This is a genomic window from Variovorax sp. F042, assembly GCF_057814215.1.
Genome location: NZ_JBVASX010000014.1, coordinates 1 through 54,939, shown reverse-complemented (window position 1 = coordinate 54,939; position 54,939 = coordinate 1). Strand labels below are relative to the sequence as shown.

At 66.5% G+C, this 54,939-nt stretch carries 54 protein-coding genes (1 of these 54 only partly in view); 28 read left to right on the top strand and 26 right to left on the bottom strand.

Features of this window, described 5'->3' with window-relative positions; translation table 11 throughout:
• The 8 genes from ACZYSP_RS29420 to ACZYSP_RS29385 form a co-directional block, all read left to right on the top strand.
• Positions 1 to 675 carry the 3' portion of an ABC transporter permease gene (locus tag ACZYSP_RS29420; protein ID WP_093057874.1) on the top strand. 243 nt of this gene lie to the left of the window's left edge, so the window shows 675 of its 918 coding nt (coding positions 244-918); its start codon lies off the left edge, out of view; it ends in the stop codon at positions 673 to 675.
• A 75-nt stretch (positions 676 to 750) separates the two neighbouring features.
• On the top strand, positions 751 to 1,641 hold the full coding sequence (locus ACZYSP_RS29415) for an ABC transporter permease (protein ID WP_093057875.1): 891 nt from the start codon (positions 751 to 753) through the stop codon (positions 1,639 to 1,641).
• A 64-nt stretch (positions 1,642 to 1,705) separates the two neighbouring features.
• The gene (locus tag ACZYSP_RS29410) at positions 1,706 to 2,836 is read left to right on the top strand and encodes a sterol desaturase family protein (RefSeq protein WP_093057876.1); all 1,131 of its coding nucleotides are present in this window, start codon (positions 1,706 to 1,708) and stop codon (positions 2,834 to 2,836) included.
• On the top strand, positions 2,836 to 3,624 hold the full coding sequence (locus ACZYSP_RS29405; RefSeq protein WP_093079876.1) for a YaeF family permuted papain-like enzyme: 789 nt from the start codon (positions 2,836 to 2,838) through the stop codon (positions 3,622 to 3,624). The genes ACZYSP_RS29410 and ACZYSP_RS29405 overlap by 1 nt, the downstream gene beginning before the upstream one ends.
• Positions 3,621 to 4,859, top strand: a complete 1,239-nt coding sequence (locus tag ACZYSP_RS29400; protein WP_093079873.1) for a BaiN/RdsA family NAD(P)/FAD-dependent oxidoreductase — start codon at positions 3,621 to 3,623, stop codon at positions 4,857 to 4,859. Before ACZYSP_RS29405 ends, ACZYSP_RS29400 begins: the two co-directional genes overlap by 4 nt.
• 111 nt (positions 4,860 to 4,970) lie before the next feature.
• The gene (gene rpsU, locus ACZYSP_RS29395) at positions 4,971 to 5,183 is read left to right on the top strand and encodes a 30S ribosomal protein S21 (protein WP_007833691.1); all 213 of its coding nucleotides are present in this window, start codon (positions 4,971 to 4,973) and stop codon (positions 5,181 to 5,183) included.
• A 110-nt stretch (positions 5,184 to 5,293) separates the two neighbouring features.
• Positions 5,294 to 5,743: a GatB/YqeY domain-containing protein gene (locus ACZYSP_RS29390; protein WP_093057879.1), complete on the top strand. Its 450-nt coding sequence runs from the start codon at positions 5,294 to 5,296 to the stop codon at positions 5,741 to 5,743.
• The gene (locus tag ACZYSP_RS29385; protein ID WP_426392318.1) at positions 5,743 to 6,222 is read left to right on the top strand and encodes an NUDIX domain-containing protein; all 480 of its coding nucleotides are present in this window, start codon (positions 5,743 to 5,745) and stop codon (positions 6,220 to 6,222) included. The genes ACZYSP_RS29390 and ACZYSP_RS29385 overlap by 1 nt, the downstream gene beginning before the upstream one ends.
• A 7-nt stretch (positions 6,223 to 6,229) precedes the next feature.
• On the opposite strand, the gene ACZYSP_RS29380 is transcribed toward ACZYSP_RS29385, so the two are convergent.
• Positions 6,230 to 6,985: a sulfite exporter TauE/SafE family protein gene (locus tag ACZYSP_RS29380; protein WP_489018006.1), complete on the bottom strand. Its 756-nt coding sequence runs from the start codon at positions 6,983 to 6,985 to the stop codon at positions 6,230 to 6,232.
• A 102-nt stretch (positions 6,986 to 7,087) separates the two neighbouring features.
• Here ACZYSP_RS29380 and ACZYSP_RS29375 point away from each other — a divergent pair, with 102 nt between their 5' ends.
• Complete coding sequence (locus ACZYSP_RS29375; protein WP_489018004.1) at positions 7,088 to 7,993, top strand: LysR family transcriptional regulator; 906 nt, start codon at positions 7,088 to 7,090, stop codon at positions 7,991 to 7,993.
• Here the strand turns inward: ACZYSP_RS29375 and ACZYSP_RS29370 are convergent.
• Genes ACZYSP_RS29370 through ACZYSP_RS29350 form a run of 5 tightly spaced genes read right to left on the bottom strand, consistent with a single transcriptional unit; the run spans position 7,980 to position 13,207 of the window.
• Positions 7,980 to 9,032, bottom strand: coding sequence for an NAD(P)-dependent alcohol dehydrogenase (locus ACZYSP_RS29370; protein ID WP_093177670.1), 1,053 nt, complete (start codon positions 9,030 to 9,032; stop codon positions 7,980 to 7,982). The genes ACZYSP_RS29375 and ACZYSP_RS29370 overlap by 14 nt on opposite strands.
• A 32-nt stretch (positions 9,033 to 9,064) precedes the next feature.
• Entirely contained in the window at positions 9,065 to 10,204 is a 1,140-nt protein-coding gene (locus ACZYSP_RS29365; RefSeq protein ID WP_489018001.1) for an ABC transporter ATP-binding protein, read from the bottom strand.
• Complete coding sequence (locus tag ACZYSP_RS29360) at positions 10,201 to 11,049, bottom strand: carbohydrate ABC transporter permease (RefSeq protein ID WP_354337502.1); 849 nt, start codon at positions 11,047 to 11,049, stop codon at positions 10,201 to 10,203. Before ACZYSP_RS29360 ends, ACZYSP_RS29365 begins: the two co-directional genes overlap by 4 nt.
• Positions 11,046 to 11,927 carry a carbohydrate ABC transporter permease gene (locus tag ACZYSP_RS29355; RefSeq protein WP_093057883.1) on the bottom strand — a complete coding sequence of 294 codons (882 nt, stop codon included), beginning with the start codon at positions 11,925 to 11,927 and terminating at the stop codon, positions 11,046 to 11,048. Before ACZYSP_RS29355 ends, ACZYSP_RS29360 begins: the two co-directional genes overlap by 4 nt.
• Positions 11,927 to 13,207 carry an ABC transporter substrate-binding protein gene (locus ACZYSP_RS29350; RefSeq protein WP_093079858.1) on the bottom strand — a complete coding sequence of 427 codons (1,281 nt, stop codon included), beginning with the start codon at positions 13,205 to 13,207 and terminating at the stop codon, positions 11,927 to 11,929. The genes ACZYSP_RS29355 and ACZYSP_RS29350 overlap by 1 nt, the downstream gene beginning before the upstream one ends.
• Before the next feature lie 285 nt (positions 13,208 to 13,492).
• Between ACZYSP_RS29350 and ACZYSP_RS29345 the strand changes: the two genes are divergently transcribed.
• Both ACZYSP_RS29345 and ACZYSP_RS29340 read left to right on the top strand, forming a co-directional pair.
• Entirely contained in the window at positions 13,493 to 14,356 is an 864-nt protein-coding gene (locus ACZYSP_RS29345) for an alpha/beta fold hydrolase (RefSeq protein ID WP_489017998.1), read from the top strand.
• 15 nt (positions 14,357 to 14,371) lie between these two features.
• The gene (locus ACZYSP_RS29340; protein WP_489017996.1) at positions 14,372 to 15,607 is read left to right on the top strand and encodes an MFS transporter; all 1,236 of its coding nucleotides are present in this window, start codon (positions 14,372 to 14,374) and stop codon (positions 15,605 to 15,607) included.
• Between the two features lie 21 nt (positions 15,608 to 15,628).
• Here ACZYSP_RS29340 and ACZYSP_RS29335 read toward each other — a convergent pair whose 3' ends face one another.
• Entirely contained in the window at positions 15,629 to 16,576 is a 948-nt protein-coding gene (locus tag ACZYSP_RS29335) for a helix-turn-helix domain-containing protein (RefSeq protein WP_093057885.1), read from the bottom strand.
• A gap of 39 nt (positions 16,577 to 16,615) precedes the next feature.
• Positions 16,616 to 17,986 (bottom strand): metalloprotease PmbA, encoded by a 1,371-nt coding sequence (pmbA, locus tag ACZYSP_RS29330; RefSeq protein ID WP_489017993.1) that lies wholly within the window; start codon positions 17,984 to 17,986, stop codon positions 16,616 to 16,618.
• A 95-nt stretch (positions 17,987 to 18,081) separates the two neighbouring features.
• On the opposite strand from pmbA, the gene yjgA reads away from it, so the two are divergent.
• Positions 18,082 to 18,738, top strand: coding sequence for a ribosome biogenesis factor YjgA (gene yjgA, locus ACZYSP_RS29325; RefSeq protein WP_097199476.1), 657 nt, complete (start codon positions 18,082 to 18,084; stop codon positions 18,736 to 18,738).
• Positions 18,735 to 19,325 carry a molybdopterin adenylyltransferase gene (mog, locus tag ACZYSP_RS29320; RefSeq protein ID WP_307617121.1) on the top strand — a complete coding sequence of 197 codons (591 nt, stop codon included), beginning with the start codon at positions 18,735 to 18,737 and terminating at the stop codon, positions 19,323 to 19,325. Before yjgA ends, mog begins: the two co-directional genes overlap by 4 nt.
• A gap of 4 nt (positions 19,326 to 19,329) precedes the next feature.
• Here the strand turns inward: mog and ACZYSP_RS29315 are convergent, their stop codons facing one another.
• The 7 genes from ACZYSP_RS29315 to czcI form a co-directional block, all read right to left on the bottom strand.
• The gene (locus ACZYSP_RS29315; RefSeq protein ID WP_489017991.1) at positions 19,330 to 19,746 is read right to left on the bottom strand and encodes a cupin domain-containing protein; all 417 of its coding nucleotides are present in this window, start codon (positions 19,744 to 19,746) and stop codon (positions 19,330 to 19,332) included.
• 10 nt (positions 19,747 to 19,756) lie between these two features.
• Positions 19,757 to 20,509, bottom strand: coding sequence for an SDR family oxidoreductase (locus tag ACZYSP_RS29310; protein ID WP_489017989.1), 753 nt, complete (start codon positions 20,507 to 20,509; stop codon positions 19,757 to 19,759).
• Positions 20,510 to 20,649: 140 nt separating this feature from the next.
• Positions 20,650 to 21,567, bottom strand: coding sequence for a cation diffusion facilitator family transporter (locus tag ACZYSP_RS29305; RefSeq protein ID WP_489018115.1), 918 nt, complete (start codon positions 21,565 to 21,567; stop codon positions 20,650 to 20,652).
• The gene (locus tag ACZYSP_RS29300) at positions 21,557 to 24,760 is read right to left on the bottom strand and encodes a CusA/CzcA family heavy metal efflux RND transporter (RefSeq protein ID WP_489017987.1); all 3,204 of its coding nucleotides are present in this window, start codon (positions 24,758 to 24,760) and stop codon (positions 21,557 to 21,559) included. The genes ACZYSP_RS29305 and ACZYSP_RS29300 overlap by 11 nt, the downstream gene beginning before the upstream one ends.
• Before the next feature lie 10 nt (positions 24,761 to 24,770).
• A complete protein-coding gene (locus ACZYSP_RS29295) occupies positions 24,771 to 26,120 on the bottom strand; it encodes an efflux RND transporter periplasmic adaptor subunit (RefSeq protein ID WP_489017985.1) in 1,350 nt (449 codons plus the stop codon).
• Between the two features lie 26 nt (positions 26,121 to 26,146).
• On the bottom strand, positions 26,147 to 27,484 hold the full coding sequence (locus ACZYSP_RS29290) for a TolC family protein (RefSeq protein WP_489017983.1): 1,338 nt from the start codon (positions 27,482 to 27,484) through the stop codon (positions 26,147 to 26,149).
• A gap of 98 nt (positions 27,485 to 27,582) precedes the next feature.
• Positions 27,583 to 27,957, bottom strand: coding sequence for a cation efflux protein, CzcI family (gene czcI / locus ACZYSP_RS29285; RefSeq protein ID WP_093057894.1), 375 nt, complete (start codon positions 27,955 to 27,957; stop codon positions 27,583 to 27,585).
• Positions 27,958 to 28,118: 161 nt separating this feature from the next.
• On the opposite strand from czcI, the gene ACZYSP_RS29280 reads away from it, so the two are divergent.
• Positions 28,119 to 28,796, top strand: a complete 678-nt coding sequence (locus tag ACZYSP_RS29280) for a heavy metal response regulator transcription factor (protein ID WP_093057895.1) — start codon at positions 28,119 to 28,121, stop codon at positions 28,794 to 28,796.
• Positions 28,793 to 30,127, top strand: coding sequence for a heavy metal sensor histidine kinase (locus tag ACZYSP_RS29275; RefSeq protein WP_489017980.1), 1,335 nt, complete (start codon positions 28,793 to 28,795; stop codon positions 30,125 to 30,127). The genes ACZYSP_RS29280 and ACZYSP_RS29275 overlap by 4 nt, the downstream gene beginning before the upstream one ends.
• On the opposite strand, the gene ACZYSP_RS29270 is transcribed toward ACZYSP_RS29275, so the two are convergent.
• On the bottom strand, positions 30,124 to 31,377 hold the full coding sequence (locus tag ACZYSP_RS29270; RefSeq protein WP_093057897.1) for a cation:proton antiporter: 1,254 nt from the start codon (positions 31,375 to 31,377) through the stop codon (positions 30,124 to 30,126). The two genes, ACZYSP_RS29275 and ACZYSP_RS29270, sit on opposite strands and share 4 nt — an antisense overlap.
• Before the next feature lie 36 nt (positions 31,378 to 31,413).
• Complete coding sequence (locus ACZYSP_RS29265; protein ID WP_093177691.1) at positions 31,414 to 31,731, bottom strand: winged helix-turn-helix transcriptional regulator; 318 nt, start codon at positions 31,729 to 31,731, stop codon at positions 31,414 to 31,416.
• A 126-nt stretch (positions 31,732 to 31,857) separates the two neighbouring features.
• Here ACZYSP_RS29265 and ACZYSP_RS29260 point away from each other — a divergent pair, with 126 nt between their 5' ends.
• Positions 31,858 to 32,430, top strand: a complete 573-nt coding sequence (locus ACZYSP_RS29260; RefSeq protein ID WP_489017977.1) for a carboxymuconolactone decarboxylase family protein — start codon at positions 31,858 to 31,860, stop codon at positions 32,428 to 32,430.
• Between the two features lie 16 nt (positions 32,431 to 32,446).
• On the opposite strand, the gene ACZYSP_RS29255 is transcribed toward ACZYSP_RS29260, so the two are convergent.
• Positions 32,447 to 34,744 carry a heavy metal translocating P-type ATPase gene (locus tag ACZYSP_RS29255; protein ID WP_489017975.1) on the bottom strand — a complete coding sequence of 766 codons (2,298 nt, stop codon included), beginning with the start codon at positions 34,742 to 34,744 and terminating at the stop codon, positions 32,447 to 32,449.
• A 70-nt stretch (positions 34,745 to 34,814) separates the two neighbouring features.
• On the opposite strand from ACZYSP_RS29255, the gene cadR reads away from it, so the two are divergent.
• Positions 34,815 to 35,285 (top strand): Cd(II)/Pb(II)-responsive transcriptional regulator, encoded by a 471-nt coding sequence (gene cadR / locus ACZYSP_RS29250; RefSeq protein ID WP_097199486.1) that lies wholly within the window; start codon positions 34,815 to 34,817, stop codon positions 35,283 to 35,285.
• 18 nt (positions 35,286 to 35,303) lie between these two features.
• On the opposite strand, the gene cysE is transcribed toward cadR, so the two are convergent.
• Together cysE and ACZYSP_RS29240 are read right to left on the bottom strand one after the other, a co-directional pair.
• Entirely contained in the window at positions 35,304 to 36,074 is a 771-nt protein-coding gene (gene cysE, locus ACZYSP_RS29245; RefSeq protein WP_093177697.1) for a serine O-acetyltransferase, read from the bottom strand.
• Between the two features lie 85 nt (positions 36,075 to 36,159).
• Positions 36,160 to 36,891: an RNA methyltransferase gene (locus tag ACZYSP_RS29240; protein WP_093057903.1), complete on the bottom strand. Its 732-nt coding sequence runs from the start codon at positions 36,889 to 36,891 to the stop codon at positions 36,160 to 36,162.
• Positions 36,892 to 37,003: 112 nt separating this feature from the next.
• On the opposite strand from ACZYSP_RS29240, the gene ACZYSP_RS29235 reads away from it, so the two are divergent.
• From ACZYSP_RS29235 to ACZYSP_RS29220, 4 genes are read left to right on the top strand one after another with little or no spacing between them, the layout of a single operon-like run.
• A complete protein-coding gene (locus tag ACZYSP_RS29235; protein ID WP_489017972.1) occupies positions 37,004 to 38,089 on the top strand; it encodes an inositol monophosphatase family protein in 1,086 nt (361 codons plus the stop codon).
• Positions 38,090 to 38,091: 2 nt separating this feature from the next.
• Positions 38,092 to 40,344: an FUSC family protein gene (locus ACZYSP_RS29230; RefSeq protein WP_093057905.1), complete on the top strand. Its 2,253-nt coding sequence runs from the start codon at positions 38,092 to 38,094 to the stop codon at positions 40,342 to 40,344.
• Positions 40,344 to 41,417 carry a mechanosensitive ion channel family protein gene (locus ACZYSP_RS29225; RefSeq protein WP_435460726.1) on the top strand — a complete coding sequence of 358 codons (1,074 nt, stop codon included), beginning with the start codon at positions 40,344 to 40,346 and terminating at the stop codon, positions 41,415 to 41,417. Before ACZYSP_RS29230 ends, ACZYSP_RS29225 begins: the two co-directional genes overlap by 1 nt.
• Positions 41,418 to 41,424: 7 nt before the next feature.
• Entirely contained in the window at positions 41,425 to 41,826 is a 402-nt protein-coding gene (locus tag ACZYSP_RS29220) for a YbaN family protein (protein ID WP_489017969.1), read from the top strand.
• 16 nt (positions 41,827 to 41,842) lie between these two features.
• On the opposite strand, the gene ACZYSP_RS29215 is transcribed toward ACZYSP_RS29220, so the two are convergent.
• On the bottom strand, positions 41,843 to 43,030 hold the full coding sequence (locus ACZYSP_RS29215) for a DUF418 domain-containing protein (protein ID WP_489017967.1): 1,188 nt from the start codon (positions 43,028 to 43,030) through the stop codon (positions 41,843 to 41,845).
• Positions 43,031 to 43,136: 106 nt separating this feature from the next.
• On the opposite strand from ACZYSP_RS29215, the gene ACZYSP_RS29210 reads away from it, so the two are divergent.
• From ACZYSP_RS29210 to ACZYSP_RS29200, 3 genes are read left to right on the top strand one after another with little or no spacing between them, the layout of a single operon-like run.
• Complete coding sequence (locus tag ACZYSP_RS29210) at positions 43,137 to 43,604, top strand: helix-turn-helix transcriptional regulator (protein WP_093079809.1); 468 nt, start codon at positions 43,137 to 43,139, stop codon at positions 43,602 to 43,604.
• Between the two features lie 10 nt (positions 43,605 to 43,614).
• A complete protein-coding gene (locus tag ACZYSP_RS29205; RefSeq protein ID WP_093079807.1) occupies positions 43,615 to 44,025 on the top strand; it encodes a VOC family protein in 411 nt (136 codons plus the stop codon).
• A 26-nt stretch (positions 44,026 to 44,051) separates the two neighbouring features.
• Complete coding sequence (locus ACZYSP_RS29200; RefSeq protein ID WP_489017964.1) at positions 44,052 to 46,448, top strand: ATP-binding cassette domain-containing protein; 2,397 nt, start codon at positions 44,052 to 44,054, stop codon at positions 46,446 to 46,448.
• On the opposite strand, the gene ACZYSP_RS29195 is transcribed toward ACZYSP_RS29200, so the two are convergent.
• Entirely contained in the window at positions 46,433 to 46,855 is a 423-nt protein-coding gene (locus ACZYSP_RS29195) for a TfoX/Sxy family protein (RefSeq protein WP_489017962.1), read from the bottom strand. The genes ACZYSP_RS29200 and ACZYSP_RS29195 overlap by 16 nt on opposite strands.
• On the bottom strand, positions 46,852 to 47,514 hold the full coding sequence (locus ACZYSP_RS29190; RefSeq protein ID WP_489017960.1) for a suppressor of fused domain protein: 663 nt from the start codon (positions 47,512 to 47,514) through the stop codon (positions 46,852 to 46,854). Before ACZYSP_RS29190 ends, ACZYSP_RS29195 begins: the two co-directional genes overlap by 4 nt.
• Before the next feature lie 149 nt (positions 47,515 to 47,663).
• On the opposite strand from ACZYSP_RS29190, the gene ACZYSP_RS29185 reads away from it, so the two are divergent.
• A complete protein-coding gene (locus tag ACZYSP_RS29185; protein WP_093057913.1) occupies positions 47,664 to 47,918 on the top strand; it encodes a DUF1488 family protein in 255 nt (84 codons plus the stop codon).
• A 4-nt stretch (positions 47,919 to 47,922) separates the two neighbouring features.
• Here ACZYSP_RS29185 and ACZYSP_RS29180 read toward each other — a convergent pair whose 3' ends face one another.
• Positions 47,923 to 48,852, bottom strand: a complete 930-nt coding sequence (locus ACZYSP_RS29180) for a LysR substrate-binding domain-containing protein (protein ID WP_489017957.1) — start codon at positions 48,850 to 48,852, stop codon at positions 47,923 to 47,925.
• A gap of 125 nt (positions 48,853 to 48,977) precedes the next feature.
• Between ACZYSP_RS29180 and ACZYSP_RS29175 the strand changes: the two genes are divergently transcribed.
• The 3 genes from ACZYSP_RS29175 to ACZYSP_RS29165 all read left to right on the top strand — a co-directional run bounded on the left by ACZYSP_RS29175 (position 48,978) and on the right by ACZYSP_RS29165 (position 52,470).
• Positions 48,978 to 49,985, top strand: coding sequence for a Bug family tripartite tricarboxylate transporter substrate binding protein (locus ACZYSP_RS29175; protein ID WP_489017955.1), 1,008 nt, complete (start codon positions 48,978 to 48,980; stop codon positions 49,983 to 49,985).
• Positions 49,986 to 50,135: 150 nt separating this feature from the next.
• Positions 50,136 to 51,122, top strand: a complete 987-nt coding sequence (locus tag ACZYSP_RS29170; protein ID WP_093177712.1) for a Bug family tripartite tricarboxylate transporter substrate binding protein — start codon at positions 50,136 to 50,138, stop codon at positions 51,120 to 51,122.
• A 28-nt stretch (positions 51,123 to 51,150) separates the two neighbouring features.
• Entirely contained in the window at positions 51,151 to 52,470 is a 1,320-nt protein-coding gene (locus tag ACZYSP_RS29165) for a sulfatase family protein (RefSeq protein WP_489017952.1), read from the top strand.
• 217 nt (positions 52,471 to 52,687) lie between these two features.
• On the opposite strand, the gene ACZYSP_RS29160 is transcribed toward ACZYSP_RS29165, so the two are convergent.
• Complete coding sequence (locus ACZYSP_RS29160) at positions 52,688 to 53,998, bottom strand: SMODS domain-containing nucleotidyltransferase (RefSeq protein ID WP_489017950.1); 1,311 nt, start codon at positions 53,996 to 53,998, stop codon at positions 52,688 to 52,690.
• Positions 53,995 to 54,627 (bottom strand): SLATT domain-containing protein, encoded by a 633-nt coding sequence (locus ACZYSP_RS29155; RefSeq protein WP_489017948.1) that lies wholly within the window; start codon positions 54,625 to 54,627, stop codon positions 53,995 to 53,997. The genes ACZYSP_RS29160 and ACZYSP_RS29155 overlap by 4 nt, the downstream gene beginning before the upstream one ends.
• Between the last annotated feature and the right edge of the window lie 312 nt (positions 54,628 to 54,939).

Below are 54,939 nucleotides of genomic sequence, written 5' to 3'. Positions count from 1 at the left end.
GTCACGCTCAACACCTACCTGAGCACGTTCAAGTTCTGCGTGCTGGTGTGGGGCATCACACTGCTGATCGGCTTTTCGGTTGCGTACTTCCTGGCGTTCCACGTGCGCTCGTCGACCATGCAGACGGTGCTGTTCGTGCTGTGCACGGTGCCCTTCTGGACTTCGAACGTGATCCGCATGATCTCGTGGGTGCCGCTCTTGGGGCGCAACGGGCTGGTCAACCAGGCGCTCATGGGCCTGGGCCTCGTGAACCAGCCTGTGGAGTGGCTGCTGTTCTCCGATTTCTCGGTGGTGCTGGCCTTCGTGCACCTCTACACGATGTTCATGATCGTGCCGATCTTCAACAGCATGATGCGCATCGACCGCTCGTTGCTCGAAGCAGCCAGCGATGCGGGCGCCTCGGGCTGGCAGACGCTGTGGAACGTGGTGGTGCCGCTGTCGCGCACCGGCATCCTGATCGGGTCGATCTTCGTCATCACCATCGTGATGGGCGACTTCGTCACCATCGGCGTGATGGGCGGCCAGCAGATCGCCTCCATCGGCAAGATCATCCAGGTGCAGACCTCGTACCTGCAGTTTCCGCTGGCTGCGGCCAACGCGATGATCCTGCTGGCTGTCGTGCTGATGATCATCTGGGGGCTGACACGGCTGGTCGACATTCGAAAGGAGCTCTAGGGTGAACCTGGATTCTTCCGTTCTGTTTGGGGTGCGTCGTTCGGGGCGCGCTCACGCCCTGAAGGAAAAATACAAATGAGCCAACGCATAGGCGAACAACGCAGCCCCGGCTTCTGGCCTCTCGCCACGGTCTTCGCCCTGTTCGTGCTGTTCCTCTACGGCCCGATGATCACGATCTTCGTGCTCAGCTTCCAGGGCCCCGAGGGCGGTCTCACCTTCCCGTTGCGCGGCGTCTCGCTGCACTGGTTCTACAAGCTGGCTGAAGGGCTGGGCACAGTGGACATCGGCGCGGCCTTCAGGCGCTCGCTGGCGCTGGGCGCGGTGGTGATGGCCTTCACTGTCGTGCTGTCGGTGCTGGCAGGCCTGGCGTTCCGCAAGAAGCTCGCGGGCAGCAACGCCCTGTTCTTCGTCACGGTGGCCAGCCTCATCATGCCGTCGATCATCATCTCGCTCGGCATCGGCCTGCAGTTCCGGCTGATCGACACGGGCATCAAGAGCGTGCTGACGGCGATGGACGCGACCACGCTGCTCGAAGGCTACGGCACCGCGCTGGGCCTGTTCAGTTCCGCCCTCGGCGCGCACCTGACCTGGACGCTGCCCTTCGGCCTGCTCATCATGTTCGCGGTGTTCAACCGCTTCAACCCCGCCTATGAGGAAGCCGCGCGCGACCTCGGTGCCACGCCGTGGCAGACCTTCCGCTTCGTGGTGCTGCCGCTGATCGGCCCGTCGATCGTGGGCATCGGCATGTTCGGCTTCACGCTGTCGTGGGACGAGATCGCCCGCACCTCGCAGGCCATCGGCGACGTCAACACGCTGCCGCTCGAGCTGCAGGGCCTGACCTCGACCGTCACCACGCCGTCGATCTATGCGCTGGGCACGGTGACCACCGTCGTGTCGCTGCTCGTGATGGCCGTGGCGCTGGGCTCGGCCGCGCTGCTGCGCCGCAGGGCTGTGCGGCCCAGGTGAGATTTTTCCTACAGCCGCCTCTAAAATCGCGCTCCAACACAAAGTACAAGCGAGAGAGGCGGGCATGCTGGACATCGACAAACTCAACGAATTCACCCATAACCACGGCGAACTGCGCCGTGGCCAAGGGCTGGTCACAGGCACCATCGCACTGAGCCTGGCCATCCTGTGCTTCCTCGGCGTACTGGCCTTCCACTTTCCGCAGTACCTCACCACGCCCGAGCTGCGCAAGAGCTACAACGTCGACGTGATGCGCTACATCCTGCTGGCGGCGCTGGTCATTTCGGGTGGGCTGTCGCTGGTCAACATCATCTTCAACCGCTCGCGCTGGCTCTCGTCGGCGGCGTTCCTGCTGGTGGTGGCGTCGGCGCTGCTCGGCGGGCACAAGGTGCCGGTGCACGACTTCGCGGACAACACGCCGTACATCGGGCTCGACTGGTTCATCCTCGACCTGCTGGGCTCGTCGCTGATCTTCATCTTCATCGAGAAACTCTTTGCGCTGCGCAAAGACCAGCCCGTGTTCCGCGAAGAGTGGCAGACCGACTTCCATCACTTCGTGGTGAACCACATGATCGTGGGCTTCGTGCTGCTGGCCACCAACCTGATGGTGCACAAGCTCTTCGGCTGGGCCGCCAATGACGGCATTCGCGGTTGGGTGGGCAACCTGCCGTTCTGGGCCGGGCTGCTGCTGATCGTTCTGGTGGCCGACCTCGTGCAGTACTGGACGCATCGCGCCTACCACGAGGTGCCGGTGCTGTGGCGCCTGCACGCGGTGCACCACAGCGTGAAGAGCATGGACTGGATGGCGGGCTCGCGCCAGCACATCCTCGAACTGCTGATCACGCGCACGCTGGTGCTGGCGCCCATCTATGTGCTGGGCTTCAGCAAGGACGTGATCGACGCCTACATCGTGGTGGTCGGCTTCCAGGCGGTGTTCAACCACTGCAACGTGAGCGTGCGGCTCGGTCCGCTGCGCTACCTGATCGTGACGCCCAACTTCCACCACTGGCACCACAGCCAGGACCAGGAAGCACTCGACAAGAACTACGCGGCGCACTACGCCTTTCTCGACTACATCTTCGGCACCGCGGTGAAGAGCACCAAGCTCTGGCCCGAAAAATACGGCGTGCTGGGCGACTACGTGCCCAACGGCTTCTTCAAGCAGCTGAAGTTTCCGTTCATCTGGAAGGGCTGATGCGCGCCGCGTTCAAGACCGCCGCGGTCGTCGTTGCCGCGGGCGCTGCCCTGCTGCTCACGGCCTGCGCCACCCGCATCGACCTGCCGACCAAGGATGCCGGCTTGCGTCTGCGGGTGCAGAGCTCGGTCATCGCGCCAGGCAACGGCGGCGAACTCATCGCGGCCGACGCGCTGGAGCCCGGCGACATCCTGCTGACCTCCATCGCCACGGTGAATTCCTTCGGCATCCGGCTGGGCACCTTCTCGCCGGTGAGCCACGCGGTGCTGTACCTCGGCGACGGCCAGATCGCCGAAGCCGTGGGCACCGGCGTGCGCGCGCGGCCGCTGGCCGATCTGGTCGATGAAGAGCAGATGGTGGTGGCCTTTCGCGTGCCGGGCGTCGACGAAGCCGGTGCCGGGCGCATGCGCGAATGGGCGCTGTCGCAGGTCGGCGCGCGCTACAACACCGTGGGCGTGCTGCTGAACGCGCCTTTCGTGCTGAACCGGCGCCTGTGCGAACTACCGCTGGTGCCAAGCGCGGTCAGCAACTACTGCGTGAGCGGCATGGCGATGGTGCAGCTGGGTGCAAGCCGCGACGACCAGTTCTTCTGCTCGCAGTTCGTGCTCGAGGCCTACAAACAGGCTGGCCTGCCGATCACCAGCGCCGACCCGCGCTGGGTGAGCCCGTCCGACCTGCTGCACATGCGCGAGGGCGACGTGCCCTCCATTGCCACCACGCAGCCGCTGCGCTACGTGGGCCACCTGAAATACAACCCGCCGCCGCTGCTCGCGGCAGACGGCCCTTGAGCGCGGCCGCTTCATCGCGCTTCGACGTCGTCGTGATCGGCGCCGGGGCTGCCGGGCTGTTCTGCGCCGGCGTGGCGGGTCAGCGCGGGCTCAGGGTGCTGGTGGTGGACCACAGCGAAAAGGTGGGCGAGAAGATCCGCATCTCGGGCGGCGGGCGAGCCAATTTCACGAACCGCGATCTCGACGTGCGCGCACCGCAGCGCCACTTCATCGGCGACAACCCGAATTTCTGCCGCTCGGCGCTGTCGCGCTATGCGCCGCAGCAGTTCATCGAGCTGGTGCAAAAACACGGCATTGCCTTCCACGAGAAGCACAAGGGGCAGCTGTTCTGCGACGGCTCGTCGCAGCAGATCGTCGACATGCTGCTGGCGGAATGCGCGGCGGGTGGGGTCGAGCGGTGGCAGCCGTGCAAGGTCGGGAAGATTGCGTTTTCTGGCGCTGATGCTGATGAGTCGGGCGCTGGCAGCTATCAAATCGAGAGCGATCACGGGCTGATCGAAACGCCGAAGATCGTGGTGGCCACGGGCGGCCTGTCGATCCCCCAGATCGGCGCCAGCGACTTCGGCTACCGCCTTGCCGAGCAGTTCGGCCTGCGCCTCGTCACCCCCCGTCCGGCGCTGGTGCCGCTGACCTTCGGCGGCGAAGGCTGGGCGCCGTATGCCGAACTGGCCGGCCTGGCGCTGCCGGTGCGCATCGAGACCGGAGCGAAGAAGGAAAAGATGGCCTTCCTCGAAGACCTGCTCTTCACCCACCGCGGCCTGTCTGGCCCGGCGGTGCTGCAGATTTCGAGCTACTGGAAGCCCGGCACCCCGCTCACGCTGGATTTCGCGCCCGGCATGAACGTGGCGGAGGCGCTGGGCGAAGCCAAGCTGCGCTCGAAGAAGCGCATCGCCAACGAACTGGCCACGCTGGTGCCCTCCCGGCTGGCTGACGCCTGGGTCGGGCAGGATCCGGCGCTGCAACGTCCTGTCAACGAAGCTGCCGACAAGTCGCTGGCGGCCCTGTCGGAGCGCATCGCCCGCTGGCAGATCACCCCCAGCGGCACCGAAGGTTACAAAAAAGCCGAAGTCACGGCCGGCGGAGTCGACACCCGCGACCTGTCGTCCCAGACCATGGAATCGAAGCAGCCGGGCCTGTATTTCATCGGCGAAGTGGTCGATGTGACCGGCTGGTTGGGCGGATACAACTTCCAATGGGCCTGGGCGAGCGCCCACGCGTGCGCAACCGCGCTATAATCGCGGGCTAACTCTTGGCCTCCCCTCAACGGCCGCAAAAAGTTTTCAGTTGAGGAACCCCGGCTTGGGGCCTCGATCTCTCCAGGCCAAATTCATTTCAACGATTCATCAATGACCACCATCCGCGTTAAAGAAAACGAGCCCTTCGACGTCGCACTGCGCCGTTTCAAGCGCACCATCGAAAAGCTCGGCCTGCTGACCGACCTGCGCGCCCGCGAGTTCTACGAAAAGCCGACCGCCGAGCGCAAGCGCAAGAAGGCCGCCGCGGTCAAGCGCCACTACAAGCGCGTGCGCAGCATGCAGCTGCCCAAGAAGCTGTACTAAGCAACACCCAGGGCGGCCGGCTCCAGACGAAAGTCAGCACCGCCGCCCCGTTGCCTCAGCCGCGCCAGGGAAACCTGCCGCGGCTTTTGTTTTTTCCGAAAGGTTGCCGAATGACTCTCAAAGAACAAATCACCGAAGACATGAAGACGGCGATGCGCGCCAAGGACTCCGAGCGCCTGGCCACCATCCGCCTGCTGCTCGCCGCCCTGAAGCAAAAGGAAGTCGATGAGCGCGTGGAGCTCGACGACACCATGGTCGTCGCCATCGTCGACAAGATGGTCAAGCAGCGCAAGGACTCGATCGCCGCTTTCACCACCGGTGGCCGCCCCGATCTGGCCGACAAGGAAGCTGCCGAGATCAAGGTGCTGGAGGCCTACCTGCCCCAACGCATGAGCGCCGATGAAACAGTGGCCGCCGTGAAGGCCATCGTGGCCGAGCTGGGCGCCAGCGGCCCTGGCGACATGGGCAAGGTGATGGGCGTGGTCAAGACCCGCCTCGCCGGCAAGGCCGACATGGGCCAGGTCAGCGCAGCGGTCAAGGCCGCTCTGACGGGCGCCTGATGATGAACAACACCGGCAGCAGCCCCTCCGCCACGATCCCCAAGGCCTGCGCCTGCATGGTTGACGCGCGGGGCCGGCTGCTGGTGTTCCGCCATCCCGAGGATGGCAACATGCAGCTGCCCAAGGGCACCATCGAGCCCGGCGAATCGCCTGAAGTGGCGGTGCGCCGCGAGCTGCTCGAAGAATCGGGCCTCGACTACACCGGCCCGCTGCAATCGCTGGGCACGCTGCACCGCGAATGCGAAGCCGGCGTCGAAGGCAACACGCACCGCCACCCGCAGCTGTGGCACCTGTTCCTGATGCGCGCCCAAGGCGCCCTGCCTGAAACCTTCACGCACATGGCCACGGGCAGCCCTGAAGAGGAAGGCCTGGTGTTCGCGTTCCGCTGGCTCGAAGCGGGCGATGCACTCGATGACTTCGCCCTGCCCTACCGCCAGACCATCGAGCGCGTGCGCGCGGCCCTGCTGCAGGCAGCCTGACTTCGGCTCACAGCCCGGCGCGCGCGGCCATGTACAGGCCCAGCAGCGCCAGCCCGATCAGGAAGCAGCGCTTGAACACCGCCACCGAAAGCCGCTGCCGCAGCCAGGTCCCGAACACCATGCCGCCGATGGCCGGCACCAGCATCGCGATCGACCCGCCCATCGCCGACATCGGATAGCCCCCGTTCCCGACCAGCCCGATGGCCAGCACCACCGTCGAGGTGGTGAACGAGATCCCCATCGCCTGGATCAGCGAATCGCGCTGGAACCCCAGCGCCTGCAGGTACGGCACCGCCGGCACCGCGAACACCCCGGTCACCGCCGTCACCAGCCCCGTGACGATGCCCACCAGCGGCCCCACCCAGCGCGCCTGCGCGTCGGTCACGTGAAGCTGCCGCCCGGTCAGCCCCCAGACCGCGTAGACGACCAGCGCCACCCCGAGCGCGAACGAAGCCCAGGCCCCCGCCGGCACGCCCAGCCACAGCGCCCCGCCCAGCGTGCCGATCACCACCCCCACCTGCATGCCGCCGATGCGCCGCAGCACCGGCATGAAGGTCGCGCGCGGCCCGGTCTGCCAGATGTTGGTGACGAGCGACGGCACGATCAGCAGCGCCGCGGCCTGTACCGGCGACATCCACAGCGCGAGCAACGCCATCGACACCGTCGGCAGCCCGAGGCCGACCACGCCCTTGATCACCCCGGCCAGCAGGTACACCGCTGCGGCGGCGGCCCAGAAACTCGTTGTGTCGATCGAATGCGTCATCGGGACACGACTCTGCCGACGAAGCCGGCCTCTGGAAATCGGGCATTCGCAGAGGTAGCCTCAGGCTGCGGCTGAGGCTCCTGGTGCACACTCCGCCGAACCATGCGATTCGATCTCACCGACCTGCGGCTCTTCCTCAACGTCGTCGAAGCCGGCAGCCTCACCGGCGGCGCCGGGCGTTCGCACATGACGCTGGCCTCCGCCAGCCAGCGCGTGCGCGGCATGGAAGACGCGCTCGGCTCCCCGCTGCTCACCCGCCACGCGCAGGGCGTACGCCCCACCGAGGCCGGCCGCACGCTGCTGCACCACGCGCGCGTCGTGCTGCAGCAGATGGAGCGGCTGCGCGGCGAACTCGGTGAATACGGCCAGGGCCTCAAGGGACACGTGCGCTTCATGTGCGGCACTTCGGCGCTGACCGAGCACCTGCCCGAGGTGCTGAGCCGCTTTCTCGCCGAGCATCCACGCATCTCGGTCGACCTCGAGGAACGCCCCAGCCCCGACACGGTGGACGCGTTGCGCGCCGGCCTGTGCGACATCGGCATCGTCTCGGACGCCATCGACAGCGAAGGCCTCGAATGCCACCCCTTCCGCCGCGACGACCTCGTGCTCGTGATGCCACGCGGCCACGCCCTTGCCGGACGCCGGCGCCTGCAGCTGGCCGATGTGGTCGACAGCGAATTCGTGGGCCTGCCCGCGGACAGCGCGCTGCAGCTGCTGATCACCCAGCATGTGCGTGCGCTAGGCAAACACCTGGCTTACCGGGTGCGGGTGCGCAACTTCGAGGCCGTGTGCCGCATAGTGGAGTACGGCATCGGCGTCGGCATCGTGCCGCAGACCGCGGCCGAGCGCTGCGCCCGCTCGATGAAGATCGCGCGCGCCTCGCTCGCCGACAAATGGGCCGAGCGCACGCTGATGGCCTGCGTGCGCTCGTCGGAAGACCTGCCGCTCAACGCCCGGCGCATGCTCGAGCACCTGATCGCGCCTCCGGAAGAAGCTACGAGGAAGTGACGGGCTCCCCAAACTCGATCTGGATCTTCACGTCGGTCGCGCGCCCCGCAGCGGCCTCCTCGAAGGCCTCGATGCCATCTTCGAACGCGAAGGTGCGCGAGATGAAGGGCTTCACGTCGACCTGGCCCGACGCGATCAGCGCCAGCGCGCGCGGGAAGATGTTGGCGTAGCGGAACACCGACTCGATGCGCACTTCCTTCGCCTGAATGGCCACGATGTCGAAGGCAACCTTGCCAGCGGGTATGCCCACCATCACGAGGCAGCCGCCGGGACACAGCAGCTCGAAGATGTCGTCGAAGGCGCGCGCGCTGCCGCTGGCTTCGAACACCACGTTGGCGCCCCAGCCGTCGGTCAGCGACTTCACGGTGTCGGCGAGCTTGGTGTTGCGCACATCGACCGTGGTGACGGCCGGGTTGTCCGCAAACAGCGCCAGCTTCTCGGGCACGAGGTCAGCGAGGATCACGCGCGCCGCGCCGCCCGCAAGTGCAGCCAGCGCCGTCATCGCGCCGATGGTGCCCGCGCCGATGACCACCGCCACGTCGCCCGGCTTCAGCGCCGCCTTCTTCGCGGCCTGCAGACCGATGGCCAGCGGCTCGACGATGGCGCCCTCGCCGAAGCTCACGTTGTCGGGCAGGCGGAAGGTGAAGGCCGCCGGGTGCACCACAAAAGGCGTGAGGCAGCCGTGGATCGGCGGCGTCGCCCAGAAACGCACGGCAGGGTCGAGGTTGTAGATGCCTTCGAGCGTGGCGCGCGAGTCCATTTGCGGAATGCCGGGCTCCATGCATACGCGGTCGCCGGGCTTCAGGTGCGTGACTTCCGCCCCCACCTCGGCCACCACGCCCGAGGCCTCGTGGCCCAGGATCATTGGATCTTCCACCACATAGGGGCCGATGCCGCCGTGCTGGTAGTAGTGGACGTCGCTGCCGCACACGCCCACGGTGTGCATGCGGATCTTCACGTCGCGCGGCCCCATGTCCAGGGGAAGGTCTACGTCGCGCAGCTTGAGCTCATGCGCTTTTTCCAGAACCAGTGCTTTCATTTCTTTTCGTCCTTGAAGGGGTGTCGGAGGTGTCAATGCAAAGGGGTGTCGGTGCGCAGCAGCGAGGCACCGGTGTCGATGTCGAACAGGTGCACCTGCAACGGGTCGGCCACGAAGCGCGCCGCATCGCGCAGCCGCGGGCACTGGGCCGAGGGCATCAGCGCGGCGATTTCGCTCTCGCCCTGCCCGAAGCTCACCAGCACCTCGTTGCCGAGGTATTCGATGAGCTGCACCTCGCCGGCAAAGCCGCCTGCGCGACCGCCCTGCGTGTCGACCTGCAGGTGCGCGGGCCGCACGCCCAGCGTCACACGCTCGCGGCCTTCGAGTGCGAAGCGGCGCGCGTCCACGCGCACCGTGCCTTCGCGGCCCGCCAGCTCGAAGTAGCCATCGGCGTCACGCACCATCATCTCGACCAGGTTCATCGGCGGCGTGCCGATGAAGCCGGCCACGAAGGCCGAGCGCGGTCGCTCGAAGATCTCGCGCGGCGAGCCGACCTGCTCGATGCGCCCGTCGCGCAGCAGCACGATGCGGTCGGCCAGCGTCATGGCCTCGTGCTGGTCGTGCGTGACGTACACGGTGGTGGTCTTCAGCGCCTGGTGCAGCCGGGCTATCTCGACGCGCATGTGGTTGCGCAGCTTGGCGTCGAGGTTGGACAACGGCTCGTCGAACAGGAACACCTTGGGCGTCTTGATCATGGCGCGCGCAATCGCCACGCGCTGCTGCTGGCCGCCCGACAGCTCGGTGGGCCTGCGCTGCAGGTACCGCTCCAGGCCCAGTGTGTCCGACACCTCCTTGATGCGCGCATCGATCTCGGCCTTGGGCACCTTCAGGCGCTTGAGGCCGAATGCGATGTTGTCGCGCACGCTCATGTGCGGATAGAGCGCGTAGTTCTGGAACACCATGGCAATGCCGCGCTCCTGCGGCGGCAAGTCGTTCACGCGCTGGCCGCCGATCAGCAGGTCGCCGTCGGAAATATCTTCCAGCCCTGCGAGCATGCGCAGGATGGTCGACTTGCCGCAGCCCGAGGGGCCCAGGAACACGACAAACTCGTTGTCCGACACGTCGAGGTCGAACTGGTGCACGACCTGTGTTTCGCCGTAGCGCTTGATGATGTTGTGACAGCTGATTGCGGACATGTTGTTCTTCGAGGGAAAGGAAATGATCTGGCTCATGCTGCGTCGCGCTTGCGCTTGAAGGCGGCGTTGAGGAAGCCGCTGAGCACGCCGACCATCAAGAGCGGTGGCAGCGACAGCAGGATGACCGAGGCATTCAAGATGCCCCACGGCACGTCACGCCCGAGCTGGCTCAGCTCCGAGGCAACGATGGGCAGCGTCTTCGCGTCCGAAGTGGTGAGCATCAGCGCAATGAGAAACTCGTTCCACACCAGCACGAAGCCGAAGGCGATGGCGCCGACCAGCGAGCGCGCGGCAATCGGCAGCGCCACCTTGAAGAAGATCGCGTAGGGGCCGTAGCCGTCGACGCGACCCGCCTCTTCCACCTCTTTCGGCACCGCCTTGAAGGCGGGTATGGCGAGCCAGATCACGGTCGAGAGCGTGAGCAGCGTGTAGGTGACGATCAGCGCGAAGCGCGTGTCGTACAACTCCAGCTGCAGCCAGATCACCATGAGCGGAATGGCCACGGCCACGGGCGGCAGGAAGCGCATCGACAGCACGAAGAACTGGATATCGTCAGCCCAGCGCAGCGGATAGCGGGCGAGCGCATAGGCAGCCGGCAGCCCGAGCACCGCGCCGGCAATCACTGCCGCGCCCACCACCACGATGGAATTGAGCAGCCCCTGCGCCACGGCCTCGCGGCTCAGCACGTAGACGTAGTTCTCCAGTGTCGGCGTAAAGAAGATCTTCGGCACTGCCGAGACGATGTCCACCCGGTTCTTGAACGAGTTGAGAAAGGTCCAGAGCACCGGCACCAGTGCGGAGAGCCCTGCGGCGACCAGCACCAGCCGGGCTAGCAGCGTGCTTGGGGAGAACGGGGTTTTCTTTTTTGGCAAAGCGCTCATTTCGGTCGCGTCCATTTCCAGATGTAGGTGAACGCCACGGTCGAGGCGACCATCATCAGCACCGCCATGCTCGACGCGTACGAGATGCGCCCAGACTCGATGAAGCCCTGCGAGAAGGCGTACATGTCCAGCGTTTCGGTCGAGATGCCGGGCCCTCCACGCGTCATCACGTAGATCAGGTCGAAGGCACGCAGCGACTCCACCATCTTCACGAAAGTCAGGCTGATGAGTGGCGCCTTCAGCATCGGCAGCGCGACGTACGCATACACCTCCCAGGTCTTCGCATGGTCCATGCGCGCGGCCTCGAAGGGCTGCGGCGGCAACGTCTCGAGCAGCTTCAGCACGATGACCGCGAAGAACAGCCCCCACTGCCACACGTCCACGAACGCCACCGTCATCAGCGCCGTGAGCGGGCTGGCCAGCAGGTCCAGCGGCTCGCCGGTGATCGCCTTGTACGGATACGTCAGCAGTCCGAACAGCGGATGAAAGGCGAACTTCCACACGAAGGCGGCCGACACGCGCGGCAGCAGCACGGGCACGATGAACAGCATCGACAACACGTTGCGCCAGCGCGCGGTGGTGCACTGGAACAGCAGCACACCCAGCAGCACCGCGAGCCCCATGGTCGCGCTGACCGTCAACACCTCCCACACCAGCGACACCCGCACGGAGTTGAGAAAGCGCCGATCGGAAAACAGCTGGATGTAGTTCGACAGCCAGACCCAGCTGGAATCGGCCTGCCCGAGCTCGCGGTCTTGCAAGGAGATGCCGATCGCGAACAGCGTCGGCACCAGCGCCAGCACCGCGAGCACCAGCAGGCCCGGCCCGATGAAGACGACCGGCAGCCTTGTCTTTTTTCGTTTCTCCCTGGCGGCCATCACTTCTTGCGCCGTGCGATCAGTTGCTTCGCGTAGGCGTCGAGCTCGTCGAGGCCGGCCTTGATGTCGGTGCGCGAGCCGGTGATCAGCTCTTCGAGAATGATCCCCCAGCGGTCGCCGAGATCGGGCCAGGCGGCGTCCTGCCAGAAGTTCACGGCCGTGAGCTTGCCGGTGTCGGCCAGCGCCTTGCCGAGGTCGGCGCCGTAGCGCTTGGCGAACTCGGGGCTGCCCAGCACGCTGGTGCGGTTGAGCTCGCCGAACTGGCCTTCGGCGAGGCGGCGCTGCTCCTGCTGCCTGGAAGTGGCCCAGGCGACGAACAGGCCCGCGCACTTCTTCGCCTCCTCGGTCTTGTTGGCCTTGGCCCCGATGGCCAGCCCGTGGCCGTAGCCGCCGCCGGTCAGCGGCGTGGGCGGCGGCAGGTAGGCAACCTTGCCGATCACGGTCGACATCTTGGGGTCGAGCGCGTTGCCCGCCAGCGGGGTCGACTCGATCAGCATCGCCACCTTGCCCGCAAGGAAGGCGCCGGTGGCCTCGTCCCAGCCGCCTGTCTTGGTGCCGGGCGCCGAGTACTTGAACAGGTCGAGGTAGGTCTGCGTGGCCTTCACCGCGGCGGGCGAATCGAACACGGGCTTGTCGCCGTCGAACCACTGGCCGCCGTAGCCGCGGAAGAACGGCATCCAGCGCCACACGTTGGCACCCGAACCGCGCTGGCCGCGCAGGGCCACGCCGTAGATGCCGTGGGCCGGGTCGTTGAGCTTCTTCGCGGCTTCGGCGAATTCCTCGAGCGTGGTCGGCGGCTTGATGCCGGCCTTCTCGAGCAGGTCCTTTCGGTAGACCAGCAAGTCGCCGCCACCGGTGAGCGGCGCAAACCAGGCCTGGCCGTCGAAGGTGGCGACCTTCTGGCGGCCAGGGTCGAAGTCGGCGTAGTCGTAGTCCGCCGGGTAGTACTTGGCCAGCGGCACGATCCACTTCGACTGGGCGAACAGCGGCACGTTGGCCTCGTCGACGTAGTACACGTTGTACTTGCCGACGGTCGAGGCGTCGGCGCGGGTCTTGGTGCGGCGGTCGTTCTCGTTGAGGTTGTCGATGCTGAACGACGCGCCGCTCAGCGCCTTGAACTCGTCCTTGTACTTTTCCAGCAGGGTCAGTCCGTCGCGCGGCTGGGACAGCACGCGCACATCGTCCTTGCAGGCCTGCTGCGCCTGCGCATGGCCCGCTGCGGCCAATGCCGCCAGCAACAGTGCGCCGGCCTTGATGCAGCGCGTGGCTCGGTTCGTCATCGTTCGTCTCCTGGTCTTGTTTGTGAAGGGCTTGCGAGAGGGACGAAGCGTATGCAGCCGTGGGCGGGCGCTGCGTACACGCGCGCCGGTGGACTGGTACTTCGATGACCAGCGGGCTTGGGGTTTTGCCGGGGGTGGCGTACGAATTTGCCAATCGGTTGCAATGTAAAACCAGATAGATAGAATTCTCGTGGTTTTGTTTTGAAACCGAGAACGCCGAAAGCAGAACGTGCAGCGACCGGCCGATCGCCAATCGCCCCAATCCACCCCTTTCCGGAATCCGCCATGACCCACTACCGCACCGCCACCATCGACGGCCTGAACATCTTCTACCGCGAGGCGGGAGACCCGGCGCTGCCGCCCCTGCTCCTGCTGCATGGCTTTCCGGCCTCCTCCTTCATGTACCGGGAGCTGCTCGAACGGCTGGCCCATCGCTTCCACGTCATCGCACCCGACTACCCCGGCTTCGGCCACAGCGATGCACCATCGGTCGTCGAGTTCAGCTACACCTTCGACCACCTCGCCGACGTCGTCGAGAAGTTCACGGAACAACTCGGCCTGAAGCGCTACGGCCTCTACATGCAGGACTTCGGCGGCCCGGTGGGATTCCGGCTGGCCAGCCGCCACCCCGAAAGAGTGAGCTTCCTGGTCGTGCAGAACGCCAACGCCTACGAAGAAGGCCTGCCGGACGATTTCTGGGGCCTGGCCCGCGAGCTGTGGAGGGACCCGTCGCCGACCAACTACGCCAGGATCCGCGAAGCCGCCATGTCGGACGCAGCCCTGGAATGGAACTACACCCACGGCGTGAAAGACGCGGCGCGCATCAACCCCGACAGCTGGCTGCTGCAACGCGCCCTGCTGGCCCGTCCCGGCAACAAAGACGCAATGGCGGCCCTGCTGCACGACTACGGCCGCAATCTCTCGCATTACCCGGCTTGGCAGGCCTACTTCCGCCAGCACCAGCCGCCGACGCTGGTCGTGTGGGGCGCCAACGACGTGATCTTTCCACCGTCGGGCGCGTATCCCTACCAGCGCGACCTACGGCAGATCGATTTCAAGCTGCTCGACACCGGCCATTTCGCGCTCGAAGAACTGGGCGAAACGATTGCCGCCCACATCGAGCGCTTCCACGACGCCCTGCGTGCCTGACGGCAGGGCATCGCCATGCAATTGAACATCGATGCGGCCGCGGCCCGTGATGCGCAGGCACGGACTGCCACGCCACAGATAACGGCCGCGATGGCGCTGCTGTTCGCGGTCGCCTGCGGGCTGGCCGTGGCCAACGTCTACTACGCCCAGCCGCTGCTGGACACGCTGGCGGCCACCTTCGGCATCCGCCCCGCCACGGTCGGCATCGTGATCACCATCACGCAGGTCGGCTACGGCCTGGGGCTGCTGCTGGTCGTTCCGCTGGGTGACCTGATCGACCGGCGGCAGTTGATCGTGGGGCAATCGTTGCTGTCGGTGATCGCCCTGCTCTGCGTTGCGCTGGCGCCCAGCGCGGCGGTCCTGTTGCCGGCGATGGCCGCCGTGGGCCTGCTGGCCGTCGTCACGCAGGTGCTGGTCGCCTACGCCGCACTCATGGCCCCGCCGGGCGAGCGCGGCCGCGTGGTCGGCATCGTCACCAGCGGCATCATCGTCGGCATCCTGCTGGCGCGGGCGGTGTCGGGCACGCTGTCCGATCTTGTCGGCTGGCGCTCGGTGTATTTGGTGTCTGCCGCGGCCACGCTGGTCGTCTCCGGCCTGTTGTGGAAGGCGCTCCCGCGACGCGCACTGCCCTCGGTGCGCATTTCGTACCTGCAGCTGATCCGGTCGGTGTTCACGCTCTTCGCCGAAGAGCCTGTGCTGCGCATCCGTGCGGTGCTCGCGATGCTGATCTTCATGGCGATCACGATGCTGCTGACGCCGATGGTGCTGCCGCTGACGGCGGCGCCGTTCTCGCTGTCTCACACGCAGGTGGGGCTGTTCGGCCTGGCGGGCGCGGCCGGCGCCATGGGCGCTGCGCGCGCGGGCCGCCAGGCGGACCGGGGCCGCGCACAGCGCACTACCGGCATCGGGCTGTCGGTGATGCTGCTGTCTTGGGCGCTCATCGCCATGCTGCCGTGGTCCATCTGGGCGATGGTGGTCGGCGTCGTCACGATCGACTTCGGCCTGCAGTCGGTGCACGTCGCCAACCAGAGCCTGATCTACCGCGTGCGCCCGGAAGCCCAGAGCCGCCTGACCGCCGGCTACATGATCTTCTATTCCATCGGCTCCGCCACCGGATCGATCGCCTCGACGATGCTGTATGCACACGGCGGCTGGAACATCGTCTGCCTGGCCGGGGCCCTCACCAGCGGCCTGGCACTGGCGTTCTGGGCCATGACCCGGCACCTGACGCCGCAGGATGCCAGCCCCTGATGAGCTTCAGCACCGGGAAGCTCAGGCCGTGGTGGCGAGCGGCGTGTTCTGCGCGGTGCGCAGGCCGAAGCGGTCCTGCGCCTGCTGGCGATAGGCCGAGGGGGTCATGCCCTTGAGCTGCAGGAAGCGCCGGTTGAAGTTCGCGAGGTTCGCAAAGCCCACCTCGTAGCAGATGTCGCTTACCAGCCGGTCGGAGGTCTGCAGCATCTCGCAGGCCTTGGCGATTCGCAGGCGAGTGACGAAGTCGGTGAAGGTGGCGCCCATGTGCTTGTGGAAATAGCGCGAGAAGCTGCTTTCGGCCATGTTGGCCACGGCGCACACGGCCGGCAGCGACAGCTCTTCGGTCAGGTGCTGGTCGAGGTAGTCGAGCACGCGGCGCATGCGGGTGTTGGCGCTCGGGTCTTCGCTCGCCGTGCCTGTGGTGTTCGAAATCTGGCGCCAGTCGGGCCAGCGGGCCAGCTCGTGCAGCAGGCCGATGAACTCCGCCAGCCGGGCCATGCCCTCCTGCGCCTGCACGCGCAGGAAGCGTTCGCGCACCAGCGCGTGGATGCCGAAGAACTCGATGCCGAGCCTGGCGCGGTCGAGCATCGGCAGCACCGCCTTCAGCTCCGGGAACAGGTCGGTGCCCTTGCGCAGCGGCTCGTCGCGAAAGTGGATGACCATGCTGCGCTCGGCTATGCCCTCGGGCGGCACGTCGTGCGAAATCCAGGTATGGGGCAGCCGAGCGCCCACCAGGGCCACGTAGCCGGGCTCGAAGCGGCCGATGTGGTCGCCGACGAAGGCGTCACCGCTGCTGCGGTTGATGCATTGCAGCTCGTATTCGTCGTGGTAGTGCCAGCAGTCGAAGGGCCAGGGCACGCCGTGCTGCAGGCAGCGTACCGAGCTGCCGCCCGCCGGCTCGAAGCCGAGCCTCGGGTCGCGCAGCAGTTCGTGCTCGAGTTCCGGCTTGCGCGCTGCGTTGTGTCTCATGGGTGTACGAGCCTTCGCGCGGTGGCCGGCGGTGCTTTCTCAGCTGCCGGCGATCTTCATCCGGTTCACCAGGACCGATCCCGTGGTCTTGGCGCCGAAGGTGTAGGCATCGGCCCCGATGGCCTCGATGCCCATGAGCATGTCTTTGAGGTTGCCGGCGATGGTGATCTCCTGCACCGGGAAGGCGATCTTGCCCTTCTCGACCCAGAAGCCGCTGGCGCCGCGCGAGTAGTCGCCGGTCACGTAGTTCACGCCCTGGCCCATCAGCTCGATCACGAACAGGCCGGTGCCCAGCTTGGCGAGCATGGCGTCGAGGTCGTCGGTGTGCTTGGTCAGGCGCGAGCTCAGCGTCAGGTTGTGCGAGCCGCCGGCATTGCCGGTGGTCTTCATGCCCAGCTTGCGGGCCGAGTAGGTCGAGAGAAAGTAGCCTTCAAGGCGGCCGGCATCGACCACCTTGCGCGCCCGGGTGGTCACGCCTTCGTCGTCGAAGGGCGAGCTGCCCTTGCCGCGCAGCACGTGCGGGTCTTCGGCCACGTCGACGTGCTTGGGCAGCACGGGCTTGCCCAGCGAATCGAGCAGGAAAGTGCTCTTGCGGTACAGCGACCCGCCGCTCACAGCCTGCACCAGCCCGCCCAGCAGGCCCACGGCCAGCGGCGACTCGAACAGCACCGGGCATTCGGTGGTCTTGATCTTGCGCGACTTCAGGCGGCTGAGCGCCCGTTCGGCGGCGTAGCGGCCCACGGCCTGCGGGCTGGCCAGTTCATCGGCCGAACGCATGGAGCTGTACCAGGCGTCGCGCTGCATGTCGTCGCCCTTGCCGGCGATGGGCGCCACCGAAATGGAATGCCGCGAGCTGGCGTAGCCGCCGCGAAAGCCGTGCGTGTGGGCGCTGAAGAAGTGGCTCTGCTGGGCCGAGACGCCCGCGCCCTCGCTGTTGGTGATGCGCTTGTCGGTCGACAGGGCCGCTTCTTCGCACTCCAGCGCCAGCTTGGCGGCCTGTTCGCTCGTCACGTCCCAGGGGTGGAACAGGTCGAGTTCGGGGTGCACCTTGGCGATGTCTTCCTCGTCCGGCAGGCCGCTGACGGGGTCTTCGGCCGTGAAGCGGGCGATGTCGTAGGCCGCCTGAACGGTCTGCTTGATGGCCCCTTCGGAGAAGTCGGAGGTGCTGGCATTGCCGCGGCGGTGGCCCACGTAGACCGTGATGCCCAGCGACTTGTCGCGGTTGCGCTCGACGTTCTCGAGCTCGCCCTTGCGCACCGACACACTCAGGCCGCAGCCCTCGGAGGCCTCGGCCCCGGCGTCGGTGGCACCGAGCTTCCTGGCATGCGCCAAGGCGGTGTCGACCAGGTTTTCGAAGAAGGAGCGGCTGTAGGCGAAGCCGGAATCGGCGCGCGAGGAGGATGTCGTCATGTGGTGGCTATGATACTTGCGCCCCCTGTTTCACGTTTTCTCCCCAGCTTCCCACCGCGTTGCAACGCCGCACGGTGCGGCCCAGAATCCACTCCATGTCCCGCAAACCCAAAAAAGGCTATTTCGTCCGTGGCCAGTTCGTTGCCGAAGGCAGCGAACTCGACCTTGAGCTCAAGCGCGAGCTCAAGGGCACCGACGAAGCCAGCCGTACCGACCTCAAGCGCGAAAGCGACGAGCTGCAGAAGCTAGGCACCGAGCTGCTCACGCTGCGCGCCGGCCTGTTCGATACGCTCCAGCTCGACGAAAAACTGGTCGACGCCATCGCCGAAGCCAAGCGCATCACCAATTTCGAGGGCAAGCGCCGCCAGATGCAGTTCATCGGCAAGCTCATGCGCAAGCTCGAGCCCGAAGTGCTGGAGGCCGTTAAACAAGCCCTGTCCGAGCAGAGCGTCGCGCCGGCCGCCGAAACCGCAGCCCTGCACGAGGCCGAGCGCTGGCGCGACCGGCTGATTGCCGACGACGACGCCCTCGGCGGCTGGATAGAAACCCACCCCGCCACCGATTCCCAGCAGCTGCGCGCCCTGGTGCGCCAGGCCCGCAAGGACATGAAGACCGGCCCGGCCGGCGAAGCGCCGCGCCAGGGCAAGGCCTACCGCGAGATCTTCCAGTTGGTGCGCGCCCAACTGGCGGTGCACGGCGGAGCCGACCACGCGGCAGCGGCCGCCGCCCAAGACCGGGAAGAGGACGCATGAGTTCGTTCGACCCGGTCCGCATCGGCATCGTCTCCATCAGCGACCGTGCCTCCAGCGGCACCTACGAAGACAAGGGCCTGCCCTCGCTGAAAGAGTGGCTTGGCCGGGCGCTGAAGAACCCCATCGAATTCGAACCCCGGCTGATCCCCGACGAGGCCGACCGCATCAGCGCCACGCTGATCGAACTGGTCGACGCGGGCTGTTCACTGGTGCTGACCACCGGCGGCACCGGCCCCGCCCTGCGCGACGTGACGCCCGAGGCCACGCTGGCCGTGGCCCACAAGGAAATGCCCGGCTTCGGCGAGCAGATGCGCCAGATCAGCCTGCGCTTCGTGCCGACCGCGATCCTGTCGCGGCAGGTGGCGGTGATCCGCGACAAGAGCCTGATCATCAACCTGCCGGGCCAGCCGAAGTCGATTGCGGAAACGCTCGAAGGGCTGAAGGACACCGAGGGCGTGCAGGTCGTGCCGGGCATCTTCGCAGCGGTGCCCTACTGCATCGACCTGATCGGCGGGCCGTACCTGGAGACCGACGACACGGTCTGCAAGGCTTTCAGGCCCAAGTCGGCCATCCGGCCGCCGCGCTGAGCGGCTACTTGACCAGCGTGAGCAACGGCACGCCCTTGTCCTTGACCATCGTCACGAGGAACTTTGCGGGCTTGGTGGCACTGGCGTTGCGGCCGACCGTGTGAATGTCGGCCGGGCCTTCGTAGAAAGTCTGGCCGGAGGTCAGCGTGACCTCTTTGCTGCCCTTCACGCCCATCACGATCGATCCCTCGAGCACGTACACGAAGGCGTGGGCGTCGTGGCGGTGGACGGGATCGACTGAGCCTGGCGGAAAGTCGACAACGAACGTGACTGCTTCCTTGCCGGGCATGTCCGCCAGGTCCTTCGTCATGAGCATGGTCACGGCGGCTTCGGGGGCCGCCAGGGCGGGCATGGCGACGAACACGCCAAGCACACCGAACGTAAGGCCCAGGGAAATGCAGGTTTTCTGAAAACGGGTCATGGGTTGCCTTTCAGGCCAGCGCACGCTGCGCCAGCCAGTCTTCGAAGCGGATCGTCCCGAGGCGCGGGGCGTTGCCGGGCGTCAGCGACCGGTCGTCGAGCTGCACGCCGAAGTAGCTCGCCCCGGCATCGGTGACCACCGGCCGCTTGTCGCCGGTCGCCGCGAACAGGCGCCGAACCAGCGCGTCGAGCGGCAACGCCTGCGGGCCCGCGATCTCGATCCGGCCCCGCGCGGGGGGCTCGGCCACCACGGCGGCGAGCGCAGCCGCAACGTCGTCCGCCGCCATCGGCTGTATCAACGCGTTCGACAGCCGGACTTCGCCGCCCCGCACGCTCCCGTCGGCGATACCGGCCACGAATTCGAAGAACTGCGTGGCCTGCACGATGGTCCAGGGCACGGGCGAGGCCTCGATCAGCTCTTCCTGGCGTTGCTTGGCGCGGAAATAGCCGCTGGCCAGCAAGCGATCGGTGCCGACCACCGACAGCGCGATGTGATGCGTCACGCCGGCTTCCGCCTCGGCGGCCAGCAGGTTGCGCCCAGCGGTGTCGAAGAACTGGAGCGCCGGCTCGTCCTCGAACGAGGGCGAATTTGCGACGTCGACGACCACATTGGCGCCCGCCAGCGCGGCCTTCAGGCCTTCGCCGGTGAGCGCGTTGACGCCCGTCGAGGGCGACGCGGCGTTGACCTCGTGGCCTGCATCGCGCAGGCGCGTGGCGAGCTTGGAGCCGATGAGGCCGGAGCCTCCGATGATGACGATCTTCATGGTTGATTCCTCGGTAAGGAGAGTCGGAGTCAAGAACGCCCCCCGTGGACGTCCATGCAGGCAAGACGTCCAGCGGGGGGCGTTTGTGACACCGGGACCGAAAAATCCCAGGAATCGGTCAGATCGACCGGTCCGGCCAGCTAGGTGGCCGCGACCGCAGGCCCGAAACCATGGCTCTCGGCCGCCTGCTCGCAGGGCACGCGCTCGACCTGCACCGTCGAATGGTGGATGTCGAAGCGCTCGGCCAGCAGGGCGCGCAACCGCAGCATCAGCGGCGCCATGTCATCCACATCCGGCGTGCACACCACGTGCACGCTGAGGCTCACCTTGCCGCTCGAGAGTGCCCATACATGCAGGTCGTGCAGGCTGGCGACGCCTTCGCTGCCCAGCAGCGCACGCTCGACCTCGGGCAGGTCCACGTCGTCAGGCACGCCTTCGAGCAGCACGTTCAGGCTCTCGCGCAACAACCGCCAGGTGCGCGGCAGCACCCACAGGCCGATGGCGACCGCGATCACCGAATCGACCCACGCCCAGCCGGTGAAGCGGATCACCAGAGCCCCGACGATCACGCCGATCGAGCCCAGCATGTCGGCCCACACCTCCAGGTACGCGCCCTTCACGTTGAGGCTCTTGTCCTTGCCTGCCGCGAGCAGCCGCATGCCGATCAGGTTGACGACCAGCCCGCCCACGGCCACCAGCAGCATCATGGTCGACTGGATCTCGGCCGGCGTGGAGATGCGCCGCCAGGCCTCGTACAGCACGTAGATAGCCACGAAGAACAGCAGCACCGCATTCAGCACCGCCGCCAGGATCTCGAAGCGGTAGTAGCCGAAGGTGCGCCGCCTGTCCGCAGGCCGCTTGCCGATCCAGATGGCGGCCAGCGAAATTGCCAGCGCCACGGTGTCGGTGAACATGTGGGCTGCATCGGACAGTAGCGCGAGGCTCCCCGACACCAGCCCGCCGATCACCTCGGCCACGAGGTAGACCGTGGTCAGCAGAAGCGCCCAGCGCAGTGCCTTCTCGTTGCCGCCTACAGCGTGTGAATGCTCATGTGCCATGGGAGCCTTGCAATGCAGGATCGAGTGGCGCGCCATGAACCTGCTCCTGCACTTCTTCCTCTTCTTCATCGCGCCGGTGCGCAATGCGGTAGAGCAGCGGAAGCACCAGCAGCGTCAGCGCGGTCGACGAAAGAATACCGCCGATCACCACCGTGGCCAGCGGCCGCTGCACTTCGGCGCCGGTGCCGGTGGCAATGGCCATCGGCACGAAGCCCAGCGAGGCGACCAGCGCCGTCATCAGCACCGGTCGCAGCCGCGTGAGCGCGCCTTCGCGTATGGCAGCGTCCAGCGGCAGGCCGCCTTCGCGCAGGTTGCGGATGAACGAGATCATCACCAGCCCGTTGAGCACCGCCACACCCGACAGCGCAATGAAGCCCACCGCCGCCGATATCGACAGTGGAATGCCGCGCATCCACAGCGCCACGATGCCGCCCGTGAGCGCGAACGGAATGCCGGTGAACACCAGCAGGCCGTCCTTGAGGTTGCCGAACATCGCGAACAGCAGCGTGAACACCAGCAGCAGCGACACCGGCACCACGATCTGCAGCCGCTGCGTGGCCGAGGCGAGGTTCTCGTACTGGCCGCCCCACACGGTCCAGTAGCCGGTGGGAATCTTCACGTTGCGCATGGCCTCCTCTGCCTCGGCCACGAAGGAGCCGAGGTCGCGGCCGCGCACATTGGCGCTCACCACGATGCGGCGCTTGCCGTCCTCGCGGCTCACCTGGTTGGGGCCGGGCGCGATGTCGAGCGTGGCCACCTCGCCCAGCGGGATGAAGCTGGTGCGCTGGCCTTCGGCGCCCGCGCCCTTGGGCAGGGCCACGGGCAGGCGCTTGATGGCTTCGAGGTCGGTGCGCAGGTTCTCGGGCAGGCGCACGATGATGTCGAAGCGCCGGTCACCGTCGAACAGCGTGCCCGCCTCGCGCCCGCCTACCGCGGTGGAGATCGCGTCCTGCACGTCGCCCACGTTGAGGCCGTAGCGCGCGGTCTTGTTGCGATCGATGTTCACGGTGAGCATCGGCAGGCCGGTGGTCTGCTCGACCTTCACCTCGGCCGCGCCGGCGATCTTGCCCAGCACACCCGACACCTCGGCGGCCGTCTTGTTCAGCACGTCCATATCGTCGCCGAAGATCTTCACGGCCACGTCGCTGCGCACGCCCGAGATCAGCTCGTTGAAGCGCAGCTGGATGGGCTGCGAGAACTCGTAGTTGTTGCCCGGCAGCTTCTCCACCTCTTCCTGCACCGCTGCGAGGAGCTCCTCGCGTGTACGACGAGGCTTGGGCCATTCGCTCTCGGGCTTGAGCATGATGTAGCCGTCGGAGATGTTCGGCGGCATCGGGTCCGAAGCAATCTCGGCCGTGCCGGTGCGCGCAAACACGCGCTCGATCTCCGGAAACTTCGCCTTCAGCGTGCGTTCGAGTTGCTTTTGCATCTCGACCGACTGCGTGAGGCTGGTGCCCGGAATGCGCAGCGCCTGGATGGCGAAGTCGCCTTCGCTCAGGCTCGGCACGAACTCCGTGCCCAGGCGCGTGGCCAGCAGGCCCGACAGCACCACCGCCACGGCGGCCAGGGTAATGACCAGCGGCTTGGCCGCCATGACGCGCGCCAGCAGCGGCTCGTAGCCGCGCTTGGCCCACACCATCAGGCGGTTTTCCTTCTCGCTGACCTTGTTGCCGATGAACAGCGCCACTGCCGCGGGAATGAAGGTGATCGACAGGATCATCGCGCCCAGCAGCGCAATCACCACGGTGAAGGCCATCGGGTGGAACAGCTTGCCCTCCACGCCCGTGAGCGCAAAGATCGGCAGGTACACGATCATGATGATCAGCTGGCCGAACAGCAGCGGCCGGCGCGCCTCCTGCGAGGCCGCGAACACTTCGTGGAAACGCTCGCTGCGCGTCAGCGGCCGCCCCTTGTGCGCCTGTGCATGGGCCAGCCTTCGCACGCAGTTCTCCACGATCACCACCGCCCCGTCGATGATGATGCCGAAGTCCAGCGCCCCCAGGCTCATGAGGTTGGCACTGACCTTCTGGTTCACCATACCGGTGAAGGTGAAAAGCATCGACAGCGGAATCACCAGCGCGGTGATCAGCGCCGCGCGGATGTTGCCGAGGAACAGGAACAGGATCGCGATGACCAGCACCGCGCCCTCGAACAGGTTCTTCTTCACCGTGGTGATGGCCTTGTCGACCAGCACGGTGCGGTCGTACACCGTCACCGCCTTCACGCCGGCGGGCAGCGTGCGGTTGATCTCCTGCATCTTCTTGTCGACCGCCTGCGACACGGTGCGGCTGTTCTCGCCGATCAGCATGAACACGGTGCCCAGCACCACCTCGCGGCCGTTGTCGGTGGCCGCGCCGGTGCGCAGTTCCTTGCCAATGCCGACCTCGGCCACGTCCTGCACGCGCAGCGGAATGCCGTTGGCGTTGCCGAGGATGACGTTGCCGATGTCTTCCGCCGACTTCACCTGCCCCGGCGCGCGAATGAGGTACTGCTCGCCTCGCTTCTCGATGTAGCCCGCGCCCACGTTGGCGTTGTTGCGTTCCAGCGCGGTGACGAGGTCGGTCATCGTGAGGCCGTGGGCCAGCAGCTTGGCCGGGTCGGGCGCGATGTGGAACTCCTTTGCATAGCCGCCGATGGAGTTGATCTCGGTCACGCCCGCCACGTTGCGAAGCTGCGGCTTGATGATCCAGTCCTGGATCTCGCGCAGGTCCGTGGGCGAGTAAGGCTTGCCGTCGGCCTTCTTCGCGCCCTCTTCCGCCTCGACGGTCCAGAGGTAGATTTCGCCGAGGCCGGTCGAGATGGGGCCGATCACCGGTGAGATGCCGCTGGGCATGCTCTCCCGCGCGGACTGGATGCGCTCGTTGACGAGCTGCCGCGCGAAGTAGATGTCGGTGCCGTCCTTGAAGATCACCGTTACCTGCGAAAGACCGTAGCGCGACAGCGAACGGGTCTGCTGCAGGCCCGGCAGGCCCGCCATGACGGTCTCGATGGGGTAGGTCACGCGCTGCTCGGTCTCCAGCGGGGAGTAGCCGGGCGCGGCGGTATTGATCTGCACCTGCACGTTGGTGATGTCGGGCACGGCGTCGATGGGCAGCTTCTGGTAGCTGAAGATGCCGAGTGCCGCCATGCCGAGCACGGCAAGCAGGATCAGCCAGCGCTGCTCGATGGAGAAGCGGATGATGCGTTCGAACATGCGGACTTCCTCAGTGGGTGTGCGTGGCAGAGCTCTTGCCCTGCTGCGACTTCACGACGAAGCTGCCGCTGGCCGCATAGGGCACGCCGGGCTTCAGGCCGCTCACGATCTCGATGCGCTTGCCGTCGCTGCGCCCGGTCTGCACGTGCTGCGGCAGGAAGCCGCCGGGCACGCGCAGGAACACGGTCGGCTTGTCTTCCACCGTCTGCACCGCTTCGGCCGATACGGTCACGGGGGCATCCGTCTCTGAGGCGACGAGCTCGACGTTCACGAACAGGCCCGGGCGCCAGATGCGCTGCGGGTTCGTCAGCGTGACACGCGCGGTGGCGGTGCGCGTCTGCGCGCCGATCAGCGAGCCCACGTACGACACCTTGCCGGTCGCGGTCTGGTCGAAGGCGCTGGAGCGGATGCTCACCGGCTCGCCGATGCGCACCAGGTTCAGGTTGTTGGCGGCCACGCTGATCTCGGCCCACACGGTCGATAGATCAGAGATGGTGAAGACGTTGACGGCCTCGCCCACCGATTCGCCGAGCGAGATGTGCTTTTCGACCACCATGCCGTCGAAGGGCGCGCGCAGCTCGTAGCGGCCCAGCGCCGACGAGCCCGGAGTGGCACCGAGTGCCAGCAGCTTCTGGTTGGCATTGGCCACCGCGATCTGCGCTTCCTGCATGGCCTGCTGGGCCTGCAGGTAGTCCTGTTGCGGAGATATCTTTTCTTCCCACAGCTTCTTCTCGCGCTCGTAGGTGGAACGGGCCAGCTCCAGCCGGCGCTGTGCCGATTGCAGCGCGCTGCGTTGCTCCGACAACGAAGGGCTCGAAAGCACCGCCAGCACCTGGCCGCGCTTGACCTCCTGGCCGAGGTCGGCCGATACGCTGTCGACCACGCCCGCCACGCGCGGCACCACGTGGGCCGTGCGGTCTTCGTTGAACTTGATTTCGCCAGGCAGTTGCAGCGACGACTTGATGCGCGCGGGGCCTGCGCTCTCGATGGTCATGTCGGCGGCCTTGACCTGCTCGTCGGTGAAGGCGATCTTCTCTTCGTCTTCCTTGTGCTGCGACGTTGCGGCTTTTTCCTTGTCCTTGCCTTCCTCGTGGTGCTCGTTGTCGGCATGGCCCTTGGCCTCGCCGTGATCGTGGTCGTGGTCCTTGCCCTCTTCCTTGGCTTCCTTGCCGCCTTCTTCGTGATGCTCGCCGTCGCCGTGCCCGGCAGCTTCCGAATGGCCGGCCGCTTCGGGCTTGGCGGGTGATGTGCGCAGGATCATCGCGCCCGCGCCGAGGCCCAGCACCAGGACAACCGCGATGGCGATCCATTGCTTCTTGCCGACGCGCTCGGCGAAAGGTTTGCGTTCTTCGGTGTTCATGATGTGTGGAGTTCCTTGCTTGCCTGTCAGCGCGCGACGGGTGGTGTCGCGGCAGAGATGTCGTTGCCTTCGTTGCCCAGCAGTCGGTCGAGGTCACCGGCGGCGCGGTGCGCGTCGGCGAGTGCCAGCAGGTATTGCGCTCGCACCTGGAACAGCGTGCGCTGCGCGTCGAGTGCTTCCAGGAAGCTGAACTTCCCGAGCTCGAAGCCCTTGGTGGCGGCCTTGTAGGCGGTCTCGGCGCCGGGCAGCGCGTCGCGCTGCAGCGTCTCGGCGGTGGCGCGCGCGGAGCGCAGGCGCTCCGAAGCTTGCGCGACATCGGTGCCCAGTTGCAGCTCGGCAGCGACGAGGTCGTCGCGCGCCTTCTCTTCGCGGCTCAGGGCCTCGGCCACGTTGCCGCGGTTGGTGTCGAAGATCGGCAATGGAATCGACAGGCCCACGACCACCTGGTTGCGCCGGCTGCTGCCGGTTTCGCCTTCGGATGCCGGCACACGCTTGGCGCCGAGCGACACGGTCACGTCTGGGATGCGCTTGGCCTGCTCCAGGTCGGACAGCGCCTTGCGCCGCTCGACTTCGAGCCGCGCCTGCTGCACCACGGGCGCCGCGCCCAGGCGGCTGGCCACGTCCTGCACCGGTGCCGGCAGCTGGTCGACAGCGCCATCCACCTGCGTGAAGCGCGGGTTCGGGTTGCCCCACAGCGCGGCCAGCTGCTGGCGCGACGAGCGCAGCGTGCCCTCGGCCTGCAGCAACTCGACGCGGATGCCGGCCTCGGCCACGCGCGCCCTGGTTTCTTCCAGCGGCGAGACCTTGCCGGCGGCCACGCGGTTGGCCGCTGCGCGGGTGGCTGTCTGTGCAAGGCTCACCGAGTCCTGCGCGAGCCGCAGGCGCTCCTGCGCGGTGAGCACGTCGAAAAAGGCGGTGACAGTCGCCGCGCGCACCTCGGCGCGGCGGCCTGCCAGCGCCGACGCGGCCTGGTCGCGCGCGCGTTCGGCCGCCGTCACGCGGGCCGCGCGCTTGCCACCCAATTCGAGGGGCTGGCTCAGTTGCAGCGTGGTGGTGCGGTTGTCGCGGCGCAGGTCTTCCACCTGCGCGTCGAGCGTGGGGTTGGGCCAGGCGCCGGCCTGGACGATGGCGGCCTCGGTGGCCTCCTGCTCGCGGAACGCGGCAGACAGGCCGGGGTTGGCCTGCAACGCCATCGCAACGGCGTTGCGCAACGTCAGCGGGCCCACGGGCTCCAGAGTGCGGGCAGCCGCGTTGGACTGCTGTGAATACGGGGTGCCGGCAGCGGCCGACACTGCGACCTGTTGTGAAAAAGCCGGGGGCGCCGCCAAGGCCAACATGGCCAGCGGCACGAAGAGCGTGCGCATCGAATTCTCCTGGGTTGCGAAACAACGGACGGACGAATTCGGCGAGAAGAGCTCAGCTGATGGTGAGTATCAGAGGGGGAATGTGTTCTCTCGCCGAATCAAAGGGCGAGAGACCAGTCGGGACGAACCGGAACGTCGGAGATGTGCGAGGCAAAGCGCTCGGCAGGCATTGCGCGCAGGGCCTGGGCCACGCGCGCCGCAGCCAGCACCGGCGCCACCGAAGCATCCGCATGCTGGGCATAGCCTGCATGGCAGACCGCGCATTCGCCGACCACTGCATTGGGCTGGGTGCTGGAGTTTTTCTGCGCGCCCTCGCCGCTGTGGCTGCGGTCGGTGCCGCGGGTTTCGCTTTCGTGGTGGCCCCAGTGCTCGGGCTGCGTATCGCGCTCATGCTGGCAATACGCCGATGCCGACGCCCAGCTGAACTGGAACGGCAACAGGACGAGCAGGAAGATGAGGAGCCAGCGGCGCATGGAGGCAAAAAGTATATCGACGGACTGCGGCGGGCATTCCGGCAATGGCCCTTCGAAATGCAGGCCCGGCGCAATGTATGACACGGGGGCAGGGTTTTGTCCGTCAATAGGATTACCGAAACGTAACCCGCTTATTGAAAGTGCTTCGATACCATGCGGCAATGAGAATACTTGTCATCGAAGACGAGCCCAAACTAGGCGACTACCTAAAAAAGGGGCTGGAGGAGAACGGTTACGTCGTGGACATCGCCCGCGACGGCATCGAGGGGAGATACCTCGCCACAGAGGGGGAATACGCATTGGTCCTGCTCGACGTGATGCTCCCCGGCATCGACGGCTTTGCCGTGCTGCAGGCCATCCGGCGCACGAAGAACGTGCCCGTGCTGGTGCTCACGGCGCGCGACAAGGTCGAAGACCGCGTGCAGGGGCTGCAACAGGGCGCGGACGACTACCTCGTCAAGCCTTTCTCCTTCTCCGAATTGCTGGCCCGTGTGCAGGCGCTGCTGCGCCGCGGCAAACCGCAGGAATCGACCGTACTGCGGCTGGCCGACCTGGAGGTCGACCTCCTCAGCCGCAAGTGCGTGCGCAACCGCACGCGCCTCGACCTCACGGCCAAGGAGTTCACGCTGCTGCTGGTGCTGCTGCGCCGACGCGGCCAGATCCTGTCGCGCACCACGCTTGCCGAGCAGGTGTGGGACATGAACTTCGACAGCGACACCAACGTGGTCGAAGTGGCCATCCGGCGCCTGCGCAGCAAGCTCGACGACCCGTTCGAGGTGAAGCTGCTGCACACCGTGCGCGGCATGGGCTACGTCCTCGAAGACCGCTCCTGGTCTTGACCGCCCGGCCGCACTCACTCCAGAGCCGCTTGTCGCTCTGGTTCGCCGCGCAGACCCTGTTCGGGCTCAGCGTGATCTGCTTCGCCATCTACCTCGTCACGGCCTGGAGCTTCGGACAGAAACAGGAAGAGGAGCTCAACCAGAAGGCAGTGCTGGTGGAGCACCTGCTCAAGGAGGCAGAGAAAGGCGGCGACCTCGTCTTCCTGCGGCACAAGCTCGACGACTTCTTCTCGATGCAGGACGACGTGAGCCTGTCGATCTCGCATGCGGGCAAGCAGCTTTTCCAGTCCAGTCCCACGGCCGGCGGCCGCTGGATGCGGCGCGACCTCGTGGTGCCTTGGCAGCAGAGTGGCCTGACGACGCAGCTGCAGGTGCAGCTCGGCGTGAACACGGCACAGGAAGCCCGCCTGCTCGAACGGCTCGCATGGACGCTGCTGGGAGCCGTCGTGCTGGGCACGGCGCTGGTCTCGCTCACGGGCATGTGGCTGGTGCGGCGCGGCCTGCGCCCGCTCAAGGCGCTGGCCCAGCGCACCGCTGCAATGGCGCCAGACAAGGCCAACCGCCCCATCGACGCGATGGACTTCGCCGAAGAGCTGCGCCCATGGATCACGCAGTTCAACGCGTTGCTGCTGCGGGTGCAACGCGCCTACGTGCAGCTCGAATCATTCAACGCCGACGTGGCGCACGAGCTGCGCACGCCGCTGGCCAACCTGATCGGCTCCACCGAACTCGCACTCACGCGCCCGCGCAGCAACGAAGAGCTGCAGACCGTGCTCGCCTCCAACCTCGAAGAGATCGGCCGGCTCTCGGGCATCGTCACCGACATGCTGTTTCTCTCGCAGGCCGAACGCGGCGCGCCGATGCGCACGCGGGCGGTGACGAGCCTGGCGGTGCAGGCCGGCGACGTAATCGACTTCTACGACGCCATGCTGGAAGAAGCCGGCCTGCGTGCGGAAGTGAAGGGCGACGCCATGGCCGACGTGGACGCCGCGCTAGTGCGGCGCGCGCTCTTCAACCTGCTGGGCAATGCGATCCGCTTCGCGGCGCCGGCTTCGACGATTCGCATCGAGATCGGGGTAGAGAACAACGATGAATTCGCAGTCGCGGTCGTCAACCGTGGCGAGCCGATCGACCCCGCCGCCCTGCCCCGCCTGTTCGAGCGCTTCTACCGCGCGGCGCAGGCGCGGGACGGTTCGACCCGGCACCACGGCCTGGGCCTGTCGATCGTGGAAGCCATCGCGCGCATGCACGGCGGACGCGTGTTCGCGGCCAGCCAGGGCGGCGAGACGCGCATCGGGTTCACGGTACGGCGCAGCAGCGACCGGGACTAGGGCTTGGCGTGCGCGGCATCTGCCGCAACCGCTGCCTTGCGGCCGATGAACAGGTTGATCAGCGGCCCCGTCATCGCCGTGGTCACGAGCGCCATCACAAGCAGCATCGTGAAAAGCTCCGGGCCGATCAGCCCCGCGTCGAGGCCGATCTTCATCACGATGAGTTCCATCAGCCCGCGCGCATTCATCAGCGAGCCGGTGGCCAGGCTGTCGCGCCAGCCGTAGCCCGCCATGCGCGCGCCGGCCGCGCCGCCGGCGATCTTGCCGACGGTGGCAACGCCCACGATCAGCAGCATCGCGCCGAGGCTCGCGCCCGAGAAGGCGTTGGACGTGGTGCCCAGCCCCGCCAGCGCGAAAAACAGCGGCATCAGCACGACGATGGAGATCGGCTCGATCCGCTCGGTGAGCGACTTCAGCAGCCGGTCGTCGCGCGGCAGGCAGGCGCCGAACAGGAAGGCGCCGAACACCGCGTGCAGGTGCAGCCACTCGGTGACCAGCGCCGTCGCCAGCAGGCCGAGCATCAGCGCCGCCATCACGGTGGTCGATGGTTCGCCCTCGGGCGCCTTGGCGCGCAGCAGCCGTGCGAAGGCCGGCTTGAGCCCGAAGAACAGCGCCAGCAGCACCACCGCCATGCCCAGCGTGGTCTTGAGCAGGCCCTGGTAGCCCTCGCCTGCACCGACCATCGCGACCACGAAGGCCAGCAGGATCCAGGCGAACACGTCGACCACGGCCGCAGCGCCCAGCGACAGCTGACCGAAGGGCGTGCGCGTCATGCCGCGGTCTTTCAGGATGCGCGCCATCACGGGGAAGGCTGTGATCGACAGCGCCGCCGCGATGAACAGCGCAAACGGCCAGAAGCCGACGCCGGCCGGCGCAAGCGTGGGATGCAGCGCCGGCGCAATCGCGATGCCCAGCGCCATCGGCACGACCACGCTCAGCACGCCCACATAGCCCGCCGAGCGAAGCTGCTCACGCACGCCCTGCGACGCCCGCAGCTCCAGGCCGACCACGAACATGAACAGCACCAGCCCCAGCGTCGACAGCGATGAGAGCCCCTGCAGCGACTCCTTGGAGAACAGCTGCGCGTGCAGCGAGGGAAACAACGCGCCCATGACGACCGGCCCGAGCATCAGCCCCGCCGCCATCTCGCCGACCACGCCGGGCTGCCCCACATGACGAAGCACCCACCCGCATAAACGCGCGGTGGCCAGGATGACGATGAGCTGCAGCAGGAGCGAAGTGACGGACATCGAAGAGCTGGAATCGGTGGAGAAATTCGGCTGATGTTAGTTCGAAGCCGCATCGTCGAGCCAACGATTGGCCCACTGGTTCAGCGGCGTGAGGCGCTTGACGAGTTCGCCGCCCGATTCCGTGAGCACATAGCCCGCGTCGGCGAGCTCGACCACGCCGACGGCGCGCAGCTCCTTGAGCCGGTCGTTCAGCACCGAGGGCGACATGTCGTCCGTGCTGACGCGCAGCGCCCTGAAACTCTGCGGCAGGCCGTCGCGCAGCTCCCACAGGATGCGCAGCGTGCCCTTGCGGCCGAGCTGCTCCAGCAGCCGCATGATGGGTCGGCGCGATGCCGTGGGTTGTGCGTCTTCCATGCCGAATCCTTCGAATGACTGATTGGCGAGTGTACGCCCTTGCGCTACGCATTTCGTAGCGATAGACTGCGCCCGATCGCTACGCTTTCCGTAGCAACCTCATCCACTTCATCGAAGGAATCACCCATGGCCGAGACAGCCGCGAACCGCGCGCCGAGGATCCCCCCGCTCGAAGCCCCCTACCCCGAACCCATCGGCGAACTGCTCACGCGCATGACGCCGCCACAGGCGCCCGAGGTCCTCGCGCTGTTCCGCGTGATGGCCGTGAACCCCACGTTGGCCGAGCGCACGCTCGACCTGGGTCGCTACCTGCTCGGCCGCAAGGCAGCCATCAGCCTGCGCGAACGCGAGATCGTGATCCTGCGGGTCTGCGCCCGCTGCGGCGCGGAGTACGAATGGGGTGTGCACTGGACAGGCTTTGCAGACGCGGCTGGCTTCAGCGAGACCGACCGACGGGTGATGGCCTCGCCAGACGGTGATCTCTCATTGCTCGCGCCGCGCGATCGGCTACTGGTGTCGATGGTCGACCAGTTGCACAACGCGAGCGATATCGACGATGCGCTGTGGGAGGCCCTGAGCGCGCACTGGAGCCACGCGCAGCTGGTCGAGCTGATGATGCTCGCGGGCTGGTACCACTCGGTGAGCTACGTGTGCAATGCAGCGCGCGTGCCGCTGGAGAAGTGGGCAGCGCGCTGGTAAGGCCGACAGCAACGACCTATTTCGGCACGCGCATCAACCGCAGCCCGTTCGCCACCACCAGCAGGCTCGCGCCCATATCAGCGAACACCGCCATCCACATCGTCGCGCTGCCGAACACCGCGAGCACGAAGAACACGCCCTTGATGCCCAGCGCGAGCGTGATGTTCTGCCACAGCACCGAATGCGCACGGCGAGACAGGCGGATGGTTTCGGGAATGCGGCGCAGGTCGTCGTTCATGATGACCACGTCGGCCGCTTCCATCGCGGTGTCGGTACCGGCCCCGCCCATCGCGAAGCCGATGTCGGCCTGCGCGAGCGCGGGGGCATCGTTGATGCCGTCGCCGGTCATCGCGGCCGCGCCGTAGCGCTGCTGCATGGCCTTGATGGCGTCGAGCTTTTCCTCGGGCAGCAGGTTGCCGCGCACGTCGTCGATGCCGGCGTGGGCGCCGATGGTCTTCGCGGTGGCGGTGTTGTCGCCGGTGAGCATCACGGGCACGACGCCCAGGGCGCGCAGCTCCGCAACCGCGGCCTGCGACGATTCCTTGATGGTGTCGGCCACGGCAAACAGCGCGAGCACGGCCTTGTCCGATGCGAGCAGCGTGACGGTGCGGCCCGCTTCTTCATGGCGCTTCAATTCGGCTTCGAGCGACGGCGTGCACAGGCCACGTTCCTCGATCAGGCGGTGGTTGCCGAGCACGTAGGCCTGCCCCGCGTGCGTGGCCTGCACGCCGCGGCCGGGCAGCGCGGTGAAGTCGCCGACCTCGTCCCGCTGACCCTTCAAGCCTTCGGCAATGGCCTTCGACACGGGGTGATCCGAGCGGCCCGCGATGCTGGCGGCAATGGCGAACACCGTAGCTTCGTTGCCCGATGCTTCGATCAACGTGGACTCGACCAGCTTCGGCTTGCCTTCGGTGATCGTGCCGGTCTTGTCGAGCGCCACAGCCTTGAGCTTGCGCGCTTCTTCGAGATACGTGCCGCCCTTGATGAGGATGCCGCGCCGCGCGGCCGATGCGAGCGCGCTCACCACCGTGACGGGCGTGGAAATCACCAGCGCGCAGGGGCATGCGATGACCAGCAACACCAGCGCCTTGTAGATGGCCTGCAGCCACGTCCAGTCCATGAACAGCGGCGTGAGCGTCGCGACGGCCAGCGCCAGCACGAAGACGGTGGGCGTGTAGATGGCGGCAAACCTGTCGACGAAGCGTTGCGTCGGCGCGCGGGAGCCCTGCGCCTCTTCGACCGCGTGGATGATGCGCGCGAGCGTGGTGTTGGCCGCCACGGCCGTCACGCGGAATTCCAGCGCGGCAGTCTGGTTGATGGTGCCTGCGAACACGGCGTCGCCGATGGTCTTGTCGACCGGAATGCTCTCGCCCGTGACTGGTGCCTGGTCGATGGCGCTGATGCCGGCGGTGACAACGCCGTCGAGCGGCACGCGTTCGCCGGGGCGGATGCGCGCGATGGTGTCGAGCACCACGGTGTCGGCCATCACAGTCTTCCAACTGCCGTCGGCCTGCTTCACCTCGGCCTGCTCGGGCGCGAGCGCCAGCAGGCTCTGGATGGCGTTGCGCGCGCGGTCCACGGCGCGGGCTTCGATGAGCTCGGCAATCGCATAGAGCGCCATCACCATCGCGGCTTCGGGCCACTGGCCGATGATGAAAGCGCCCGTCACGGCCACGGCCATCAGGGCATTGATGTTGAGGCGCCCGCGCACCAATGCGCCGAAGCCCTTCTTGTAGGTGTCGAGTCCGGCGAGGCCGATGGCACCCAGCGCGAGCACCATCTCGGCGGCCATGAAGCCCTTGCCCTCGAGCCCCATGAAGGAGATCGACTCGGCCGCGATGGCCAGCACCAATGCGGCGACGAGGCGCGCGAGGCCCATGCTCATGCCCGCGATGCGCGCTGGTGCGACGGGTTTCGCGCCTGTCGCTTCGACTACAGGCTCGGGCTTGAAGCCGGCCTTGCGGATTGCATCGAGCGCCAGGGGCAAGGCAGCAGCGTCCGCCGTGATTGCCATCGTGCGTTCGCCGAGGCGAAAGCGCAGACCCTGGACACCGGCTACCGGCTCCAGCGCGCGGCGGATCTCGGACTCTTCGACGGCGCAATCCATCGTGGGAATGCGAAAGAGCAAGGCGCCCTTCGGGATGTCGGCCGTGTCGACGACGGCTGGCGACGAGCCGCAGACCGGGTTGCCGCAGCAGGAGGTTTCGGCCGGAGCATGCGCATGCGTGTGTCCGTGCGCATGGCTGTGACCATGGTCGTGATCGTGCGGGTGAAGGGCCGGAGTGACCGGGTTCAGAGTGGTCCGATTCGTCATGGAATCGATTGGAAACCCTGAAGCAGGTGTAGAGTCAACCGCTCATTTCCACTCGTACATTTGCCGCATCATGAAAATCGGTGAACTGGCCAAGGTCGCGAACACGCCGGTCGAAACCATCCGGTACTACGAGCGCGAGCAACTGCTTCCCGAGCCCGCGCGCACCGACGGCAATTACCGCATCTACGACGAAGACCACGCCCAGCGCCTGGGTTTCATCCGCCGTTGCCGCTCGCTGGACATGACCCTCGACGAGATCCGCAGCCTGCTGAAATTTCGCGACGCACCGCAGGAAGACTGCGGCGAGGTCAACCAGCTGCTGGACGACCACATCGGCCACGTGGCCGCGCGCATCACCGAGCTCAAGACATTGGAAAAGCAGCTGAAGGCGCTGCGCCAACAGTGCTGCGGCCCCGAATCGGCAAGCGCCTGCGGCATCCTGCAGGAGCTGGACACCGCCGCGCTCGCACCCGAGGCCTTCAGTCAGCACGCAGGCCACGTGCATGGGGCGCTGCACGCGCCCGCCAAGCGCGCCGGCTAGTCAGGCCGGCCGGGCTCGCTATTTGCCGATGAGCTGCGTGAGCTTGTCCGCCTCGAAGCTCTCGTCGCGCGCCGCGTCGCCGGGCACGCAGTCCTTGGTGCCGGGCTGCGCCGACAACTTCTCGATGGCCTGCCACAGCAGCGCGATCTGGTGCTCCTGCCCTGATGCGCTGTCGACCAGCCCGCGCAGCGCCTGGCTCAGCGGATCGTCGTCCTGCGTGATGCCATAGGCCGAGAACTTCTGCGGTTCGGCCACATCGGCGCTCTCGTCGGTCTTCGACGGGATGATGCGTGCGGGAATGCCCACCGCCGTCGCCCCTGCCGGCACCGGCTTGATGACCACCGCATTGCTGCCGATCTTGGCGCCGTCGCCGACGACGAACCCGCCCAGCACCTTGGCCCCCGCGCTCACCACCACATTGCGCCCCAGCGTCGGATGCCGCTTGGTGCCCTTGTAGAGCGAGGTGCCGCCCAGCGTCACGCCCTGATAGATGGTGCAGCCGTCGCCAATCTCTGCCGTCTCGCCGACCACCACGCCCATGGCATGGTCGAAGAACACCCGCTCGCCGATCTTGGCCGCCGGGTGAATCTCGATGCCGGTCATCCAGCGAGCCCAGTGCGCAATGAAGCGGGCGGGCCACTTGAAGCCATGCGTCCAACAGGCGTGCGCCCAGCGATGCAGCACCACGGCATGGAAGCCGGGGTAGACCGTGATCACTTCCCAGGCGCTGCGGGCGGCCGGGTCGCGTTCGAGGATGCACCGGATGTCGGCGCGCAGTCGAGAGAACATCGCTGCCTTTTGTCGTTATTATCGATATGGGGCGGGCAGTCTATAACCCGCCGTCATCGCTTACAGGCGATAAGGTTTTAAAAGGCTACGAGCCTCGCGGCGGGCGAGTGGCGTCGCTCATGGCCTTGGCGATGCCGCGCAGGATGTGGATCTCTTCCGGCGTGGGCTGGGCGCGGTTGAAGAGCTGCTGCAGCCTCGGCATCAGCTTCTTGGGCGCCTCTGGGTCGAGAAAGCCGATCTCCACGAGGGAACGCTCCCAATGGTCGAGCATGCCGGCCACCGCCTGCGCATCGGCCGCCTGCACCGGGTTGATGGCCTCGCGCACCTCGTAGCCGCCGAGCGCCAGCCGCCATTCATAAGCAACCACCTGGATTGCCGCGCCCAGGTTGAGCGAGCCGAATTTCGGGTCGGTCGGGATGCTCAGGGCCACGTTGCAGCGGTAGACGTCCTCGTTCCGCATGCCGAAACGCTCTGAGCCGAACAGGAAAGCCACGTGCTGATCGCCCTGCTTCGCAAGCGGCTCCAGGTGCTCCCGGGGCGTGCGGGTGGGCGGGCCGAAGTCGCGCGGGATCATGGCCGTGGCGCACAGGTGGGTCACGCCGTCCAGGGCTTCATCCAGCGTTTCGACGATGCGGGCGTTGGTCAGCACGTCGAGCGCGCCGCTTGCGCGCTGGATGGTTTCCTCGCGCCGCAGCACGTTGGCCCAGCGGGGCGCCACCAGCACGAGGTCGTCGAAACCCATGGTTTTCATGGCGCGGGCGGCGGCGCCCACATTACCGGCGTGACTGGTCTGGATCAGGATGAAACGGGTGCGCATGGCGGGTTTGGAGACACTAACGGGCGGAGCCGGTAAAATGCCCGATTCTCGCCGCCCGCATCGCCGGGTCGCCTCCGGGGGACCAACCCCACCGTTCTTCTCACAATCCAGAATGTCGTCCCCCAACCTGCATCCCATGCTCAACGTGGCCGTCAAGGCCGCACGCGCCGCCGGCGCGATCATCAACCGCGCCGCCCTCGACGTCGAGGCCGTGCGCATCTCCCAGAAGCAGGTCAACGACTTCGTCACCGAAGTCGATCACGCCAGCGAAAAAGCGATCATCGAGACGCTGCTTGGCGCATACCCGGGGCACGGCATCCTGGCCGAAGAATCGGGCACCGAATACGGCGCCAAAGACTCCGACTACGTCTGGATCATCGATCCGCTCGACGGCACCACCAATTTCATCCACGGCTTCCCTGTGTACTGCGTGTCCATCGCACTGTCGGTGCGCGGCAAGATCGAGCAGGCTGTGGTCTACGACCCCACCCGCAACGACCTGTTCACCGCCACCAAGGGCCGCGGCGCCTACATGAACGAGCGCCGCATCCGCGTCTCGAAGCGCACCCGCCTCAACGAGTGCCTGATTTCCACCGGCTTCCCGTTCCGCACCGGCGACAACTTCAAGCAGTACCTGGCCATCATGGCGGACATGATGCCCCGCGCGGCCGGCCTGCGCCGCCCCGGTGCCGCCGCGCTCGACCTGGCCTACGTGGCCGCCGGCTTCACCGACGCCTTCTTCGAAACCGGCCTGAACCCCTGGGACGTGGCCGCGGGCTCGCTGCTGGTCACCGAGGCCGGCGGCCTCATCGGCAACTTCACGGGCGAGCCCGAATTCCTCGAACAGCGCGAATGCCTGGCCGGCGCCCCGCGCATCTATGGCCAGCTGGTGCCGCTGCTCGCCAAGTACTCCAAGTTCGCCAACGTCGACGACAAGCTGCGCGCCAGCGACCGCGTGCGCGCCGTGTCCGCCTCGACCAAGTCGAACGCGGACGATGCCTCGGCTGACCTCTACGCCCGCAGCACCGTGGTCGACTTTGCCGACGAAGCGGCCGAAGGCGCCACCCCGGCCACGGCCGAAGCGAAGCCCGCTCCCCGCAAGCTCACGCGCGTGCGCCGTGACACGCCCGCCAACGGTGCCTCTCCCCAGTCTTCCCAGCCTTCCCAGCCCCACGAGGGCGACGCTTCCGCCAAGTGACGATGCTGGGGCCCAACGCCGCGCCCCGCGTTCGTGCCGCTCTGCGCATTGCGCTGAGCCACTACGTCGCGAGCGGGCTCACCGTTGCGCTGGGCCTGCTGTTCATCTCGGGCGGCATCCACTTCTGGCTCGGCACCATCGCGGCCTCGGCCGCCGCCACCGGCGTGATCGTCACCGCGCCGCCCGACCTGCCCGGCCCGCGCCGCGGCAAGTTCTTCCAGATGCTGCCGGCGCCGCTCATCGGCCTGCCGCTGTTCTTTGCCGTGCAGATGCTGCACACCGCGCCAATCCGCCTCGGGCTTCTGCTGGTGCCCGCCACCTTCATGGCCTTCCTGGCCATGGCCTGGGGCAAGCGGGGCATCCCGATCGCGATCGCGGTGATGTTCTCGATGGTGTTCTCCATGGCCACGCCGGCGCCCACCGGCATGGCCGACGCGCTGGAGCGCACCTGGCACTTCGGCCTGGGCGCAGGCCTGTACGTGATCTGGGCCACGCTCGCCAACCTGGCGCTCAACGGGCGCTTTCGCACCCAGTCGGTGGCCGACGTGCTGTATTCGCTGGCCGCGCTGATGCGCACCGAGGCCAGCCAGTTCCTGCCGCAGGACGAAACCCGCGACGTGCGCGACACCCCCGCGCCGGTGCTGGGCCAGCTGCTGCGTGAACAGGCCGCGCTGGCCGACCAGCTGCAGGCCACGCGCGACATCGTGCTCGAATCGCCGCGCACCCCGCGCCGCCAGCGCCTGGCCGCCATGCTGGTGATCGTGCTCGAAATGCGCGACCAGCTGCTGGCCAGCGAGCTCGACCTCGACACCCTGCGCGCACACCCCGCGCATGCCGAGGCGCTGATCGAAATGCGCTGCGTGCTCGAAGAACTCGCCGACGAAACCATCGCGCTGGCCGACGCCCTCATGATGGGCCGCCACCCCGAAGCCGTGGCCGACCGGCGCCCGCGCCTCGCGGCCATCCACGTTTCGGCCGACGACAGCGCAAACATGCACGGTGGAGGCGGCGGCCACATCGGCCCCACGGCTGCCATGCTCGCGCGCGGGCTGGCCAGCCGCATCGGCCACATCAACGACGAAGTGCTGCGCCTGTCGGCCATGGCGCGCGGCGATGCCGAGCCCAACCTTGCCGTGGTGCGCGCCAACTGGCAGCTCTTCGTGAGCCCGACCGACTGGTCGTTGCGCCCCTTCCTCACGCTGTGGCGCTGGGACCAGCCGCCGCTGCGCCACGCCATTCGCGCGGCGCTGGCCATTGCCGCGGGCTACGCCATCGCTGTGTCGATGCCCTGGGGCTCTCACGACTACTGGATCCTGCTGACCATCGTGGTCGTGCTGCGCGGCAGCCTCTCGCAGACGCTGGAGCGGCGCAACGCGCGCGTGGCCGGCACGCTGCTGGGCTGCGTGCTCGCGGTGGGGCTGCTGTCGGCGCACCCGTCGGCGCTGATGCTGCTGGTGATCGTGACCGTGGCGCAGGCCATTGCGCACAGCTTCGCGGTGCGGCGCTACCTCATCACCGCCGTGGCGGCCACCGTGCTCGGCCTGGTGCAGGCCCACATGCTGAACGTGGGCGTGGCGCCCATCTTCGCGCTGTTCGAGCGCATCGCCGACACGCTCATCGGCGCAGCGCTGGCCTGGGGCTTCTGCTACGTGCTGCCCTCGTGGGAGCGCACGCAGATTCCGGCGCTGGTGTCGCGCGTGCTCACCGCGCAGGCCCGGCATGCGCGCCTGGCGCTCGGCCTGGGCCAGCTGCAGGCCATCGACAGCAGCCCCGAGCTCGAATGGCGTCTCGCGCGCCGCGAGGCCTACGACAGCCTCTCGGCGCTGGTGCAGGCCACGCAGCGCTCGCTGTCCGAGCCGCGCGCGGTGCAGCCGCCGCTGGAGCCGCTCGAACACCTGCAGGCCCACAGCTACCAGCTGCTCGCGCAACTGAGCGCGGTGAAGTCGATGCTCGTGCTGCGGCGCGACCGCCTCACGCCGGCAGAGGTCGAGGGCCCCATCAGCCGCACCGCGCAGCGCATCGAGGCGGCCATCGGAACCACTCCCACCACCGGCCCCTCTCACCCCGAGAGCGCCGGCTCGACCACCGTCGGTGGCCCGATCCCCCTGCCCGACCCGTTCGACAACGACATCAGCCCCTGGCTGCTGCGCCGGCTCGACCTGGCCACGGCCCTGGCCACGCAGCTGCGCGACGACGCGGCGCGAATTCTTCAACCACTGAACGAGACAACAGCAGCCACGACGACCACCGCCTGATGACCAAAGAGATACTTGCCCACCCCTGGTTCGGCACATGGATTGCCATCCTCGTCGCCATCCCGCTCGCTCTTCTGGTTCACCGCATCGGCGGCCTTGTCCTGAAGCGCATCACCCGCCCCGTACCCACGGTGCACGCGATGGTGATCAACTGCAACGCGCCGGCACGGCTGGTGCTGCCGCTGGTTGCGCTGCTGCTCATCTTCCAGGCGGCGCCTGATGACCTTCGCTTCATTGGCAACGTTCGCCACCTCAACGGCCTGCTGCTCATCGCCGCCGCCACCTGGCTCACCGTGAAAGCCATCAGCGGTTTCGCCGACGGCGTGCTGGCGCAGAACCCCTCCGACATCGCCGACAACCTGCAGGCCCGTCGCGTGCTCACGCAGACCCGCGTGCTCGCGCGCACCGCCATGACAGTGGTCGTGGTGGCCGGCGGCGCGATGATGCTCATGACCTTTCCCGGCGCACGCCAGGTGGGTGCGAGCCTGCTGGCCTCGGCCGGCGTGATCGGCATCGTGGCCGGTCTGGCGGCCAAGCCGGTGTTCAGCAACCTCATCGCCGGCCTGCAGATTGCGCTGGCGCAGCCGATCCGCATCGACGACGTGCTGGTGGTCGAAGGCGAATGGGGCCGCGTCGAAGAAATCACCGGCACCTTCGTCGTCATCCGCATCTGGGACGACCGGCGCCTGATCCTGCCGCTCACCTATTTCATCGAGAAGCCGTTCCAGAACTGGACGCGTCACTCGGCCCAGCTGCTCGGCTCGGTCTTCATCTACGTCGACTACGGCATGCCGCTCGCGCCGCTGCGCGAAGAGGCAGAGCGCATCGTGAAGGCCGCGCCCGAGTGGGACGGCCGCTTCTTCAACCTGCGCGTGACCGACGCCACCGAGCGCACCATGCAGGTCCGCGTGCTCTGCACCGCCGCCACCTCGGGGCTGGCCTTCGACCTGCGCTGCAGCGTGCGCGAGGGGCTGATCGATTTCATGCAGCGCGAGTACCCGCAGTTCCTGCCGAAGACTCGCATCGCGAGCGAAGGCAACCAGGAGCGCGAACACCAGCAGGCCGCGGCCTGATCCGGCCTTGAAGCCAGAGCGACCGCCCCCCGAACGGCACTCCGCGCTCACGCGGGCCCTGCTGTACGGCTTTGCGCTGCTGTGCCTGGTGCTCGGTCTCATCGGCGTCGTCGTGCCCGGCATGCCGACGACGGTGTTCATCCTGATGGCCGCCTGGGCGGCCGCCCGCAGCTCGCCGCGGCTGCACGCCTGGCTGCTGAATCACCGCCTGTTCGGCCCGCTGCTGCACAACTGGGCCAACGGCCGCACCGTGAGCCGCCGCGCCAAGTGGAGCGCGACGGCAACGATGGCGGTGTGCGCGGTGATCGTTTCTTTCACCGCACACCGCACCTGGCTCGCCGTACTGGCCATCGCGTGCATGGCGACGGTGCTGGCGTGGCTGTGGTCGCGGCCACTTCCGCCACCGTAAACGCTGCGATCAGGGATCAGCGCCTGCGGCGCATCGCGGGAAGCGCGAGGTTCGTGAACGCGCGCAGCAGCCACTCCACCGGCCCGTAGACGAAGCGGCTCATCCACCAGCGGCTCAACACCAGCTGCGCCGCGAAGATCACGAAGGCGATGGCCGTGGCCGCGAGCGGGCCGACCGTGCCGATCCAGCGCAGCCCGTACGCCAGGAAGAGCCATGCGCACACCAGCGACTGCATCAGGTAGTTGGTCAGCGCCATGCGCCCCGCCGGCGCCAGCAGGCCTTCGAGCACCTGACCGCGCGGCGTCTGCATCAGCAGCACCAGGCCTGAGGCATAGGCGGCGGCAAGAAAAGGCGCCGTCAGCAGCGTGGCCGCGAGGCCATAGAGCTCGCGGACGGCGTTGTCCAGCCTTATCGACGGAAAGGCATACACCAGGGCCCCCGGCAGCCCGATGGCCAGCCCCCAGAACAGCAGTCGCCGGAACAGCGCACGATGCGCATCGGCATTTGCGAAGAGCCCGCGCCGCCCGGCGATGAAGCCCGCGAAGAACATCGCCAGCGCCGTCGGCGCCTGCACCAGCCCCGTGACCCACCAGATCTGCGACAGCTCGCGCAGGTGCTGGACGATCACCGTGGCGGGCGTTCCGCGATAGGCCCCCAGTGCCGCAGCCGCCTCGCCGTAGGCATTGCGCATCGTGTCCTGCGGAATGCCGGCCATCGCCCACAGATACCCCATGCCGGCCCAGAGCAGCGCCGTCGCCAGCACCAGCCCGACCGCGCAGCGCGCGAGGAACACATCGCTGCGCCGCCGGAGCATCAGCAGCACCGCGCCCAGCACCGCATAGGTGGTGAGGATGTCGCCGTGATAGAGCACCACAGCATGCAACAGGCCGATGACCCACAGCGCCCCCAGGCGCCGCAGCAGGCGCGGCGCGAAGGGCTTGCCGTCGCGTTCGGCCGCGCGCATCTGCAAAGTGAAGCTGTAGCCGAAGAGAAAGGAGAACAGCAGGTAGAACTTGGTCTCGAACACCAGCGTCCTGACGAGCAGGGCCGCGCGCTCCAGTGCCGATTGCGCCATCGGATCAGGCACGCCGACGCCGTAGTAGGTCGAGGAAAAGCTCGCGATGTTCACGACAAGGATGCCCAGCAGCGCGAAGCCGCGCAGGGCGTCGACCAGCGACTGGCGTTCAGGGTCGACTTTTCTCATGAGTCCACCATTAGACCAAGCGGCCGATCTGCGATTCAAAAGCCCCTTGATCTCGAACGCCCCACTCGGCTTGAGCACTGCGGCGCACCGTGGCACGATCCGCCGGATGACCAGCAGACCCACCGCTGCGCAGCAACTGCGCGACCTCGCACGGCTGCGCCGCGTTCGCGACCGGATCGACCGCGAATACGCGCAGCCACTGGACCTTGAAACGCTCGCGCGCGACGCGGGCATGTCGGCCGGGCACCTCAGCCGCCAGTTCCGCATCGCCTACGGCGAGCCGCCGTATGCCTACCTGATGACGCGGCGCATCGAGCGCGCAATGGCGCTGCTGCGCCGCGGCGACCTGAGCGTTACCGAGGTCTGCTTCGCGGTCGGCTGCGGGTCGCTGGGCACCTTCACCACCCGCTTCACCGAACTCGTCGGCATGCCGCCCGGCAGCTACCGGCGCCAGGAAGCGAGCGCGACCGAGGGAATGCCTTCGTGCGTGGCCAAGCAGGTGACACGACCGATCAGGAATCGAGAAGCGCCGGCCCCCGAGCCGCAGCTAGCATCGCCACCCCTGCCTACCTAGCACTATCGCCATGAACATCACCATTCACTCGACCTTCCTCCCGCACGACGACCCGGAAACCTCGCTGGCCTTCTACCGCGACACCCTCGGCTTCGAGATTCGCAACGACGTCGGATACGGCGGCATGCGCTGGATCACGATCGGCCCCGCCGGCCAGCCCGGCATTTCGATCGTGCTGTATCCGCCGGCCGCCACGCCCGGCCTCACCGACGACGAGCGCCGCACCATCGCAGAGATGATGGCCAAGGGCACCTACGCCACGATCCTGTTTGCCACCAAGGACCTCGATGGCGCCTTCGCGCGACTGCAGGCCGCCAAGGCCGAGATCGTCGAGGAGCCGACCGAACAGCCCTACGGCGTTCGCGACTGTGCCGTGCGCGACCCGGCGGGCAACATGATCCGCATCCAGCAACTGCGCTGACCCATCATCCAAAAGACGGAGACACGATGAGCAAGGCCCCAAAGAAGGACTCGAAGGACACGCAGAAGAACGCACCCCACGCCGCCGACCACCACGACCTGATCCGCGTGCAGGGCGCCCGCGTGAACAACCTCAAGGACATCAGCGTCGAGCTGCCGAAGCGGCGGCTGACGGTGTTCACCGGCGTCTCGGGCTCGGGCAAGAGTTCGCTGGTGTTCGGCACCATCGCCGCGGAGTCGCAGCGGCTCATCAACGAAACCTACAGCGCCTTCGTGCAGGGCTTCATGCCAACGCTGGCGCGGCCCGAGGTCGACGTGCTCGACGGCCTGACGACCGCGATCATCGTGGACCAGGAGCGCATGGGCGGCGACCCGCGCTCCACCGTCGGCACCGCCACCGACGCCAACGCGATGCTGCGCATTCTCTTCAGCCGGCTCGGCAAGCCGCACATCGGCTCGCCCAGCGCCTTTGCCTTCAACGTGCCATCGGTCAAGGCGACCGGCGTCATCACCGTCGAACGCGGCGCCAGCAAGACCGTGAAGCAAAGCTTCAACCGCACCGGCGGCATGTGCCCGCGCTGCGAAGGCCGGGGCGCCGTTACCGACTTCGACCTGACGGCGTTCTACGACGACAGCAAGTCGCTCAACGAAGGCGCGCTCACCATTCCCGGCTTCAGCATGGAGGGCTGGTACGGCCGCATCTTCAACGGCTGCGGCTTCTTCGACCCCGACAAGCCGATCCGCAAGTTCACCAAGAAAGAGCTCGACGCCCTGCTCCACAAGGAGCCGACCAAGATCAAGGTCGACGGCATCAACCTCACCTACCAGGGACTGATTCCGCAGGTGCAGAAGTCTTTCCTGGCCAAGGACGTCGACGCCATGCAGCCGCACATCCGCGCCTTCGTGGAGCGGGCAGTAACGTTCAGCACCTGCCCCGAGTGCGAAGGCACCCGCCTCAGCGAGGCGGCCCGGTCTTCGAAAATCAAGAAGATCAGCATTGCCGATGCCTGCACCATGCAGATCAGCGACCTGGCCGAATGGGTGCGCGGCCTCGACGAGCCTTCTGTGGCGCCGCTGCTCGCCAAGCTGGCGCACACGCTCGACTCGTTCGTGGAAATCGGGCTCGGCTACCTGAGCCTCGATCGTCCCTCGGGCACGCTCTCGGGCGGCGAGGCGCAGCGCACGAAGATGATTCGCCATCTCGGCTCCTCGCTCACCGACGTGACCTACGTCTTCGACGAGCCGACCATCGGGCTGCACCCCCACGACATCCAGCGCATGAACAGCCTGCTGCTGCGGCTGCGCGACAAGGGCAACACCGTGCTCGTGGTGGAGCACAAGCCCGAGGCCATCGCCATCGCCGACCACGTCGTCGACCTCGGCCCCGGGGCCGGTACTTCCGGCGGCACCGTCTGCTTCGAGGGCACTGTCGAAGCACTGCGGGCCAGCAACACCCTCACCGGCCGGCACCTCGACGACCGGGCCGCCCTCAAGAAGAAAGTGCGCAAGCCCACGGGCAAGCTGCCGATTCGCGGGGCAAAGACGCACAACCTGCGCAACGTGAGCGTCGATGTACCGCTCGGCGTGCTGGTCGTCGTGACGGGAGTGGCCGGCTCCGGCAAGAGCTCGCTCGTGCACGGATCGATTCCTGCCGGCGCGGGCGTGGTGTCGGTAGACCAGGGCTCGATACGCGGCTCGCGGCGCAGCAACCCAGCCACCTACACCGGGCTGCTCGACCCTATCCGCAATGCGTTCGCAAAGGCCAACGGCGTGAAGCCTGCGTTGTTCAGCGCCAACTCCGAGGGCGCCTGCCCCGCCTGCAACGGCGCGGGCGTCATCTACACCGACCTCGCGATGATGGCCGGCGTTGCCACCACCTGCGAGGAGTGCGAGGGCAAGCGCTTCCACGCCTCGGTGCTGGAGCATCACTTCGGCGGGCGCGACATCAGCGAAGTGCTCGCGATGTCGGTGACTGAAGCCAAAGAGTTCTTCGGCGCTGGCGATGCACGCACGCCGGCCGCACACGCCATCCTCGACCGGCTTGCCGACGTCGGGCTCGGCTACCTCAGCCTGGGCCAGCCGCTCACCACGCTGTCGGGCGGCGAGCGGCAGCGGCTCAAGCTGGCCACTCATATGGCGGAGAAAGGCGGCGTGTACGTGCTCGACGAGCCGACAGCCGGCCTGCACCTTGCCGACGTCGAGCAACTGCTCGGCCTGCTAGACAGGCTGGTGGATGCAGGCAAGTCGGTCATCGTCGTCGAGCACCACCAGGCGGTGATGGCGCACGCCGACTGGATCATCGACCTCGGCCCCGGCGCCGGGCATGACGGCGGCCGGGTCGTGTTCGAGGGCACGCCTGCTGACCTCGTCGCCGCCAGCTCCACCCTCACGGGCGAGCATCTCGCGGCCTACGTCGGCGCCTGAGCGGGGCGCTTCTTGCGCGGCGCAGCAGGCTTAGGCCGCTGTGCGTCCACCGCGCTCGCATACGCCTTCACGGCCCATTCGTGCAGCACGTGCGGGTCGTCCATCGCATCGACCGGCGCCTGGTAGTAGCTCGCCACCTTGACGTTCGAGACGCGCGTGGCATATGTGAAAGGCGTCGCCCCGATGCGTTCGAACTCCGGGCGGGTGGTGTCGTCCACTCGCAGGTAGAGCGTGCTCTTCATGACGAAGGCGAACTGCACGCCCTGCATGACCAGCCCGAAGCCGCCGAAGAAGCGCTTGACCTCGATCGGGCCCATCGCATGCAGCGACTCGGCCAGCTCGAGCGCACGCTCACGCGACGGTTCGGACTTTGTTGGTGCGGCTGTAGCTCCTTTTGCACGGCTCATGCGACGGCCTTGCGTCGCGGGTCCGTCACGGGGAAGCCGCCATGCACTTCGAGCAGCCGGAGCAGCGCTTCAGAGCTGTGCGCCCTGGCCCAGTCCTTTTCCGAATCGGTGATGCCCACGGCATGAAGAAAGTCGAACTGGCCCGAGGCCAGCTGCGCCGTGGCGGGGTAGTGCTTCGGCTCCGCCAGCACGACGCAGCGCAGGCCGATGGCGCCCTTCTCGCGGATCACATCGCCAATGGGGATGCGGCCGCCGTAGTCGAGCAACGGTTTGCCTTCGCCGAATTGCCCGTGCGCGAGCAGCACGTTGTAGGCCAGCAGCCGGCGCAGCAGCTTGATCGGCCACTGGTCCTTGGGCTGCGAGGGCACTTCGATGACCAACTCGGAACCCAGCCACGAATATTCCTCGGGGTTGTAGTCGGCAGGCTCCGTCTCCCAGGGCGTCGACCCGCCCGAAGTGACGTAGAGCCACGAGTTGCGCGCGGGCGTCGGCTCGAACTCGAACACGCCGAGGTGCAGCCAGCGCGGATCGACGTTTTCGGCGCCCAGCGACGTGAAGTCGTCGTGGTCCAGCACGAAGATGCCGTTGTGCTTTTCACCGAACAGCTGCGGGTAAAGGGTCTCCTCGCGGTAGGCCCAGACTTCTTCCAACGAACTCATCGGCTGCTCCTCCTCTGTATGTCCATGCCGGCGAGAGCATAAGCGTGAGACCGGACAGACGCCACCAGCATTAAGGACTAGAGTGCCCCACGCGGATGTCTTTCTGCGCATCACCGAAAGGACTCCCATGACACACACCAGGCCTTGCGATGGCTGACGCCGCCTTCTTTCACGACGCTTCGGGCACGGTGCGCTTTTCGGTGGCGGTGGAGGGCCACGACGTGAACGCGAGCATCGGAAGGGAAACCCTGCGCTATCACTACCGCACCGGCGAAGACGCCGACCCACTGAACACCTACGGCCTTCATGCCCAGGAAATCGACGCGGCCGTGCGGCGCCGGCTGGCACAGGGCTCGATGGAGCCCGTGATGCTGCGGGAAAACGACCTCAAGGCTCCCGCCTAAGGCCTCAGCTCTTTCGCTTGAGCACGATCCCGCGGATCGTTGCGAGCAGCAGCCGCGCGCCCTCCCCCAGCTCGCCGCTGCGGCGCACCGTGAACCCGACCGGGCCTTCGGTGCCCGACGTGTCGATGGCCACGCGCTTCAACTCGCCGCGCGCGATGAAGCCTTCCACCGCTCCTTGCGGCGCGAACCATACTGCGTCGCAGCGCTGCAGCAGCCCCACCACGAAGCTCGTGTCGGTCGCCTCCACCAGCCGATTGGGCAGCGCCAGGCCTTGCGCGATCAGGAAGGCATCGGCCGTGTGCCTGATGAGCGTGCCCGACACCGGCAGCACCAGCGGATGTGCGGCCAGCGCGTCGAGCGTCGGCTTGCGCCGTGACGCGAGCGGATGGCCGGGGCGCACCACCAGCAGCAGGGGCTCGCTGAAGAGCTGTTCGAAGGCCAGGTCAGCCATGGCCGAGGCCTGCGCGAGGCGGCCGAGCACGACGTCGATTTCGCCCTGGCGCAGCTGCGTCATGAGCTGCGCATTGGTGCCGCTCATCACGCGCACGCGCAGCGCGGGATGAGCGTCGTTCAGCAGGGCGACGGCTTCGGGCAGCAGGTTGGCCACCATGTTCGGCAAGGCGCCGACGGCCACGCGCAACTGGTCGGCCTCGGGCTGGTCCATGGCCAGGCCCATGCCTTCGCGCAGGCCACGCAGGGCAGAGACGGCATGGCGCACCAGCACCTCGGCGGCCGGTGTGAGCTCCACGCCGCGGCGGCGGCGCAGCAGCAGCTGGCGGCCGACGATCTCTTCCAGCTCGGCGATGGTCTTGGACACCGCCGGCTGTGTGAGCGACAGCGCCTCGGCCGCACGCACGAGGTTGCGCTCCTGCGCCACCATCACGAGGCATTGCAGATGGCGCAGCTTCAGGCGCGCAAAGTTCATGGCTGACATGGGGCTTTCCTTGAGCGAGCGGCCGTTTGAATATAACCATCGGGAATACCTGGCAGAAGAGCTTTCAGTTGTGCCGGTGCCGCCAGCCTCCTAGAGTTGCCTCCAACAAGGAGACAAACAGAGACATGACCACCGGTTCACCGAAAGCCTTCGGCGGCACGCGCCGCCTTGCCATTGCCATCACTACCTGCGCGGCACTCGCCCTTGGCACCATCGCCCCCCACGCCGCCGCAGCCGACGCGCCCTACCCCACCAAGGCGGTGAAGTTCCTCACCAACTTCCCGGCAGGCGGCCCCATCGACATCCTCGGCCGCGCGCTGGCCGATGCGCTGCAGAAAGACCTGAAGCAGCCCTTCATCGTCGACAACCGGCCCGGCGCCGGCGGCAACATCGGTGCCGACCTGGTCGCCAAGAGCCCGGCAGACGGCTACACGGTGCTGCTGGGCATCGACAGCACCTTCACCATCAACCCGCACCTGTACGCGTCGATGCCCTTCGCGGCCAAAGACCTGAAGCCGCTGATGATCTTCAGCTCTTCGGGCCTGAGCTTCGGCGTGGCCCCGGGCGTCAAGGCGAAGACGCTGCCCGAGTTCATCGCGCAGGCCAAGGCCGAGCCGGCCACCTTCAGCTCGGCCGGCAACGGCAGCCCCGGCCACATTGCCGCCGAGATCTTCGCCACAGAGACGGGCGCGAAGATCACGCACGTGCCCTACAAGGGCAACTCGCCGGCCGTGCTGGCGCTGATGGGCGACGAGGTGCAGGCCGGCATCCTCGCCACACCGGGCCTGCTGCCGCAGGTGCAGTCGGGCAAGCTGCGCGCGCTGGCCGTTACCGGCAAACAACGCTCGCCGCTGTTGCCGCAGGTGCCCACCGTGAGCGAACTGGGCCTGAAGGGCCTGGAGTTCGAGGTGCTCTATATCTCGATGGTGCCCGCCGCCACGCCCGAACCGGTGATGCAAACGCTGCGCGCCTCGCTGCAGAAGGCGATGGCCCTGCCCGAGGTCAAGGCCCGGCTGGCCTCGCTCGACATGGTGCCGCTGGGCGAAACCGGCAGCGCAGCCAGTGAGCACCTGGCCGCGAGCCAGGCGCGCTACGGCCGCATCGTCAAGGCAACCGGCATGAAGGTGGACTGATGAGGCCGGTGTTGTCGCGGGGTAAACCCCGGCAATGGTTGATTTGATCAATCGAACGCAGCGTCTTCAGAATCGTCCGCAACCGCGAGCCTCGCGGTCACACTTACTGGTCACCGCCCGACCGAAGACGACGACAAGGACTTGCCCATCATGCTGCCGACCTCCCTTTTCACCCGCCGCGCCGCCGGCCTGCTGGCCATTGCCGGCTTTGCGGCGGCCTTCGCCACCCAGGCAAGCGCCCAGGCCAAGTTCGACACCCCCCTGCACATCGTGGTCGGCTACGCCCCCGGCGGCGCCACCGACCGCGTGGCGCGCATCGTGGGCGACAAGCTCGGCGCAAAGCTGGGCGTGGCGGTGGTGGTAGACAACAAGCCCGGCGCGGGCGGCCGCCTTGCGGCGCAGCAGGTGAAGATCACGCCCGCCAACCAGAACGTGCTGATGCTCGCCAACCCCGCCGTGATGATCGTCGCGCCGCTGGTCTTCAAGGACAACAACTACGACCCAGAGCGCGACTTCGTGCCCGTGTCGTACGTCAACGACTACAACTTTGCGCTGGCCGTCTCGCCCAGCCTGCCCGTGCGCGAGCTGAACCATCTGCTGGCCTGGATGCGCGCCAACCCCACGCAGGCCAACGTGGGCGTGCCGGCCACCGGCAGCCTGCCGCACTTCTTTGGCCTCATGGTCGGCGAAAAGGCCAACGTGCAGACCCAGGTGATCGGCTACCGCGGCTCGGCCCCGCTGCTGAACGACCTGATCGGCGGGCAGGTGCCAATTGCGGTGGACACCGAAGACGTGGTGGTGCCGCAGCATGCTGCGGGCAAGCTGCGCATCCTGGCGCTGTCGGGCGCCAAGCGTTCGCCCTTTGCGCCGAACGTGCCCACCTTCAAGGAAGCCGGCCTCGACCTCTCCGCCACCGGCTGGAACACCTTCTTCGCGCCGAACAGCATGCCCAAGGACAAGGTCGAGCGCCTGTCCAACCTGATCCGCGAAGTCATGCAAGACCCGGACACGCAACGCAAGTTCAAGGACTCCGGCATGACGCCGGTGGTGAGCACGCAGGCGCAGACCGCCGCCATGCTCAAGGCCTACCGCGCGCAGTGGGCGCCGGTGGTGCAGAAGTCGGGCTACCAGCCCTGAACCCCTTCAAGAAGAACGTCAAAGAGACATGACCACAAGACCCAACATCATCTTCATCGTTGCCGACGACCTCGGCTATGCCGACCTCGGCTGCTACGGCGGCCGCGACGCCGTGTTCGGCCCCGTGTCGCCTGTGCTCGACGGCCTGGCCGCCAACGGCCTGAAGCTCACGCAGGGCTACGCGAACTCGCCCGTGTGCTCGCCTACCCGCTTCGGCATGATCACCGGCCGCTATCAGTACCGCCTGCGCGGCGCCGCCGAAGAGCCCATCAACAGCAAGAGCCGCGGCAGCACCACGCTCGGCCTGCCCACCGACCACCCCACCCTGCCTTCATTGCTGAAGGCCAGCGGCTACCAGACCGCGCTCATCGGCAAATGGCACCTGGGCTACCCGCCCAGCTTCGGCCCGCTGCGCTCGGGGTACGACGAATTCTTCGGGCCCATGTCGGGCGGCGTCGACTACTTCACCCACTGCGACTCCACCGGCCGCCACGACCTGTGGTTTGGCGAAGAAGACAAGCAGGAAGAGGGCTACCTCACCGACATCCTCTCCAAGCGCGCGGTCGAGTATGTGGAGCGCATGTCAGAGCAGGAAGCGCCCTTCTTCCTGAGCCTGCACTACACCGCCCCGCACTGGCCATGGGAAACGCGTGACGACGCCGCCAAGGCGCCCACCGTGAAGGACAACCTGTTCGACCTGGCCGGCGGCAACATTCATGTGTACCGCCGCATGATTCATCACATGGACGAAGGCATCGGCTGGATCATGGCCGCGCTGCAAAAGCACGGCATGGCCGACAACACGCTGGTGGTGTTCACCAGCGACAACGGCGGCGAACGCTTCTCGGACAACTGGCCGCTGGTGGGCGGCAAGATGGACCTGACCGAAGGCGGCATCCGCGTGCCATGGATCGCGCACTGGCCCGCGGTGATTGGCAAGGGCGGCGAGAGCACGCAGCTTTGCATGACCATGGACTGGTCAGCCACCATGCTCGACGCGGCCGGTGTTTCATCGCATCCGGACTATCCGCTGGATGGCGTGTCGTTGATGCCCGTGCTGAAGGACGCGAAGCACAGCTTTCGCCGGCCGCTGCACTGGCGCATGAACCATCGCGGGCAGGAAGCGATGCGCGATGGGGACTGGAAGTATTTGAAGGTGGACGGGAACGAGTACCTGTTCAACATTCCTGCGGATGAGCGCGAGCGGGCGAATCTGGGGAAGAAGGAGCCTGAACGACTGGCTGCAATGCGGGCGGACTGGGCGGCTTGGAATGCGACGATGCCTGCTATTCCGGAGGATGCGACAGTTAGTTTGGGGTATTCGGTTAGGGATATGCCGCAGAGGTGAGGGGGTTCGCATGCGGCCACAGACTAGGCTTAAGTGTGGCCTCCAAGGCATAGGAACGCTTCTGAGGACTGATGGCTGCAATCAGGCTGTCTCTGGACAAAGGGGCCTGCAGTTTGGCCGCTGGAACTGCCTCGCCGAGGACTGCTCAAGACTCATAGAAGCCGCCAAATGCGAGCGCGCGGGAACGACTGCTGCGCATAGGACTACATCGCCCCCATCAATGCTCGCCGATCGGCACTTCCAGTCGATCGCGTGCGACACAGTATCCATCCTTGATGATGAAGCACTCCACGAAGTGCGCGCCAGAAAAGTCGGTACGCTCGATAAGGTCCTCGCGACCCTTGTCCGAAACAATTTGCCCACGAATCATGCTTTTCTGTTCCGCAAGGATGCCGACGTTGCGCACCTTCCAGAGCACGCCATAGGGTTTAGGCACGTTACAACTCTCGACGTAAAACCGTAGCGACCGCCCTAGGGCTACCCAAGGGAAAACACTCTGCAGCCAGCGTATGCGCCCCTCATTCTTGCCGCCGGCGCTGACCTCGCAATCGATATCCAAGTCGTACTGGATATCGAGGGGAAACTTGTCCTCGATGAACTCCTCCGTCTGTTTAATCTGCCGCCCGATTCCAATCACGGCGGCAGTGGCCTTGGCAGTCGATAGGCTTGGGAAGAAGCGTGAACCGAAAACCCCCTTCCAGAGGGTCTCCTTCTTCTTGTCGGTGTCCGCGTCAATCGCCTCCTGGCACTTTGCCGCTGCCTTTTTGGCTTTGCGCTGAAATTTCCCCTTGGTACCGACGCGTTGCGCGCTTCCCGGAGCAAGCCAATAGTCTTGCTCCGGCAGATTCGCTAAGTAGGCGAATACGTCCCGCGCCAATTCGGGATAACTACCGTAGGACTTGTCGTCATACAAAGTCGTTTGCCCAAAAAAACGATAGGCAAGCGTGTCGATGAGCATCCCACTCATTGGTGCGCCAACAGCCTCCTTCCAGGAGCGGAGCATCTTGCATACGCGCTTGAGATTTCGATTCGAAGTGCGATTGCGCTCGTTGGTCGCTGCGATTTCCTGGCGCGGCTTGCACTTGCACCATGAGCCACCATTGTTTGTGTCGCCGTATATGTACGAGTTGTCATTCGCATCGTGGAAAGCTGGAAGCACTTCGACACGGTATCCGCTGAACTCGACGACAACGACTTGACCGTCGCCGCTCATCTTCGTGTTTGGATACCTCGCGGTAAGGCAATTCTTGACCTCCTGCAGCATCTGAGAAGGCCCGTTTCCTTGGACCTTCTTGAAGCGCTCCAAGTCTTTCGCAGGCAACTCAAACACCATGTCGAGGTCGCTGATACCGTGGATCGCAGTGTTGCGACCATAGGAGCCGACCTGCAAGCAGTGGGTCGAATCAGACTCCAGATTCCAGTAGTCCTTGTTTAACCTTGTCGTGATCGAGCGGTACGAGGTCGAAATGGCATCTTCGTTTCGAACCGCGAGGTTCTTACGGAACTGCTCAAAGTGCGCGTAAGTCATGGCTTGCCCTCGCAGGCGACCGGTTTGGTCACCAGTCGAGCATCGGGAGCACTCCAACCATAGATGAAGGATGCGAAACCGACAACGAGCGCGATGAGCGCAAAGTAGGCGGTTAACGGAATCTTGTCCCGCCAAAAACTGAACGGGCGAACTTCGTGAATCCAGTCGACCTGGGCAATCCAGAAGAACTTGTAGTGCGCGTACCAATCCGACAGAAAGACCTGCCTACTTAAAGACTTTTTCAGCATATCGTTGTGAAGATCTTGAACCTGCTTTAGCACTGGGCCGAAGTCCGCCCCATCAGGCATTGACTTCACTTCACGATAGAAAACGTGAAGCGCATGAAATCCCCGGGTTAGTTCCTTGCCAGACTCCTCGTAACGGGATTTTTCAGATCCGTAGAACCCGATGTAGAGAGACACGATCCCGAAGATCACGAAGACAGCCGCGACATGGGCGGTCGCCCAGAATGGAACAAAGAGGCTATAGATGCCGCCGGTCAGTGAGATTAGACCCAACCATCCAGGACCCTTTTCGATGATGTCGTAACTAGCAAAGTGCTTTTTGGCCCCGAAGCCCACGTCGTAGCCTGCTACGGCGATGTACTTGAGCAGTTCTTGTTTGGTCATGTCGCTTACCCGGGAAATTTAAGTGCCGAACGCCTAGACGTCGGGCGGAGCTTTCGCAATAGCCCGTTGGAGCGGTCGGCATCGCGTCTATGTCTCAAACATGTCCGTGCCGAGATGGGGTCAATGTCGACTATCGCCGCATATCCGACAACAGAACTCTGAAGATCAGACCCGTGGCAACTGATGCGTAAGCGTCCGGCCAACCCATCTTGAATCCGCCGGGAGGCCCGACCAGCATGGTGTCCACCAGACTCACAGGTGGACACCATTCAAGACTCCAAACGACTCCCCCGGCGGCGGCATGACGCAGCC

Coding starts and splice junctions, on each gene's coding strand:
- ACZYSP_RS29185 (WP_093057913.1), top strand. CDS start 47,664: ATGGCTGACGCCGCCTTCTTTCACGACGCTTCGGGCACGGTGCGCTTT.
- ACZYSP_RS29240 (WP_093057903.1), bottom strand. CDS start 36,891: ATGCGCACCCGTTTCATCCTGATCCAGACCAGTCACGCCGGTAATGTG.
- ACZYSP_RS29410 (WP_093057876.1), top strand. CDS start 1,706: ATGCTGGACATCGACAAACTCAACGAATTCACCCATAACCACGGCGAA.
- ACZYSP_RS29235 (WP_489017972.1), top strand. CDS start 37,004: ATGTCGTCCCCCAACCTGCATCCCATGCTCAACGTGGCCGTCAAGGCC.
- ACZYSP_RS29365 (WP_489018001.1), bottom strand. CDS start 10,204: ATGAGCCAGATCATTTCCTTTCCCTCGAAGAACAACATGTCCGCAATC.
- ACZYSP_RS29335 (WP_093057885.1), bottom strand. CDS start 16,576: ATGAGACACAACGCAGCGCGCAAGCCGGAACTCGAGCACGAACTGCTG.
- ACZYSP_RS29230 (WP_093057905.1), top strand. CDS start 38,092: ATGCTGGGGCCCAACGCCGCGCCCCGCGTTCGTGCCGCTCTGCGCATT.
- ACZYSP_RS29315 (WP_489017991.1), bottom strand. CDS start 19,746: ATGACCCGTTTTCAGAAAACCTGCATTTCCCTGGGCCTTACGTTCGGT.
- ACZYSP_RS29200 (WP_489017964.1), top strand. CDS start 44,052: ATGAGCAAGGCCCCAAAGAAGGACTCGAAGGACACGCAGAAGAACGCA.
- cadR (WP_097199486.1), top strand. CDS start 34,815: ATGAAAATCGGTGAACTGGCCAAGGTCGCGAACACGCCGGTCGAAACC.
- ACZYSP_RS29170 (WP_093177712.1), top strand. CDS start 50,136: ATGCTGCCGACCTCCCTTTTCACCCGCCGCGCCGCCGGCCTGCTGGCC.
- ACZYSP_RS29155 (WP_489017948.1), bottom strand. CDS start 54,627: ATGACCAAACAAGAACTGCTCAAGTACATCGCCGTAGCAGGCTACGAC.
- ACZYSP_RS29345 (WP_489017998.1), top strand. CDS start 13,493: ATGACCCACTACCGCACCGCCACCATCGACGGCCTGAACATCTTCTAC.
- ACZYSP_RS29270 (WP_093057897.1), bottom strand. CDS start 31,377: ATGTCCGTCACTTCGCTCCTGCTGCAGCTCATCGTCATCCTGGCCACC.
- rpsU (WP_007833691.1), top strand. CDS start 4,971: ATGACCACCATCCGCGTTAAAGAAAACGAGCCCTTCGACGTCGCACTG.
- ACZYSP_RS29225 (WP_435460726.1), top strand. CDS start 40,344: ATGACCAAAGAGATACTTGCCCACCCCTGGTTCGGCACATGGATTGCC.
- ACZYSP_RS29260 (WP_489017977.1), top strand. CDS start 31,858: ATGGCCGAGACAGCCGCGAACCGCGCGCCGAGGATCCCCCCGCTCGAA.
- ACZYSP_RS29190 (WP_489017960.1), bottom strand. CDS start 47,514: ATGAGTTCGTTGGAAGAAGTCTGGGCCTACCGCGAGGAGACCCTTTAC.
- mog (WP_307617121.1), top strand. CDS start 18,735: ATGAGTTCGTTCGACCCGGTCCGCATCGGCATCGTCTCCATCAGCGAC.
- ACZYSP_RS29265 (WP_093177691.1), bottom strand. CDS start 31,731: ATGGAAGACGCACAACCCACGGCATCGCGCCGACCCATCATGCGGCTG.
- ACZYSP_RS29175 (WP_489017955.1), top strand. CDS start 48,978: ATGACCACCGGTTCACCGAAAGCCTTCGGCGGCACGCGCCGCCTTGCC.
- ACZYSP_RS29210 (WP_093079809.1), top strand. CDS start 43,137: ATGACCAGCAGACCCACCGCTGCGCAGCAACTGCGCGACCTCGCACGG.
- ACZYSP_RS29375 (WP_489018004.1), top strand. CDS start 7,088: ATGCGATTCGATCTCACCGACCTGCGGCTCTTCCTCAACGTCGTCGAA.
- ACZYSP_RS29290 (WP_489017983.1), bottom strand. CDS start 27,484: ATGCGCACGCTCTTCGTGCCGCTGGCCATGTTGGCCTTGGCGGCGCCC.
- ACZYSP_RS29160 (WP_489017950.1), bottom strand. CDS start 53,998: ATGACTTACGCGCACTTTGAGCAGTTCCGTAAGAACCTCGCGGTTCGA.
- ACZYSP_RS29355 (WP_093057883.1), bottom strand. CDS start 11,927: ATGGCCGCCAGGGAGAAACGAAAAAAGACAAGGCTGCCGGTCGTCTTC.
- ACZYSP_RS29350 (WP_093079858.1), bottom strand. CDS start 13,207: ATGACGAACCGAGCCACGCGCTGCATCAAGGCCGGCGCACTGTTGCTG.
- ACZYSP_RS29255 (WP_489017975.1), bottom strand. CDS start 34,744: ATGACGAATCGGACCACTCTGAACCCGGTCACTCCGGCCCTTCACCCG.
- ACZYSP_RS29380 (WP_489018006.1), bottom strand. CDS start 6,985: ATGACGCATTCGATCGACACAACGAGTTTCTGGGCCGCCGCCGCAGCG.
- ACZYSP_RS29180 (WP_489017957.1), bottom strand. CDS start 48,852: ATGTCAGCCATGAACTTTGCGCGCCTGAAGCTGCGCCATCTGCAATGC.
- pmbA (WP_489017993.1), bottom strand. CDS start 17,986: ATGACGACATCCTCCTCGCGCGCCGATTCCGGCTTCGCCTACAGCCGC.
- ACZYSP_RS29215 (WP_489017967.1), bottom strand. CDS start 43,030: ATGAGAAAAGTCGACCCTGAACGCCAGTCGCTGGTCGACGCCCTGCGC.
- czcI (WP_093057894.1), bottom strand. CDS start 27,957: ATGCGCCGCTGGCTCCTCATCTTCCTGCTCGTCCTGTTGCCGTTCCAG.
- ACZYSP_RS29415 (WP_093057875.1), top strand. CDS start 751: ATGAGCCAACGCATAGGCGAACAACGCAGCCCCGGCTTCTGGCCTCTC.
- ACZYSP_RS29165 (WP_489017952.1), top strand. CDS start 51,151: ATGACCACAAGACCCAACATCATCTTCATCGTTGCCGACGACCTCGGC.
- yjgA (WP_097199476.1), top strand. CDS start 18,082: ATGTCCCGCAAACCCAAAAAAGGCTATTTCGTCCGTGGCCAGTTCGTT.
- ACZYSP_RS29340 (WP_489017996.1), top strand. CDS start 14,372: ATGCAATTGAACATCGATGCGGCCGCGGCCCGTGATGCGCAGGCACGG.
- ACZYSP_RS29405 (WP_093079876.1), top strand. CDS start 2,836: ATGCGCGCCGCGTTCAAGACCGCCGCGGTCGTCGTTGCCGCGGGCGCT.
- ACZYSP_RS29360 (WP_354337502.1), bottom strand. CDS start 11,049: ATGAGCGCTTTGCCAAAAAAGAAAACCCCGTTCTCCCCAAGCACGCTG.
- cysE (WP_093177697.1), bottom strand. CDS start 36,074: ATGTTCTCTCGACTGCGCGCCGACATCCGGTGCATCCTCGAACGCGAC.
- ACZYSP_RS29195 (WP_489017962.1), bottom strand. CDS start 46,855: ATGAGCCGTGCAAAAGGAGCTACAGCCGCACCAACAAAGTCCGAACCG.
- ACZYSP_RS29385 (WP_426392318.1), top strand. CDS start 5,743: ATGATGAACAACACCGGCAGCAGCCCCTCCGCCACGATCCCCAAGGCC.
- ACZYSP_RS29295 (WP_489017985.1), bottom strand. CDS start 26,120: ATGAACACCGAAGAACGCAAACCTTTCGCCGAGCGCGTCGGCAAGAAG.
- ACZYSP_RS29280 (WP_093057895.1), top strand. CDS start 28,119: ATGAGAATACTTGTCATCGAAGACGAGCCCAAACTAGGCGACTACCTA.
- ACZYSP_RS29310 (WP_489017989.1), bottom strand. CDS start 20,509: ATGAAGATCGTCATCATCGGAGGCTCCGGCCTCATCGGCTCCAAGCTC.
- ACZYSP_RS29205 (WP_093079807.1), top strand. CDS start 43,615: ATGAACATCACCATTCACTCGACCTTCCTCCCGCACGACGACCCGGAA.
- ACZYSP_RS29300 (WP_489017987.1), bottom strand. CDS start 24,760: ATGTTCGAACGCATCATCCGCTTCTCCATCGAGCAGCGCTGGCTGATC.
- ACZYSP_RS29390 (WP_093057879.1), top strand. CDS start 5,294: ATGACTCTCAAAGAACAAATCACCGAAGACATGAAGACGGCGATGCGC.
- ACZYSP_RS29370 (WP_093177670.1), bottom strand. CDS start 9,032: ATGAAAGCACTGGTTCTGGAAAAAGCGCATGAGCTCAAGCTGCGCGAC.
- ACZYSP_RS29305 (WP_489018115.1), bottom strand. CDS start 21,567: ATGGCACATGAGCATTCACACGCTGTAGGCGGCAACGAGAAGGCACTG.